This is a genomic window from Phreatobacter sp. (assembly GCF_051860605.1).
Taxonomy (GTDB): Bacteria; Pseudomonadota; Alphaproteobacteria; order Rhizobiales; family Phreatobacteraceae; genus Phreatobacter.
This window is the reverse complement of record NZ_JBHYDR010000013.1, coordinates 53907-109960: the sequence shown is the minus strand read 5'-3', so window position 1 is coordinate 109960 and position 56054 is coordinate 53907. Positions and strand designations below refer to the sequence as shown.

The following is a 56054-nucleotide window of genomic DNA, read 5'->3' as shown; positions in this document are numbered from 1 at the left end:
ACGCCGAACACGCCATCGAACTTGCCCTCGCCGCGCATCTCGGCCTGCTGGGCGCCCCAGACGGCGGTTGCAGCGAGGTCCTCGTTGAGCCCTGAGGTGAACACGACGTCCGAGGCGAGAAGGTTGCGCTGGGCCTTGAAGAAGGCCTGGTCGAGCCCGCCGAGCGGCGAGCCGCGATAGCCCGACACGAAGCCGGCCGTGTTGAGCCCTGCGCGCCGGTCGCGCTCCTTCTGCATCAGGGTGAGGCGAACCAGCGCCTGAACGCCGGTGACGAAGATCCGCGTCTTGTTCAGGTCGAACTTGTCGTCGAGCGACACATCGTCAAAGCGGATCGCATTGGCGCGGTCGGACGATACGGGGGTGACCTCGGTCATCGCGCCCTCCTGGGTTGCGGTGGCGCCGGCGAGAGCCCCGCGCGAGCCGGACGGGCTTGGCCGGCGCGACCGCTCGGGATCCGGTCGTTAGGACAAAAAGGCTGTCACGTTAGAATGGTTCTGTCGATTGCGTTCTCGTCGCGGCGGGCGCAACGAGATTGCGTAACAGACTGAGAAAACTTGTCTTCTTGCTGCAATGCACAATGGATTCTCGCGCCTGCAAAACGGGCAGGCGGTCAATCGCGCCAGGCAAACAGGTCCTCGTGCCCGACCTCGCAGGACGAACCGGAAAGCCTGACCTTGAGCCACTCCTCGACGGCGGAATCCGGGACCTGCCCGGTCTCCCTCACCGCCCCGGCGAAACCCGTGGCAAGTTCGGCCATGAGCTTCGCATCCGCAGCACCCAGCCGCCAGGGGCTCGGCGCGCGCAGGACCCGGTATCCGGCACGGCCGAAGCTCTCGGCAAGCACCCGCGATGCCGCAGGGCCGGCCGCGCGGCCGAATCCCTTGTCGGTCTTCTGGTGCGCGTGGAAGGCGGCCAGCATGGCCGCATCGGCCGGGTGAGGCGGCTCCCACCGCTCGGCGCCGTCATAGGTCAGCACCGTGTAGAGCGGCAGCCTGCGGACCGCGAGTTCGTCGACGAAGGCATCGATGAACGGAGCGGAGGCGAGGTCGAACAGCGCCGCCGCCGTGACCAGTTCCGCTCCCGGATTGAGCAACCGGTCGAGATCGCGGGTGAGATCACCGCCGACGAAGGATACTTTCAACTGCTTCCGCCCCTTGAGCAGTACGAGGGCGTTGTCCTCCTCCCCCGCCTCATCCGCCCAGGTGGCGAGCCGGGTGCGCGCAGCAGCCAGCAGGGACTGGTCGAGATCGACCAGATGCCAGCGCTGGCGGTCCGGCAGGTGCGGCGCCAGCGCCCGCAGGTTGGAGCCCGTTCCGCAGCCGAGATCGACCACGTTGAGCGAGGAGCGGCCGGCGAAATGACCGGCGACCCGGTTCAGCAGGACGGCCGAGCGGGCGGCATGGTCGGCGGGCTCGCGCAGGGCGAGCCAGTCGGGCGAGAAGCTCATCGGCCTGTTCCTCCGGCGACGCCGCAGATGACGTCGGCAATGATGCGGGCAGTGTCGTCCCATCGCGGCAGCCGGCTCCCCGCAACCCAGGCGGCATCGGACAGCGATTGCCGGAGTGCCCTGTCGCCAATCAGCCGGGCGATCGCCTGCTTCAGTTCGGCCGCATCGCCGGGCGGCACCTTGAGCGCCGCGCCCTCCGGCACCGTCTCGGCCGCCGCCCCGCCAGTGGTGGTGACCATCGGCAACCCGCGCGCCATGGCCTCGGCGAGCACCATGCCATAGCCCTCGTACAGCGATGGCATGACGAAAATGTCGGCGAGGCCATAGAGGCGGTCGAGAGCCGCGTCGGAAAGCGGCCCGGCGAAGGTGACGCGGCTGCCGAGCGAGTTGCTGCCGACCGCCCGGCGCAGATGCGCGAAGGCAGCAGGGTCGCGGTCGGTCGCCCCGGCAATGACCAGGGTCCAGTCGAGGCCCCTGAGCGGACCGAGGGCATCCATCAGCACCGCATAGCCCTTGCGTGCGGAGACGGCCCCGACCGCCAGCAGGGTCGGTGCGTCATTGCCGGAACCGGTTGCGCGCGGCGCCGGATCGGTGCCCGGCTCGGCCACCGTGATGCGTTCGGCCGGAACGCCGTAGTCGGCGGCCAGCGTGCGGGCGGTCACCGCACTGGTGGCCACCACCGCCGCGGCCCGGGCGAGCGCCTGCCGCTCGCTGTCGGCGAGCTTTGCAGCGACCTCGGCGGCAAGGCCGCTTTCCAGCGCCAGCGGATGATGGACCAGCGCCACGACGGGCGTCCTGATCGCGTCGAGGACGGCCGCCGGCAAGGCGCCGAAGGCGAGGCCGTCGGCCAGCAGCACGGTGTCGGCGGGAATGGCGGCAAGCTGTGTGGCGGTCGCCGCGAGGTCGCCCTCGGCCGGAAACGGAAAGGACGCGGGCAACGCGACGTGCCGCAGGTCGATGCCGTACCGCCCGGCTCGCCCCAGCACCTCGCGGTCGTAGCGATAGCCGCCGGTCGGGGTGTCGATCTCCCCGGGGATGGCGAAGGCGGCTTTGACCGGTTGCGTCACGGGCGGCTCACGGCAGGGGCGCCTCATAGGTGGCGCGCGCCAGGTCGTGCTCGTGCAGCGTGACGCGGATCCTGGCAAGGCCGGCGCCATCCGCTCCCAGCGCCCCGGACTGTGCCGCCTCGACCATGCGGTCGAACACATGGCGGCACAGGAACTCGGTGGTGGTCAGGATGCCGGCAAATTCCGGCAGTGTGTCGAGGTCCTGGTAGGCGAGGCGCTTCAGCACCTTGCCCAGCACCTCCAGCGCGGCGCCGATATCCACCACGACATTCTGCGCTGTCAGGGTTTCGCGGAAGAAGGCGACGTCGACCACGAAGCTTGCCCCGTGCTTGCCCTGCGCCGGCCCGAAGAACGGGTCGGGCAGCGAATGGGCGATCATGATGCGATCGCGGACCTCGACGGAATACATGGCCTTGCTCCTTGTCAGTAGCGCACGGCGGTCATCAGGCCCGGCGCGCCGGGTTCCAGCAGGCGGGGCAATTCCGCCGGCAGGTCGGCAAAGGCAACCTCGCCGGTGATGAGTTGGTCGAGGCGGTCGTCCGCCAGCATGGCGATCGCCTTTTCCAGCCTGCGCCGATACGTCCAGCGCGCACGCCTGGATGCCGCAACCATCGAGACCTGCGAGGAAATGAGCTTCAGCCGGCGCGAGTGGAAGCCGGCGCCCAGCGGAACCGCCGGGTCATGGTCGCCGAACCAGGAGAGTTCCACGACAGAACCTTCATCGCCGCAGCAGGCCAGCGCACAGGCAAGCCCGCCGGAGGTTGCCGAGGCATGGAACGCGACGTCGCAGTCGCCGGGCGAATCGAGAGGTTTGGAAAAGCGCACGCCGAACAGATCGGCGAAGGAGCGCCGCGACGGCTCGATATCGACCAGCGTCACCTCGGCGCCGGGGATCTGCGACACGATGAAGGTGACGAGCAGCCCGACCACCCCGCCGCCGACCACCACGATCCGGTCGCCGGGACCGGCGCCCGAATCCCAAACCGCGTTCAGCGCCGTCTCCATGTTGGCGGCCAGGATGGCGCGGCGCGCCGGCACGCCCTCGGGCAGCGGCACCACCGAGACCCGGTCGGTGGGCGCGATGAACCGGTCCTGATGCGGCCCCAGCGTGAACACGGTCCGGCCGGCCAGCGCCTCCGGCCCGGCCTCGACCGTGCCGACCGTGCAATAGCCGTATTTCACCGGGAACGGCAGCTGGCCCTCCTGCAGCGGGCAGCGCATGCGCTCGCGTTCCGGGGCCGCGACCAGTCCGTTGAATACCAGTCTTTCCGTTCCCCGGCTGACACCGCTATAGAGCGTGCGGATCCTGGCATCGGCCGGCCCGCGTTCATCCAGCGTTCCATCGCGCAGGTCTACCTGTCTGCGCGACACGTACCAGAGTGCGCGGGTGGCTTCGGCCATCTGACTGTTCTCCCATTCGCCGCCGTCCGGCGACGGAGCCTGCCGATGAACGATCTCTCGCCCTTTCCGCAGGACCGCCAGGCCGTCCTGACGCTCGACGGCTCTACGACGCCGGCGGGTATCCAGTCCACGTCAGAATTGCGCAGGCGCCGCTGGATCGTGGTCGCGCTCAATGTCGTCACCTGGTGGCTGCTCAACTCGGCGGCCTGGACGATCCTCGGCTCCGGAGGCTGGACGCCGGTCGATATGGTCCTTGCCCTGTGCTTCGCCATTGCCACGCCCTGGACCGTCCTCGGCTTCTGGAACGCGCTGATCGGCCTCTGGTTGCTTCATCGCGGCGGCGACGCCATGGCAGAGGTCGCACCCTTCGCCGAGGCCGGCGGCCGCGACACCCCGCTGACCATCCGCACAGCCGTGTTCATGACCCTGCGAAACGAGGACCCCGAGCGCGCCATCGCCCGGCTCAGGATCGTCCGCGACAGCATCGACGCGACCGGCGAAGGCGGCCAGTTCGACTATTTCATCCTCTCCGACACCAACCAGCCGGAGATCGCCGGGCGCGAGGAGGCGGCAGCCGCCGCCTTCGCCGCCGAGGCCGGGCTCGACCGCGTGGTCTATCGCCGCCGCGCCGACAATGCCGGCTTCAAGGCCGGCAATGTCCGTGACTTCCTCGACCGCTGGGGCGACCGCTACGAACTGATGCTGCCCCTCGACGCCGACAGCCTGATGTCGGGCGAGACCATCGTCCGCCATGTGCGCATGATGCAGGCCTACCCCAAGCTCGGCATCCTGCAGAGCCTGGTCGTCGGCATGCCGTCCTCCTCGGCCTTCGCCCGCATCTTCCAGTTCGGCATGCGCCAGGGCATGCGCTCCTACACGATGGGCCAGGCGTGGTGGGTGGGCGAATGCGGGCCGTTCTGGGGGCACAATGCGCTCGTCCGCATCCGGCCGTTCATGGCCCATTGCGTCCTGCCGGTCCTGCCCGGTAACCCGCCGCTCGGCGGCCATGTGCTCTCGCACGACCAGGTGGAGGCGACCTTCATGCGCCGCGCCGGCTACGAGGTGCGCGTCATTCCGGTTGAGGAAGGCTCCTGGGAGGAGAACCCGCCGACAATTCTCGAATTCTCGCGCCGCGACGTCCGCTGGTGCCAGGGCAACATGCAGTATCTCGGCCTGGTGGATCAGCCGAACCTGAAGCCGGTCAGCCGCTTCCAGCTGGTCTGGGCCATCCTGATGTTCGTCGGCGTGCCGGCCTGGACGCTGATGATCGCGCTCTCGCCGTTCCTTGCCTGGCATGGCCCGAGCTACGAGGCCTTTCCCGTCGGCTTCGCGATCGCGACCTATCTGGCCTTCCTCCTGATGTATCTGATGCCGAAGATCGCCGGGTTCATCGACATCCTGATCAGCGACGACGGCACCGAACGCTATGGTGGCCGCCTGCGCTTCATCGGTGCGGCGGCCATCGAACTCGTCTTCTCGTTCCTGCTGGGGGCGCTCACCTCGTTCCGCATCACCGCATTCATGATCGGCCTTGCGCTCGGCCGTTCGGTCGTCTGGGGCGGCCAGCAGCGCGACGCCATGGCGCTGTCCTGGCGCGAGGCCTGGGACGCCTTCTGGCCGCAGATGGCCTTCGGCTGGGTCGTGTTCGGCCTCCTCTGGCTCGCCTCGCCCGCGGCGGCGCTCTGGTCGCTGCCACTCACCGCCGGGTTCCTGATCGCCGTGCCCTTCGCGGTGCTGACGGCCTCCCCCGCGCTCGGACGCTTTTTCGTGCGCCACCGCCTGTGCGGCATTCCCGAGGAGTTCGACATGCCGGCCGAGATCGCCGCCGCGAGGCGGATGTGACCGCGCTCGACCGGCGCATCGCCGAACTGGTCGCGGTCGCGCGGTCGGTGGTCACCTATCATGGCGATAGGACGAAGGCCGCTGCCATGGACGCGCTCTACGCGCGCTTCCTGAAGCCGGGCGACCTCGCCTTCGACATCGGCTCCCATGTCGGCGACCGGGTTGCCAGCTTTCGCAGGCTCGGCGCCCGCGTGGTCGCGCTGGAGCCGCAGCCCGGCCCGGCCGGCGTCATCGCCTCCCTGTTCGAGGGCGACATCTCCGTCCTGCTGCTGCAGGCGGCCTGCGGCGTGACGGAAGGCGAGCTGACCTTGCGCGTGAACTCGGCCAACCCGACCGTCTCGACCGCATCCGCGGCCTTCGTGGCCTCGGCCGACGGGGCGGAGGGCTGGCAGGGCCAGGTCTGGGACCGCGAGATCACCGTGCCTTGCCTCACCCTCGACCGGCTGATCGCCGACCACGGCGTGCCGGCCTTCGCCAAGATCGACGTGGAGGGTTTCGAGGCCGATGTGCTGGCCGGCCTGTCGCAGCCGCTCCCCGCGCTCTCCTTCGAGTTCACCACCATCCAGAAGGAGGTCGCCTTCGCCTGCCTCGACCGGCTCGCCGCGCTCGGACCCTATCGCTTCGACGTGGCGATTGGCGAAAGCCAGCAGATGAGCTTCGGCCGGCTTGTCAGCCGGGACGACATGGCGACGCACCTCGCCGGCCTTCCCCACGCGGCCAATTCCGGCGATGTCTATGCGGTACTCGTGAAGGACTGACCGATGCGTCTTGCAGCTTTCCTCGCCGTGCTGGTGCTCGGGGCGAGTGCCCACGCCGCCTCCCTCGACGGGCTGCCGGTGGAGATCACCAACGCATCCGAGCCGGTGCTCTGCGCCGAGAAGGACAATGTCACGCTGAACCTGACCAACCCGCAGGTTCGCGCCTTCCGCATCGAGGCGGCCCATCCCGCCTATATCGGCGGCCTGCAGGTCGACCGCTTCGCGCCCGACTGGACCGCCTGCCCGATGAAGGAGGAGGCCCTCGCCCAGCCGATGCCGCAGCGGATCACGCTCTACGAGACCATCGAGTGGCAGGTCATCGGCTATCGCGAGCAGCGCTTCTGGCGGACCTCCGACACGACGGTGACGGTCGGCGACCGGACCGAGAGCAACATTCACCTCATCCAGCTCTGGTACCGCTTCCAGGACCGCGCCGAGGAGGTGCTGGTCCTCTATCCGACCGATGGCTACTGGCGCGCACGGCCCCTGCCCCCCTCCAACCTCAGGTGGACCGCCTATGGCTCGTCCTTCCTGGTCGGCCCGGTGGTGGTCGAGGGCCGCCCCCTCGTGAAGATCAGCCGGGTGGCCTTCGATCCGGCGACGAAGACCTTCACGCTGACCTATCCGGACGGCAACAGCGCAACCGTGCGCCTGTCGACGCTGAACCAGGAACTGATCGGCCTCGACGTTGTGTTCGCAAGGCCGGTCGCCGGCACCCCGTTCGCGGCACTCCGGTCCATGTATGTCACCGAGTTCAACGCCGACGCCGCGCGGATCGCTGTGCGCGAGAAGGATGCCCCCGGCTGGCGCGAGGAGGCGATCATGCCGTTCCGCCGGGCCAATGCCACGGATCTGTGGGCCGGTCGCCTCGTCCCCTCGCGCCACAACACCTCGGCCCCGGACATGGTGTTCAATGCCTTCCGCGCCGAACCGCCCGCGGCCACCGCGCCGGCAATCCAGAAATGACCGGGCGCCCGCCGGAGCCGGGAGCCCTGGCCGAAATCCTCAAGCGCATCGCCGTGATGACCGTCATCGTCGGCGGCCTGGGGCTGGCGCTTCATGCGGGGGCGGAGATCGCCGCCGGATCGCCGCATGCCCCCTTCATCATCGCCATCGTGCTGGCAGCGCCGCTCGGTGGCCTCTGCGCCTATCAGGTCATCGACGGCTGGCGTACGGGCGCCATTGCCGTCTGGCGCGAAGCCGTCACGCGCGCCGACAATCCCGGCTCCTACTGGTTCAACATGGGCTGGTATGGGGCCTGCGCCCTGGGGCTTGGCGCGCTCTGCCTGTGGAGCGCCCTGCAACTGGCCGGCCCGGCGGGTGCTGCCTGACCGGAACCTTGCCACTCACCCGGCGTTCAGCTTTTCTGGTCTATGGGCTTGGTCCCGCCCGCCATCCTCCCCGAGGTTTCCTTCATGGTTCGTCCTATCCGCAAGGCCGTGTTTCCCGTTGCCGGGCTCGGCACGCGCTTCCTCCCCGCGACCAAGGCTATTCCGAAGGAGATGCTGACCGTCGTCGACCGGCCGGTGATCCAGCATGTTGTCGACGAGGCGCGCGAGGCCGGCATCGAGCATTTCGTCTTCGTCACCGGGCGCAACAAGCAGGTGATCGAGGACCATTTCGACAAGGCCTTCGAGCTGGACACGACGCTCGCTGCCCGCAACAAGACCCCGCAGCTGGAGGAGCTCAAGCGCGACCTGCCGGCGGCGGGCGCCACCTCGTTCACCCGCCAGCAGGAACCGCTCGGCCTCGGCCACGCCGTCTGGTGCGCCCGCGACATCATCGGTGACGAGCCCTTCGCGCTGCTGCTGCCCGACATGCTTCATCTGGCCCGGCCGGGATCGAAGGGCTGCATCGCGGCGATGATCGAGGCCTACAACGCCACCGGCGGCAACTATATCGCCGGCTACGAGGTGCCCGACGACGAGACCCACCAGTACGGGATCATCGGCAAGGGCAAGCCGGCGGCTGGCGGCGGCTACGAGATCGGCGAGATGGTCGAGAAGCCGCCGAAGGGCACGGCGCCGTCGAACGTCGCCATTTCCGGCCGCTACATTCTCCAGCCGGAGATCTTCCGCATCCTGGAAACGCAGGAACGCGGAGCCGGCGGCGAGATCCAGCTGACCGACGGCATGCTGAAACTGAAGGATCGCCAGTCCTTCTACGGCTTCACCTTCGCCGGCGAAATCCACGACACCGGCACGAAGCTCGGCTTCCTCACCGCCAATCTCGCCTATGCCATGCGCCGCGACGATCTTGCCGGCCCGCTGAAATCGGCGATGGCCCGCCTGGCGGGGTGACACGACGAAGGGGGTCCGGATGTTCCACGACCCGAACCCCCTTCGAGCAACCGGGCCGGGGGACGGGCACCGGTCGCGATCGGTCTGTCAGTGGACCAGCACCGCGCCGTCGCAGCGCAGGCCGAGGCCCCAGACATCCGCCTCGCCGAGGCCGATCCCCAGCGTCGACAGGATGCTGGACAGCAGCTTGTCGATCGACGGCGTGGCAGTCGAGATGATGCCCGTCACCGTGGCCTTGACCGGGCCTGGCAGTCCGAGGCCGAGGCCGAGCAGGTCCACGTCGAGGTCGAGGTCATCCACCAGCCGCGTGAGCAGCGAGCGGGTGAAATCGTAGGTGCCGACCGTCTTCTTCGTCTGCCGCTCGACGTCGCTCAAGGAGAAGGCGACGGACCGCGGAGCCATGTTGGTGACGGTCGCATGCGCGCGCCCGAGCACGCGCAGGAGCGGGGTGTCCACGAGCCGTGCCTTTGCCGCCTGCGGCGGCGTCGAGAAATTGACCATCTGGGCGCTGGTCACGGTGCCGATCCAGGCGTCCACCACGGCCGGGGTGACCGCCAGGCTCATCGACGACCAGCGCGTGTCCGGAAAGGTGCAGGTCAGGGACGACAGCCGCGCGGTCGCCGAGGCCAGTTCCACATAGATCGGCAGATTGACGGCGGCGATCGCTCCGGCCCCGAGCAGCCGGATGCGGACCAGCAGCCGCGTCTGCGCCGTGTGGACGCTCGCCCCTTCCCTGCCGATCGTGATCCAGCTGGTGCCAACCGGCCGTTCGCCGATGGTCAGCGCGACGCTCGCGCCGGCAATCCCGGGCAGGTTCACCCCGAGGTCCGCCTCCACCTGCCGCGCGCCTCCCGCGATCTGCGCGGCTGCCGTCACGAGGTCGAGCGCGGAGGCCGAGACACCGGCCGTCGGCACGGTACCGACCGGCATCGCCCCGTAGGGACCGACCGACATCAGCGACGACAGCGGAAGAATCTGGTGCGATCCGCCGAGGGACTGAAGGACCTGGCTGAGGGCCCGGCTGGCAGCGGTCGAGCCCCCTTCCGGTGTCAGCGCGGCCGTTGCCATCGCCCCGACCACGTCCACCAGCCGGACATTGGCGACCAGCAGCTGGTCGTAGCTGGCAGCCGAGATGTTCGCCCTGTCGGCCAGGAGCGGAAGAAACCGGAACAGGTCGATGCGGGCATCGACGAGCGCCTGATAGTCCATCACCGTCAGGTTGACCGTCGTGCCGAGGAGGCCGCCGAGCAATCCGTTGATCAGACCGTTGTCGAGGGCGAGCAGGCGCGAGCCGATGGCGAAGGAGGCAAAGGCCGACGTTGCCGCCGTCGCGGTGGTGCGGATCAGCATGTCCTTCTGCCCGGAAATGGCTCTCGCGAAATAGAGGTCGCTGCGCGTCTGCAACGTCACGCGAACCGCATTGGCCCCCGACTGCAGGCCGGCGACGAAGCGCTGCTCGACCTGCCGGCTTCCGTCGGGGACATAGCGACCGACCTCCACCCGCAGCGGGCCGTCCAGCATCAGGCCGTTGCGCTCGACCGTGGCCAGGGCGGCGGGGCCGGCCCGCGCAAGGTCGGCGGCGGCAGAGAGCGCCGCCAGGTCGGCCACGCTCTGGGCGCGCCGCCGGTCGACCGTCAGCTTGCCGTAGTCGACGCCAAGCGCCGCAAAGCCCAGCACCGCGATCATGGCGCCCGCCGCCAGGACCGCGACGGCGCCCCTCTGGTCAGACCGGAACCTGGACAGATGTGTGCGCATCGCCATGCCCCTCAGAAGCCGCCACGCTGGACCGCGGCCGAGCGGATGACCTGCCGGCTCGGCATGGGAACCATCGTGGGCAGCTGGAACAGGAACAGGTCGTCGGCGTCGTAGCGCAGCCGCACCCTGAACGTGCCAGTCGAAGGGTCTGTGCCCGCATGTTCGATGAACAGCCGCTGTGGATTGATCAGCGGATAGGAGCCCGCCTGATTGTGGATGTTGCGCCGCGCGAGGTCGGCGCGCTCCACATCGGTCAATCCGGCAATGGCTGACCGGGCCGTCTCCGCCGCGAGTTGCTGAACACCGTGGACGATGGTCAGATACGCACCGAATGTCACGATACCGAACACCAGCATCGCAAACACTGGAAAGACAAGAGCGAACTCGACTGCTGACGAGCCGCTCTTGTGCTTGGAAAATCCGGGTTTTGAATTGCGAACATTGATCATGACTCGATGGTCGGATCGAGAAATGAATGATATCTGAATCGGATACGTACGCTATCGTATCTACAGTTTATACAATCAAACAAATACTGGTTACCTTGAGACATGAGCCAATTAATCATCATTATGAGGAAAATTTTTATTTGATATACATACGTTCGATAGCGTTCTTATGACGGAATACTTAAGAACATTGCGTATCAAGAGATAGTTTTTCGAGTTGTCTCATTAAACTGCAATCGAATGCAGTCTGGATCCAGGATCGCAATGCATCCATCCTCGATGCGTCGGCGTGGCCGATCTTCGCAGCCCGAACGCTGCAATTCATGCGCGTCGAAGCTTGTGGAATACACGCCATATGCGCATGTCTGCGACATTCTGCCACAGCTGCGCCATGGTCGGCCGGCAGCCGGGGACGTTAGCGCTGCAGGCGCAGGCCCATCAGCACGATGTTGGTGGTGTAGCTCTGTCCCACAGCGCTCGACATCAGGGCTTCCCGCCGCAGCTCGCCGCGGATCTGCAGATTGCGCGAGGCGCGGTAGACGAGGCCGACCGAGGCGATCATGCGCTGGTCGGTGCGGGTCGTTCCGGCATAGCGGTCCTGGCCATAGGCAAGGCGTGCCGTGCCGGTCAGCCAGCGGCGGAAGGCATGTTCCAGTTCCACCGCCAGATCGTGCCGCTGGATGCCGGAGGCGCCCGTCGTGAAGCTCTCGTCGACCGTGGACCGCGCGGTCAGCCGCAGCGTCGTCAGCGGTGTCACCGTCCAGATCAGCGAGGCGTCGAGGACCGGCACGCGAATATCGGTGAAAGTCGGCTCGGCGCTGCGGCGCAGCAGATACCCGGCAGCGATCTCGCCGGTCAGCAGGCGCGTCAGTTCGAAGGTCGAGCCGATCCGCGCGGTAAAGGCGTTCGAGCCCTGCTGCAGCCCGCCGGACGTCACCGGCTGGTCGAAGCTGCGGCGCTCGATGGCCGCTTCCACGAAAGGCCTGACGCCCGGCGTGAGTTCATAGGAGGCGCGCAGCCGGCCGCCCAGGGCGACATAATTGCGCTCGCCCTGCGGGATCAGCGTCCCGGCATTGGTCACCGCATCGTCATGGGTGACGCGATCGACCGTGCCGCGCAGCGACAGTTGCAGCCGCCCGATGTCCTGAACGACGCCGGCGGTGGCGCCGTACTGGCGGATCAGCGGCAGGTTGCGCAGGCCGTCGGGGGCGGACGGCAGGTTCGACGAACCCGGCGCATTGGCGATCAGATTGTAGCGGGCCTCGGTCTCGATGCGCGTGTCGCGGGCGACATCGATCCGACCGGTCGCCACGGCGGCGACTTCGGGGCGGTTCACGCCGGGATCGGAGAAATAGGCCGAATAGGTGCCCCGCAGCCGCGCGGTCACCTCGTGGCGCGACCAGTCGGACCGGGCCTGCACCTCGCCATAGGACTGGGTGAACAGCGAGCCCGGGCTGCCCGCGCTCACCCGGCGCGGATTGCTGTCATAGCCGAGCGTCAGGTCGGCCTGCGGTGTGACGATGAAGCTGCCGACGCGCAGCCCCGTGGCCGCGAAGGGATCGACCTCCGGCTGCACGCGCCGGTCGAACGAGACGACCTCGCCGGTGCGCGGATCGATGCGCACGTTGCGGCCGAGCGGATTGGCATTGGGCAGCACGCGGCCTGATGGCTGCTGGATGCGCTCCGCGACGATCGGCACATCCACGGGACGGCGGGGCTGGGGCGGCGGGGCGATGCCGCGTGTGCCGCGTTCGAGGGCACGCGCATCCTCGCGGCCTGGCGAGAGCGTCGTGCGCGGCGATCCCCCTGCCTGCGGAAAGGTCCTCGGGCCGGCAAGACGCCCGGCCGGCGTCACCGAGGGATCGGCCGCGCGCCGCGGCAGGCGCCCGGTCCGCGGATTGGCAACCGCGGCCGGACCGGAGGTGATCCGGCGGGCGGCCGGTGGCGGCGGGCTGATCCCCGGCACCGGCGCGAGGCCGGGAGGTTGGGGCGAGCCGGCAAGCCAGGGGGCGCGGCGGGCGGTCGCCCGCTGCCGGTCGCGCTCGGAGGCCGCAGACCCAAAGGCGCCGGGCAGACGCTGGCCGGTCCTGAGACCTGCCGCTTCCGCCTCCGAGGGCTGCCGGGCCTCGCGCGGTGCGCCCGTCTCGGGCTCGACCGGGGCAAGGCCCTGCCAGCCGCCGCCCTCTGCCGTTCCGGGCGCAGGAGTGCCCGCCAACTGGGCGCAGGCCGACGGGCCCGTCGCCCAAAGGGCGAGCGCCACCAGTCCGGTTCCCAGGAGCAGGCGGGCAGTGCAACCCAACTCGCGGCCCTTTCCCGCGCGATCAACGTCAACGATGGGTAAACAGACACGGTTTACGGACGGTTAACCGTCGGGCAGCGGTGTCGGCCGCCCCGGCGGGTTCCGCCTGTCCGGCCGGCGTGCTAGAGGCTGGCGCCTGACCGGCCGAACGAGCGCATGACCTCCAGAACCTCCGAAACAGACGCGGCGACGCCGTCGCGTGCCCTCCAGTCCGCCCAGCGCACGCTGTCCTTCGAGGCGGCGGGATTGGCGGCCTTGCAGGTGGCGCTCGACAACGGGCTCGGCGCACCGTTCGCCGCGGCGGTCGCCTTGCTGAAATCGGCCCGCGGCCGGGTGATCGTCACCGGCATGGGCAAGTCCGGCCATGTCGGCCGCAAGATCGCGGCGACGCTGGCCTCCACCGGCACGCCCGCCTTCTTCGTCCATCCGGGCGAGGCCAGCCACGGCGACCTCGGCATGGTGACGGGCGACGACGCGATCCTCGCCTTGTCCTGGTCGGGCGAGACGGTCGAATTGCGCGACCTCGTCGCCTTCTCCCGCCGCTTCGGCGTGGGCCTGGTCGCGATCACCTCCGACCGCGATTCGGCGCTGGCCAAGGCGGCCGACGTCGTGCTCGCCCTGCCCCGCGCCGAGGAGGCCTGCCCGAACGGCCTGGCGCCGACCACCTCCACGCTGATGCAGCTCGCCATCGGCGATGCGCTGGCCATCGCGCTGCTGGAGGAGCGCGGGTTCACCGCCGCCCATTTCCGCGACTTCCATCCCGGCGGCAAGCTGGGCGCGGTGCTGACCCTGGTGCGCGACCTCATGCATGTCGGCGATGCCCTGCCGCTGGTGCCGGCCGGCGCGACCATGTCCGCTGTGGTGCTGGAAATGTCCCGCAAGGGCTTCGGCTGCTGCGGCGTCACCGATGCGGCCGGCAGCCTGATCGGCATCGTGACCGACGGCGACCTGAGGCGCCACATGCGCGCCGACCTTCTGGCCGTGCCGGTCGATCAGGTGATGACGCCCGCCCCGAAGACCGCCCGGCCCGACCAGTTCGCCTCCGAGGTGCTCGACCTCGTCAACCGCACCAAGATCACCGCGCTGTTTGCCGTCGAGGACGGCCGGCCGGTCGGGGTCCTGCATGTGCACGACCTGCTGCGGGCCGGCGTGGCGTGAGCGGCAGGGAGGCCACCGTGCCAAATCTGAGGCTCGGCATGGCGCTGATGACGCTCGCCATGTTCCTGTTCGCCGCCAATGATGCGCTGGTGAAGGCCCATATGGGCGATCTGACGGTGGCGCAGTCGCTGGCCGTGCGCGGCGTCTTCGCGACGCTTGGCGTGACCGCCTGGCTCATGGTCTCCGGCCACCGCATGACCCTGCGGGGCTTCTGGCACCCGCTGGTGGTCGGCCGGTCGCTGGCCGAGGGGCTCGCGGTGTTCTTCCTGTTCCAGGCGCTCTGGCGCATGCCGATCGGCGACGTGACGGCGGTGTCCCAGTCGATGCCGCTGATCCTGCTGCCGCTGGCGGTGCTGTTCCTGGGCGAGAAGGTCTCGCCCGTCCAGTGGGGCCTGGTGCTCACCGGCTTCGTCGGCATCGTGATGATCGCGCGGCCGTTCTCGGCGGGCTTCGACCCGGCCATCGGCCTGGTGCTGGCCACCACGGTCTGCTTCGTGTTCCGCGACATGACGGTGAAGTTCCTGCCGCCCGCCATCTCCTCGTCCACCGTCACCTTCTCGACCGTTGCGGTGGTCATGGCCGCCGCCGGCCTCCTGGCCGCGATCCAGGGGCTGAAGCCGATGACGCTCGGCCAGACCGGCATGATCGGCCTTGCCGGCCTGCTGCTTGCCGGCGGGCAGGCCGCCATCATCCAGGCCTTCCGCATGGCCCCGGTCTCGCAGGTCGGGCCGTTCAACTACACCAAGACGGCCTTTGCGCTGGTCATCGGCATGGTCTTCTTCGCCGAGCGCCCGGACAGCCTGACCTTCGCCGGCATCGGCCTGATCGTCGCGTCGGGCATCGCCATCGCGGCGGGGCTCGGCCGGCCGCGGGCTTGAGCCCTACGCCCCGGCCAGCGCCCGCAGCACCACGACGCTGGCAACCCCCACCCCGATCACGCCGAACAGCGGCAGCCGGGTGGCGGCGAGGATGGTCAGGGCGCCCGCCAGCGTCTCCGGCCAGCCGGTGGCGAGAAGCGTCGGCGCGATGACGGCGGTCAGCACTGCCGGCGGGATCGCGTCCAGCGCGGCCCGCGCCCGGCCGGTCAGCGCCAGGTGCCCGGCCATGACCGGACCTGCAATGCGGCAGGCATAGGTGACGGCGGCCATGCCGAGAATGGCGAGAAGGGTGACGGGATCGAGGCTCATGCCGGCCGCTCCACCGTGCCGGCATCGTCCCGCCAGGCCAGCGCAGCGGCGGCAATGCCGGCGAGCGCACCGGCCAGAACATGCCAGGGCGACCCCAAGGCGAGGAAGGCCGCGGTCGCCGTCGCCGCACTGACCACCACGACGATTCCCGCCGTCCGGCTGGTGACGAAGCCGGACACGAGGCCGATGAAGATGGCGGTGAAGGCGAAATCGGCGCCAAACCGGCGCGGATCGCCGAGCAGCGGCCCGAGCACGGTTCCGGCCCAGGACCAGATCACCCAGTTGATCCAGAACACCGCCCCCATGCCGAAGAAATAGGCCCCGGTGATGCGCCGGCTCGCCGCCCGCCGTTCGGCCAGCGCCCAGTTCTCGTCGGCCAGCACATGCAGGCCGAACAGCCGGCCGGCCAGCGGCAGGTGGGCGATCTTCGGGGCGAGCGATGCGCTCATCAGGATGTAGCGGGCATTGATCAGGAAAGTGGAGAGGATGAGCGCGGCCACCGGCACCGGCTGCGTCCACAATTCGATGGCGGCAAGCTGCGCCCCGCCGGCGAAGATCAGCGCCGATGACAGCGTGGTCTCCAGCGGCGACAGCCCCTTGGACGTGGCGATCGCTCCGTAGAGCAGCGCGATCGGCGCCGCCGCCACCATGGCGGGGGAGAGCTCGATCAGGCCGTCGCGGAACTCGGAAGAGGCGGAAGGGGGCATGGCGGGTCCGGGTCGAATCGGGCCGGGACATTGGCAGGACGGCGTGGCCGGCTCTTGAACGAAATCGGCATGGCCGGGCGGCGAAGGATGGCCGGTGCTCTCTTGGGCGGCTGCATGACGACTGTGCGTCCTTCGAGGCTCGCTATCGCTCGCACCTCAGGATGAGGAAATTTGGACATGGCATCCGGGGCGGCTCAGCGAAGACGGAGAGCCCAAAGTGCCTGATGCAACCCAACAGCCCTCCTCATCCTGAGGTGCGAGACCAAAGGGCGAGCCTCGAAGGACGCACGACCGCCTTGCAGGCCGCCCCTCCACAACAAAGGCGGACCACGACCTGGATCTTAGAATAGGAATTTTCACCTTGACAGCGTGACGATGGTTTGCTAGATTCTCAGTATGTTCGAAAACTGCGCCCGGCGGGGGAGACCCCGGCCGGGCGTCGTCGTTTCCGGCCCCTGTTCACCCCATCGCCGGGAGGCCCGCATGCCCTCAGCCGCCATATCGCGCCATGATGGCCCCACCCGCACCCTCCCCGCTGCGCGGAGAGGGGGACTAAGGCGGGCCGCTTTGTCGCTGCCCTTGTGCCAGGCCCGACCGCTCAGACAGGATCGGGACACGGAAGTCCCCTCTCCGCGCAGCGGGGAGGGTGCGGGTGGGGCCATTGCTCAGCCCGGCCCGACCGCTCAGACAAGATCGGGACACGAAAGTCCACCTCTCCGCGCAGCGGGGAGGGTGCGGGTGGGGCCATTCGACACGGCGGCCCGGCCCCCCTTGACCCGCGCCTTCGCCACACCGACCTAAGGGCGCCATGCCGTTCCTGATCCTCCTGCTTGTCGTCGCGCTGCTGGCCCTGATCTTCGGGCCACAGTACTGGGTGCGCGCCCAGATGCGCCGCCATGGCGCCGACCGTCCGGACTTCCCCGGCACGGGCGGAGAACTCGCCCGCCACCTGCTCGACGAGGCCGGCCTTGAGTCGGTCGGCGTCGAGGCGACCGACCAGGGCGATCACTACGACCCGGTCGACCGGGTGGTGCGGCTCTCGGCCGACAATCACGACGGCCGCTCGATCACGGCGGTGGCGGTCGCGGCCCATGAGGTCGGCCATGCCATCCAGCATCGCGACGGCGACCGGCTCCTGCTCAGCCGGATCCGCATGGCCGAGGGCGCGCGCAAGCTGGAGATCGCCGCAGCGGTGCTGTTCGCCACCGCGCCGCTGGTCTTCATCTTCATCAAGGCGACGCCGCTGATGATCCTGCAGGTGGTGGTGGCGGTGGCGCTGCTCGGCTCGCGGCTGGTCATGCATCTGCTGACGCTTCCGGTGGAGTTCGATGCCAGCTTCGGCAAGGCGCTGCCGACGCTCGACCGGGGCGGCTACCTCAAGCCGCAGGACGTGCCGGCGGCCCGTTCGGTGCTGCGCGCGGCCGCCCTCACCTATGTCGCATCGGCGCTGGTGACGCTGCTCGACCTGACGCGCCTTGCCCGGCTCTGGCGCTGACCGCCGTCTGGCGGCGAAGAGCTTGCAACCGCCGGGCCGGGCAGGCATGAGCCCCGATCAGGAGATGCCGATGACCGATGCGAACGCCTTCCCGTCCATCCTCGACCGCTGGTATGCCGCGATCCGCGCCGGCGATGCCGCGGCCCTGGCAGAGGCCACCACCGACGACGTGACCGTGCGTTGGAACGGCCCGGCAGGCACCATCCCCTGGGCCGGCGTCTGGGAAGGCCGCGCCAAGGTCATCACCTTCTTCAGGAGGGTGGCCGAGCATCTCGACGTCCTGTCCATCGAGACGGTGAGCCGCATCGAGGGCGCGGACGGCGTCGCCATCGTGCTGGAGGGTCACTGGCGGGTGAAGGCGACCGGCGAGGAACTGCGCGTGCGCGCAGCCAACATCTTCCGCTTCGAGGGCGGCCGGGTCGCCGCCTTCGAGGTCTATCCCGACAGCCACGCCTTCGCGAAGGCTCTCGGCTGAAGCCGCAACCGCACGGCTCTCAGAGACTGACCCCGAGCTTGCCGGTCCAGCCGAGCCCGGCATCGGTGTCGCCGCGCGGCCGGTATTCGGCGCCAACCCAGCCGGCATAGCCCCTGGCATCGAGGGCGGCGAAGACGGCGCGGTAGTCGATCTCGCCCTCGTCGGGCTCGGCGCGGCTCGGCACGGCGGCGATCTGGACATGGCCGATCATCGGCCAGAAGGCATCGAGCCTGGTCAGCACGTCGCCCTCCGACACGCCGACATGGAAGACGTCGAACATGATCTTCACGTTGGGCCGGCCGACGCGGACGATCATGTCGGCGGCATCGCGCAGGGTCGAATAGAAATAGCCGGGCGCGGCGCGCGGATTGAGCGGCTCCAGCAGCAGGGTGAGGCCGTGGGCGGCGGCCTTGTCCGCGGCGATGGCGAGATTGTCGCGTAAGGTGGCGGTGGCCTCGACGATCCGTGCGCGCGGCACCATGCCGGCCATGGCGTGGATGGCCGTGCCGCCCGCGGCGACCTGCCAGGCGATGGACTGGTCGATGGCGGCCTGGAACTCCGCCTCGCGGCCTGCCAGCGCGCCAAGCCCGTTCTCGCCCTTCGACACGTCGCCGCGCACCGTGTTGACGCCGAGAAGGGCGAGACCCAGACGCGCGGCCGCGGCTTTCGCCTCGCCCGGATCGGTGTCGTAGGGCCAGTGCATCTCGACCGCGCGGAAACCGGCGCGCGCGGCCGCCTCCATCTGGGCGATGAGCGGAAGGCCGGACCAGAGAAAGCCGAGATTGGCCGAAAAGCGGGGCATTCAGTCATCCTCAGATACGATTTTGGGTCGCCGTGACCATTTTTGTGACTTGTCGCGGACAGCAAAGCATGCAGTGTGCCTTTCGTTCGACAAGCTGCCAACCGGAATGCCGATCCATGACGCGCAAGCTCGCCATGCTGCTTCTCGCCTCGCTCGCCCTCGGCGGCTGCTGGGGCGGCGGCGCCTTCCAGTCCTCGCCCGTACCTTCGCCGGCCGAGTCCTCGCCGGCGCAGTGGCCGCCGGGCAATCGCCCGGTGCCGGGCCTGCCCGACCACGACGGCGACATTACCATGCGCGAGATCGGCTGACGGGCTTCAGCCCTTCAGCCGGAAGGTGGCGTCAAGGTCTGCCACGTCGGCCGCGCCGAGGAGGCGGACCTTCATGCCGCGCGTCAGCATGACGAGGCGCGCCGTCTCCTCCAGTTCCTCCATCGCGAAGACGGCGGCCTCCAGGCTCGTCCCGGCCACCACGGGCCCGTGATTGCCGAGCAGGACGGCCGGATGCGCCGCCGCGCGCTCCCGGATCAGCGGTGCGATGTCGGCCGAGCCCGGCCGGACATAGGGCAGGACCGGCACCTTGCCGACCCGCATCACCACATAGGGCGTGACCGGCGGGATGGCGTCCTCAGGATCGGTGTCGGCAAGGCACGACAACGCGGTAGCATGGGTGGAGTGCAGGTGGACCACCGCCCGCGCCGACGGCCGGGCCTCATAGAAGGCGAAGTGCAGCGGCAGTTCCTTGGTGGGAGCATCGCCTGCCACATGCCGGCCATCGGCATCGAGCCGCGACAGGCGTCCCGCCTCGAGGAAGCCGAGGCAGGAATTGGTCGGCGTGAACAGGAAGCCGTCGGCCAGCCTGACGCTCATATTGCCGGAGGAGCCCGGCGTCAGGCCGCGCTCGAACAGCGAGCGGCCCCAGCGCACGAGGCCCGCACGGGCATCGGCCTCCTCGCTGCTGATGGTCGGGGCCGGCACGGTCATGGCGCGCCCAGCGCGGCGAGCGCCTTGTCGTAGAAGTCGAGGGCGCCGAAATTGCCGCTCTTCAGGGCGAGGCGGACCGGCCGCGGCCCCTCCGCTGCCAGCGCCGGCACGCCCGGGTCGATTTCCGGGCCGATGTGGAAGCGTTCCGCCTCCAGCGCGGTGACCACCGCGCCCGAGGTCTCGCCGCCGCCGACAACCAGACGGGCAACGCCGGCATCGGCGAGCATGACGGCGAGTTCACCGAAGAAACCCTCAATGGCCTCGGCCACCTCCGCCTTGCCATGCCGCTCCTGCGCGGCCTTCACCTCCTCCGGGTCGGCGGAGGAATAGACCATCGGCTGGAGCCCGATGCGCTCCATGACATGCTCGAAGGCCGTCTTCGCCGTCATCGTGCCGGCCACCACCGCATCGGGCGCGACGGCAAGGCCCGGATGGCGGGCAGTATAGGCCTTCACCTGCGCGCGCGACTGGGCCGAGCAGGAGCCGGAGAGGACGGCGGCAGGCCCCGCCGCCGGCGTGAAGGCGGTGCCACGGCCGGACAGGAGGCCCCTGCCGCGGAAGTTTGCCGGCAGGCCGAGGGCGATGCCTGAGCCGCCCGTCACCAGCCTTGCATCGGCCACCGCCGCGCCGATGGCGTGGAGATCCTCGTCGGCCACGGCATCGACGACGGCCAGCCGGCGACCGGCGGCCGCCTCGGCGGCCAGCGCCACGCGGATCGCTTCAGCGCCCTGCCGGACGACCGGAAACGGCACCAGCCCGACCTCGCCGCGCGTCTGGTGGCGAAGCCAGCGGCGGATATCCGGATCGGTCATCGGGGTGAGCGGGTGGTTCTGCATGCCGCTCTCGCTGAGCAGCACGCCGCTCACGAACAGGTGGCCGAGATAGAGCGAGCGCCCGGTTGCGGGAAAAACCGGGCAGACCACCGCGACATCGGCCCCGAGCCGGTCGATCAGGGCCTCGGCCACCGGGCCGATATTGCCTTGCCTGGTGGAGTCGAAGGTCGAGCAATATTTGAACAGGATCTGCGTCGCGCCCTGGGCGAGCAGCCAGTCGCAGGCGGCCAGCGACTGCGCGACCGCTTCCGCCACCGGTACGGTCCGGCTCTTCAGGGCGACCACCCCGGCCTCGCAACTGTCGGACGCGGACCCCTTCGGCACCCCCACGAACTGCGTCGTCGCCATTCCGCCCTTGGCGAGGGTGTTGGCGAGATCGCTTGCCCCGGTGAAATCGTCGGCGATGCAGCCGAGCAGCATGACGGCGGTTCCTTTTCCTGCGCTGGCTGCCGGTCTTAACCGGTTGAAGACAGCCCGGCAAATCTTGCCTGCCTCAACGATCCGCGGCAGCACTTGCCACCCTCCGCGAACCCGCAGGTGGCGCGTTTCTCATTGATAGAAAAGCGTTTTTCGATCCGGCCGCGATGGCCCGGCGCTTGCTGAGCCTTGACCGGACTGGCATTCCGGGAAGGGCATGGCGTGAGCGCAACGGCAGTATCGGGGACCCTATCGACATCTGTTGCTCAGGGTCCGGCGGGAGCATCCGGCCTCGGACAGCGTGGCCAGTACGGCGGCGGCATTGCGCAGTCGTTCACGGAGGCGCTCGACGCGATCGTTCCCGCAAGGGCGCGGCTAGGCCAGCCGAAGCAGCAGGCCGGTGCATCGGCGGAGGTGCCCCCGGAGACCGGTCAGGTCATACAGGCGCCTTTCGGACAGGCCGCACCGGCAGTGCTCGACCCGAACCTTGCGGACACAGCGACCGACGCCCTGCCGGACGACCAGCCCGATCCGCAGGACGCCTCTGCCGAGGCCGATCCGCAAGCGGAAACCGACCAGCCGGACGCCGCACCCGCGCAGCCTTTCATGACGCCCGTTCCAGCGCCGCAGGCAAAGGCCGACACGCCGAGGCCCTTCGGCGGTGCTGTCATCCCGGCCGGCGGGACCGCCGAACCCGCGATCAAGGGGGATGCCGCGCCCAGCCCCGTGTCTGGAGGGGCACCGACGCCGCCACAGGCTCCGACAGGCGATGCAGGACAGACCTTGGCCGGCAATGCGGAGCCGACCGGCCCGGCACCGTTCACCCGGCCATCCGGCGCCGAAACGGGCGCTGCGGCAGACGGGACCCCGTCGACCGGCGCGGCCGCGCGCCAGGCGGCAGGCCCTCAGCCGCTCGGCGATCAGGACGGGTCGGCCGATCCCGCGGAAAGTCCGGGCGCCGCCGCAACCGTCAACGCCGCCGCGACCGTCAACGCCGCCGCCACCGGCCAGCAGGCCGCCGCGATCGGCGATGCCGCCGGTCCGGCAACCGAGGCTGCCAGCGCCGCGCCATCAGCCGGCGCGGGTGCGGGCGCGGGTGCTGCGCCTGCCACATCAGCCCCGGGCACCGCCGGCAGGACGGACGACAGCGAGGCTGCGACGGCCGCGCCAGCCGCCGGAGAGGCCGACGCGCGCCAGACCGCCGAGGGCGTCGACGCGCCCAAGGCGTCACCGGACCGCCAGGATCGTCAGGATCGGCAGGACCGGTCGCAACGCGACGCGACGGAGGGTCGGAGCGAAGGCCGGCAGGCCGCCACCGTGGAGCAGCAATCGGCACGCGCCCAGACTGCACAGGCCGCGCCGGCTGCTGTGCCGCCCCCGGCCGAGGTCACCCCGACAAGCCAGTTCGTTCCTGTTATCGCCGCGCCCGGCCCCCAGATGCTGGCCGCCGAGGTGGCGCAGAAGGTCGCGGCGCAGACCCATGCCCCCGGATCGCAGGTTCCGATCCATGGGCTGGCCATTGCCGTGGCCGCGCGCGCGGCCGCCGGCTCCACCCGTTTCGACATCCGCCTCGACCCACCCGAGCTCGGTCGCATCGAGGTCCAGCTGATCCTCGACCGCGAGGGCAGCATCCGGTCCCGGATGGTGGTGGAGAAGCAGGAGACACTCGACCTGCTGCAGCGCGACCAGCGCAATCTGGAGCGCGCACTGGCGCAGGCAGGCGTGGACGCCAAGGAAGGCTCGATCGAGTTCTCCCTGCGCGACCAGGGCGGCCACGGCCGCGAGCGGCCCCAGCACGAGACGGCACGCCTCTGGCAGGTCCGCGAGACCTCCGGGGACGCGCCGGCTGCTGCTGCGCATGCAGCAGACATTCAATCCCGGCTGGCGGCGCTGCGCGGCGGCATCGACATCCGGATCTAGGGCATGGCCGACGGCCGGTCCCGCCTCCCGCGGGTCCGCCATCCTTCGGCAGGGAAAACAAGGACACCGAGCCATGACCACTGTTGCAGCCGCAACGGCCAACAACACCGCCACCTCGGCAACCGCCACGTCCCAGGCGCGGCTGTCGCAGAACTTCGACACGTTCCTGCAGCTTCTGACGACGCAATTGAGGAACCAGGACCCGACCCAGCCGATGGACGCGAACCAGTTCACCCAGCAGCTGGTGCAATATTCCCAGGTCGAGCAGCAGCTCTCCACCAACTCCAAGCTGGACCAACTGCTGTCGTCGTTCCAGACCAACCAGACCACCACGGCCCTCGGCTATCTGGGCACCACCGTGCGCTATGATTCCAGCGTCGTCGTGCCCGGCTCGACCGGCGCGAGCTGGAACCTGACCGTTCCCGAATCCGGCGCGTATACCGTCCGGATTCGCGATCAGAACGGCAATCTGGTGAAGGAAACCGCGGCCGACTTCACAGCCGGGTCACAGCAGCAGTTCAACTGGGACGGCAAGCGCAGCGACGGCCAGCCTCTGGGCACCGGCGCCTATACGATGGAGCTGTTCCGCAGCAATGGCACCGAGGTCGCGCAGCTCGCTGTGACCAATACCGGTCAGGTCACCTCCGTCGATACGTCCACCGGTTCGCCGAGGGTCACGGTCGGGGGGCAGGTCATCCCCGTCTCACGCATTCTGAGCGTTTCCATCTAGTCCCGGCCCGGCCATGGGACACGACGGAGCCCCACCCTGTTCCTGCCCGGTAAGGCCCGGACAAGCGCCCGGATTCGGCCGATTGGGCGACACTTTGCATTGTCCCGTTCCACTTAGGCCAAATTTAACCCCCCCTGGATACCTTGATGGCGTGACGTGGTCAGTCGCGTGCGTTGTGTGAGAGTATCCATGGCCGAACCCATGCGCCCAAGGGTCAAATACGTGATCGGTCCGGACGGCAGTCCGTTGACCATCGCCGACCTTCCGCCCCCCGACACCCATCGATGGGTCATCCGGCGCAAAGCCGAAGTCGTCGCTGCCGTGCGTGGCGGCCTGCTCAGCCTGGAAGAGGCCTGCAAGCGCTACACGCTCACCGTCGAGGAATTCCTCAACTGGCAGGCGTCGATCGACCGCCACGGGCTCGCCGGCCTGCGCACGACCCGCATCCAGCAATATCGCCAGTAGAACGCTGCGCCCCGCCAGCGCCGGACCCGTCGGGTCCGGCGCTTTGGCGCGTCCGGATAGCGTCAGCGGCGCGCGCGGGCCGGGCGAAGCGTCAGGCTGCTGACGCCGACGGCCAGATTGAGCCCCGTCTGCGCCTGCACCGACAGCGGCTGCAGCGCGACGCTCCGGCGCGAGCCCCCGACCAGCACGTTGGCGCCGAGGCCGACGCCAAGCGTCGCCTGCGCGCCCGCGCCGGCATAGTCGCCGGCAAGCTGCCAGCGCGCGATGCGCGGGGTCGCGGCAAACACGGTCCAGGCCAGCACGCCACGGCCGGTCACGCCCACATCGAGCCCGATGCGGCTGATCCGGCCGGCATAGGCCTCGCGCACGCCGCGGCGGCGCTCGGGACGGAAGACGCAGGCCAGCTCGCGCTGCGAGGCGATGACCAGGCCGACGCCGGGCGCGACCTCGCAGGTGAGCACGCCGGCGCGCACGCGGTTCTGCGCATCTGCGGCGGTGGGAAGGGCGAACAGGCCTCCAAGGAGGGCGGCCCCGGCGAGGGCCAGGGCGGCAGGGCGGGTGGTCGCGGATCGGACGGTCATGGCGGTCTCCGGTTGTGTCTCAGCCTCCTGATCAATGCACAGGCCGCCGAAAGGTTGCCGGAGGGGTCCGGCGGCGGCGATGGACGGCTGGCGATGGACGGCGAGACCGTGATGTTATAACTTCAGGCATCACGGCAGGATTGGACTTGAGATTGCGCGCGCGCGGGCAACAGGACGGGCATCGCCACGCCCCTCACGACAGGCACGACCATGGCCACGCGCATTCTGGCCATGACCACGCGCATGTCCATGACCACGCGCATGTCCATCCCCCCGCCGCTCTGCATCCGCCTGCCTCGATCCCGGCCGCGCGCCCCCCGACGGCCATGGTCTCGGCGCTGCTCATGTCGGCACAGGTCCGGCTGATGGTCGCGGGCAGCCTCGCCGTCGTCCTGTGGCTTCTCGTCCTCTGGGCGATGAACTGAGGTCGCCATGTCCGCCATCCGGCTCAACAACCTGACGCTCGGCTATGACCGGCACCCGGCCGTCCACCATCTGGACGGCACGATCGCCGGCGGCGCCATGCTGGCCGTCGTCGGCCCGAACGGCGCCGGCAAATCGACCCTCCTCAAGGGGCTCGCCGGTCTGCTGCGCCCCCTCGGCGGCACCGTCGATATCCCGCGCGCCGACCGTCATGCCATCGCCTACCTGCCGCAGGCTGCCGAACTCGACCTGACCGTGCCGATCACGGTCACCGAAATCGTCGCCATGGGCCTGTGGAAGCGCACCGGCCTGTTCGGCGGCCTGTCGCGCGCCGACCGTCAGGCGGTGGACCATGCGCTGGCCGCCGTCGGCCTGTCGGATTTCGGGCACCGGCCGATCGGCACGCTGTCGGGCGGGCAGGTTCAGCGCATGCTGTTCGCGCGGCTCTTGGTGCAGGATGCCGGCGTCATCCTGCTGGACGAGCCGTTCACAGCCATCGACGCCCGCACCACGGCCGACCTGCTGGCGCTCGTGCAGCGCTGGAATGTCGAGAAGCGAACCATCGTCGCCGTGCTGCACGACCTCGAGACGGTGCGCCACGCCTTCCCCGAGGCGCTGCTGCTCGCCCGCCGCCCGATCGCCTGGGGCGCCACCGCTGACGTGCTGACGGCGGAGAACCTGCTCGCCGCCCGCCGGATGACCGAAGCCTTCGACGACCACGCCGACATCTGCCACGAGGCGGCCTGATCTGCACCGGCGGCAGCCGCCCCCCTCACGGACACCATGTACGACCTTCTGATCGGCCCCTTCGTCGAGTTCGAGTTCATGCGCCGCGCCCTGGTGGGCACGGTCGCGCTGTCGCTCGGCGGCGCACCGATCGGCGTCTTCCTCATGCTGCGGCGCATGTCGCTGATGGGCGATGCCATGGCGCACGCCATCCTGCCGGGGGCGGCGGTCGGCTATCTGGTGTTCGGGCTGGCGCTCATCCCGATGACGGCGGGCGGCATCGTGGCCGGCTTCGCGGTGGCGCTCGCGGCGGGCCTCGCCGCCCGGTTCACCGCCATGAAGGAGGATGCCTCTCTGGCCGCCTTCTACCTCATCTCGCTGGCGCTCGGCGTGATCATCGTGTCCACGCGCGGCTCGAATGTCGATCTGTTCCGGGTCCTGTTCGGCTCGGTTCTGGCGCTTGATGACCCCACCCTCGTGATGATCGCGGCGATCGCGACCGTCACGCTGCTGGCGCTCGCCCTGCTCTGGCGGCCGCTGATGCTGGACTGCGTGGATCCGGGCTTCCTGCGGTCCGTGTCCGGCTCCGGCACGCCCGTCCATCTCGTCTTTCTCGGCCTCGTGGTGCTCAATCTGGTGGCCGGGTTCCACGCGCTCGGCACCCTCCTGGCCGTCGGCCTGATGATGCTTCCGGCCATTGCCGCCCGCTTCTGGGGGCGCAATGTCACGCAGATCGCGGCGATCGCCATCGGCTTCGGCATCGTCTCGGGCTATACAGGCCTGGTGTTATCTTATAACATGTCTTCACCGTCGGGCCCCTCGATCATCCTCATGGCGGGGGTGATCTATCTCGTGTCGCTGGCTTTCGGTCCCCGGGGCGGCCTCGTGCCGACCTACTGGCCGGCCCGCCACCGCGAGGCCTGACCGGCCAGCCGCGCGCAGCGGCCTGTCATGTCGAGGACCTGCCCATGATCACCCGCCGCTCCCTGCTTGCCACCGCCGCCATCGGCCCGCTCGCCCTCACCCGCCGGGCCGGAGCGAGCGCTCCCCTGCCGGTGGTTGCGTCCTTCTCGATCCTTGCCGACATCGTGCAGCGTGTCGGCGGTGAGCGCGTGGCCGTCACGGCCCTGGTCGGGCCGGATGGCGACGCCCATTCCTTTGCCCCGACGCCGGCCGATGCCGCACGGCTGGCCGCGGCGCGGCTCGTCGTGACCAACGGCCTCGGCTTCGAGGGCTGGATGACCCGGCTGATCCGGTCCTCCGGCACGCGGGCGCCGGTGGTCACCGCGACGCGCGGGATCACCGCGCTGAGGGCCGAGGGCGACCATTCGCACGGACATGGACATTCTCACGGCCACGGCCACGGCGCCCACGATCCCCACACCTGGCAGGACGCCTCGCTGGTCAAAACCTATGCCGCCAACATTGCCGCGGCCCTTGTCGCGGCCGATCCGGAGGGCAAGGCGGGCTTCGAGAGCCGCGCTGCGGCCTATACGGCCGAGCTCGACGCGCTGCATGCCGAGATCCGCGCGGCCATGGCCGCTGTTCCGCGCGAACGCCGGCGCATTCTCACCGCTCACGATGCCTTCCGCTATTTCGCGCGGGCCTATGAGGTCGAGTTCATCGCCGTGCGCGGCGTGTCCAGCGATTCCGAGCCCTCGGCACGCGAGATTGCCGGCATCATCCGGCAGATCCGCCAGCGGCGCATCACCGCCCTGTTCATCGAGAATATCTCCGATCCGCGCGCGATCCAGCGCATCGCCGCGGAAACCGGCGCCCGTGTCGGCGGCAGGCTCTATTCCGATGCCCTCTCGAAGGCCGACGGCCCGGCGGCCACCTATCTCGATCTGATGCGCCATAACAGCCGGCAGATTGCCGGGGCTTTGGCGCAGGCCTGATGAGGGATGATCGGGGCTGGGCGCCGCCTGCCGTTCCCGCCTATACCGCTCGCACCGCGATTGACTATATGAGCCTGACCGCTTCAGGCCGATGGATGATGCCATGACCCAAACAGCCGCGCCCGACACCGCCCCGACGCTTGCCGCCGCCTCCAAGATCCCGGTCACGGTCCTGACCGGCTATCTCGGCGCGGGCAAGACGACGCTGCTGAACCGCATCCTCACCGAGAACCACGGCAAGCGCTTTGCCGTCATCGTCAACGAGTTCGGCGAGATCGGCATCGATAACGACCTCATCGTCGGTGCCGACGAGGAAGTGTTCGAGATGAACAACGGCTGCATCTGCTGCACCGTGCGCGGCGACCTGATCCGCATCATCGAGGGGCTGATGCGGCGCAAGGGCCGCTTCGACGCGATCATCGTCGAGACCACCGGCCTTGCCGATCCCGCCCCCGTCGCCCAGACCTTCTTCGTCGACGAGGAGGTCGGCGCGCGCACGGCCCTCGACGCCGTGGTGACGGTTGCCGATGCCCGCTGGCTGCTCGACCGGCTGAAGGACGCGCCCGAGGCGAAGAACCAGATCGCCTTTGCCGACGTCATCCTGCTTAACAAGACCGATCTCGTGACCCCCGCCCAGCTTCGCGAGGTGGAGGCACGCATCCGCGCCATCAATCCCTATGCGACGCTGCACAGGACGCAGAACTGCGCCGTGCCGCTGGATGCGGTGCTGGGCCGCGGCGCCTTCGACCTCGAGCGCATCCTGGAGATCGAGCCGGCCTTCCTGGCGAAGGACGACGGCCACCATCACCACGGCCACGACCATGATCACGACCACCACCACGGCCACGGGCATGACCACGGCCACCATCACGGCCACGGCCACACGCACGACCACGACCATGCCTGCGGGCCGGAATGCGACCATCCGAGCCATGGCGGGCTGAAGCACTATCACGACGAGCACATGCAGTCGGTCTCGCTGCGGACCGACAAGCCGCTCGATCCCGACACGTTCTTCCCCTGGATCCAGGACCTGACGCAGGTCGAGGGACCGAAGATCCTGCGCTGCAAGGGCATCGTCGCCTTCAGGGACGATCCGGACCGCTTCGTCTTTCAGGGCGTTCACATGATCCTGGACGGCGACCACCAGCGCGCCTGGCGCGAGGACGAGAAGCGCGAGAGCCGGCTGGTCTTCATCGGGCGCGACCTGCCGATCGACAAGATCCGCAAGGGCTTCGAGGCAGTCGCCGCCTGAGCGGCGGGCGCCTATTCGAACAGCGCGGCGTAGGTCACCTCGACGCCGGCCACGGCGCGCAGGATCTCGTTGAGGTGGTGGCTCATCGCCGCCACCGCCCGGTCCGGATCGCCGTCCGCGATGGCATCGAGGATGGCCTGGTGCTGCGCGACCAGCGGCTCCATCGCGCCCGGACCGTGCAGCGTCAGCGCGCAGACCCGGTCCATATGCGCCTTCTGCAGTTCGATCGCCTTCCACGCCTCCGCGCAGCCGGCCCCTTCCGCCAGCGCGATGTGGAACTGGCTGTCGAGATGCTGAAACGCCCGGTGATCCTCGGCGGCCGAGGCATCATGCTGGGCGCCGATCAGCCTCTCCGCCCGGTCGCGCCAATGCGGCGCGAACTGCACGCAGGCGCGCCGGACGATGGCCACCTCGATGGCCTCGCGGATGAAGCGGGCGTCGCGCATCCGCTGAACCGAGAGCTTGACCACCACCGTGCCGCGCTGCGGCTGCACGTCGACCAGCCCCTGCCGCATGAGCGCGATGAAGGCCTCGCGCACCGGCTGGCGCGACACGTTGAATCGCTCGGCGATCTCGGCCTCCGACAGGCGCTCGCCGGGCTTCAGGCTGAGATGGATGATGCCCGCGCGCAGGTCCCGCTCGACCCGCGCCGCCGCGCTCTCCATCGGCCTGACCGGCCCATCTTCTGCCCGCGCGGCAATCAATCGCGCCTCCCCTTGAACTGCCATACCAGTCTAACCTAGTCTCGCCGCCGACTGAAACGCCGCTGCTGCCGCCCCGAGCACGGCCCGGCCCCTCTCCCTGCACCGTCCGGACAGACTGTCCGCAACCCGCCAGATCCCGCCATGACCCTCGCCATCCGGCACGCCACGCACCCCGACGCCGCCCGCCAGTTCGACACCTCTCGGCTGCGTGCGGAATTTCTCGTCGAGCGCCTGTTCGCGCCCGATGCGATCGAACTGACCTACAGCCACGTCGACCGGCTGGTGATCGGCGGCGCGATGCCCGTCGGCGGTCCTCTCGCCCTCGGCACCCACAAGGCCATCGGCCAGGCGACCTTCCTCGCCCGCCGCGAGCTTGGCCTCTGCAATATCGGCGGCCCGGGCCGCGTCACCTGCGACAGCCGCGACGTCGCGCTTGCCCGGCGCGCCATGCTCTATGTCGGCATGGGCACCGCGGAGGTCACCTTCCACTCCGACGACCCGGCCGATCCGGCGAAGTTCTACCTGGTCTCCACCCCCGCCCATGCGCGCCACGAGACCGTGCTGGTGCGCGAGGCGGACGCCAATGTGATCGAGCTGGGCACGCCGGAGCAGGCCAATGTCCGCACCCTGCGCCAGTACATCATCCCCGGCCGGGTCGAGACCTGCCAGCTGGTCATGGGCCTGACCACGCTGAAGCCCGGCAGCGTCTGGAACACCATGCCGGCCCACACCCATGACCGGCGCTGCGAGCGCCTACCTCTATTTCGACCTCGCCGAGGGCGCGCGCGTGTTCCACCTGATGGGCGAGCCGGAGGAGACCCGCCATCTGGTGGTGGCCGGCGAGCAGGCGATCATCTCGCCGCCCTGGTCGATCCATTCCGGCTGCGGCACTTCGGCCTATTCCTTCATCTGGGCCATGGGCGGCGACAACCAGGACTTCACCGACATGGACATGGTCCCCATGGAGGGGCTGCGCTAAGCCCTGCGCCGGGCTGGCGGGCCGTCAGCGGCCCTGTCATGCCACCGGCCCCCTTTCTCAGCCGGGGCGAACGATCCTAGTGTGCCGGCCCGTCCGTTCCTGCCGGAGCCGCCATGCCTCGCCCGCGCCCCTCGACCGCGCTCGACCACATCCGGGTGCTCGACCTGACGCGCGTGCGGGCAGGCCCGACCTGCTGCCGCGTGCTCGCCGATTTCGGTGCCGACGTCATCAAAATCGAGGCGCCGCCCGGGGTCGACCCCAACGAGGGCATGTCCGGCCACCGGCACGGCTTCGACATGCAGAACCTGCACCGCAACAAGCGCTCGCTCACCCTCAACCTGAAAACGGAGGAGGGCCGCGCCGTCTTCCTGAAGCTGGTGGAGACCGCCGACGTGGTGGTCGAAAACTACCGGCCGGACGTCAAGGACCGGATGGGCATCGGCTATGCGGCGCTGAAGGCGGTCAATCCGCGCATCATCCTCGCCTCGGTCTCCGGCTTCGGCCAGACCGGCCCCTACCGCACCCGCGCCGGCTTCGACCAGATCGCCCAAGGGATGGGCGGGCTCATGGCGATCACCGGCCATGCCGGCGAGGGGCCGATGCGGGCGGGCATCGCGGTGGCGGATTCGGCCGCCGGCATTTATGCCGCCACCGGCATCCTGGTGGCGCTCGCCGAGCGCGAGAAATCCGGCGAGGGCCAGTGGGTGCAGACCTCGCTGCTGCAGGCGCAGATCGCCATGTGCGACTTCCAGGCGGCCGTCTATACGGTCGATGGCAAGGTGCCGCCGCAGAACGGCAACGACCATCCGCACTCGACCCCGATGGGCGCGCTACCCACCGCCGACGGCCACATCAATGTCGGTGTCGGCGGCGAGGGCCAGTGGAAGGCGTTCTGCCGCGCCATCGGCCGCGAGGATCTCGCCGCCCATCCCGACTATGTCGATGCCAGACAGCGCTTCCGCAATCGCAAGGCCCTGATGAGCCTGCTCGGCGACCTGTTCCGCACGCAGCCGGCCGACCATTGGCTGGACCTTCTGGAGGCCGAGGGCGTGCCGGCCGGGCCGATCTACACCATGGACCAGGTCTTCGCCGATCCGCAGGTCGTCCATCTCGGCATGGCGACCCCTGTCCAGCATCATGCCCGCGGCGAGGTCAGGCTGATCGCCCAGCCGCTGGTCATGTCCCGCACCCCGCCGGCGGTCGCAACCGCCTTGCCCGAACAGGGCGAACACACCGACGAGGTGCTGGCTGAGGCCGGATTTGCGGCGGACGAGATCGCCCGCCTGCGCCAGAACCGCATCGTCTGAAAGGATAAGATCGTGACAGAGCCCTCCGTCCGCTACGAGGCGGCCCGCGGCATCGCCCGGCTGACCATCGACCAGCCCGCCAAGATGAACGCCATGACCTACGACATGTGGGCGAGCGTGCCGGGCCTCGTCCGTCGCGCCGAGGCGGACCCCGATGTGCGCGCCATCGTGCTGCAAGGCGCCGGCGACAAGGCCTTCTGCGCCGGTGCCGACATCTCCCAGTTCGGCGAGAAGCGCACGGGCGAGGAGGCTGTGAAGGCCTATGACCGCGCCGTCGGCGCCGGCATGGATGCCGTGCTGAACGCGGCCAAGCCGACCATCGCGCTGATCCGCGGCATCTGCTTCGGCGGCGGCTGCGCGCTGGCGCTGACCTGCGACCTGCGGTTTGCGACCGACGACTCGCGCTTCCGCGTGCCGGCCGCCCGACTGGGCCTCGGCTATGGCTTCGACAATATCCGCATGATGATCGGCAAGATCGGCACGGCGGCGGTGGCCGACATCCTCATCTCGGCACGCATCCTGTCGGCGGCGGATGGCGAGCGGTCGGGGGTCATCCACCGTGCCCACCCGCGCGACAGCTTCGATCAGGAGACCGGCGCCTATCTCGACATGGTGGCCGCCAATGCGCCGCTGACGCTCGCTGCCATCAAGGGCGCGCTGGTGCAGCTCGCAAGGCCCGAGGCCGAGCAGGACCGGACGGTCGTGGATGCCCTGGTCGCGAAATGCTTCGATTCCGCTGACTACAAGGAAGGTCAGAAGGCCTTTCTGGAGAAGCGCCTGCCGGCCTTCCGCGGCGTGTGAGGCCGACGCTCAGGGCTTCCAGTTGCGGAGCATCAGCGAATTGGTCACGACCGAGACCGAGGACAGCGCCATGGCCGCGCCCGCCAGCGCGGGCGTCAGGAAGCCCATGGCCGCCAGCGGAATGCCGATGACATTGTAGGCGAAGGCCCAGAACAGGTTCTGGCGGATCTTGGCGATGGTCCGCCGGGCGATCACCAGCGCGCCCGGCACGAGCTTCGGGTCCGAGCGCATCAGCGCCACCTGCGCCGTCTCGATGGCGGCATCCGTGCCCTCGCCCATGGCCATGCCGACGGTGGCGGCGGCCAGCGCCGGTGCATCATTGATGCCGTCCCCGACCATGGCGGGCCGCGCACCGGCCGTCACCAGTTCGCGGATCACCTCCACCTTGCCGGCCGGCCTGACGCCGAAGCGGACATCCGCCATGGCGATGCCGACGGCCGCCGCCACGCGCCGGGCCGGCCCCTCGGCGTCGCCGGTGACCATCATTGCCCGGCGCCCCTGCGCCTTCAGCGCGGCCACCGCGTCCCTGGCATGGGGATGCAGTGCATCCGCCAGTGCCACGAGCCCGACCGCGCGGCCACCAAGCGCAAGGGCCGCCACCGTCGCGCCACCGGCCTCCAGCCGGCGGGCGTCGTCGGCAAGGGCATCGAGATCGACGCCCTGCCCGGTGACCCAGCCGAACCGCCCGGCCAGCGCCACCGCGCCGCCGACCCTGCCCTCGACGCCCTCGCCGATCACGGCCCGGAAGCCCTCCACCGGCGCGGCCTCAAGGCCCTCCACTTGCGCTGCCCGCACCATGGCCTTACCGAGCGGATGTTCGCTCGCGGCCTGCAGTGAGCCGGCCAGTGCCAGCACATCTGCGCGCGCGCGCCCGTCCGCAGGCACGATGGCGGCAACCTCTGGCCGGCCGAGCGTCAGCGTGCCGGTCTTGTCGAGCACCACGGTGTCGACCTCGCCGGCCCGCTCCAGCACCTCGATATCCTTGACGAGGATGCCCGCGCGGGCGGCTGCGCCGGTTCCCGCCACGAGGGCGGCCGGCGTTGCCAGGCCGAGCGCGCAGGGGCAGGCGATCACCAGCACGGAAACGGCGGCGACCAGCGCCCGCTCGCCATCGGCCCCGAGCATCATCCAGACGCCGAAGGTCAGGATCGCCACGACGATGACAACGGGAACGAACACCGCCGAGATGCGGTCCACCAGCCGCTGCACCGGCGCCTTGCCGGTCTGGGCGGCCTCCACCATGCGGGTGATGCGCGCCAGCGTCGTGTCCTCGCCGACCGCGGTGGCCGTCATGACGATCCGCCCGCCGCCGTTGAGCGCGCCCGCGATGATCCGGTCGCCCGGCTCTTTCGCCACCGGCAGGCTCTCGCCGGTGACGAGGCTCTCGTCGGCCTCGGTCCGGCCCTCGGCGACCACGCCGTCGACCGGAAAGCGCTCGCCGGGATGGACGATGATGCGCTCGCCCTCGGTCACCGCGTCGACGCCGGTCTCGACCAACGCCCCGCCCCGCTCCACGCGGGCCGTCTGCGGCCGGAGCGCGACCAGCGCCCTGACCGCCTCGGTCGTGCCGCGCCGGGCGCGCGTTTCCAGCACCTTGCCGAACAGGACGAGCGCGATGATGACCGCCGCGCCCTCGAAATAGAGATGGCCATGAGCATGGTCGCCGTGGCGAAGCACCATCCAGGCCGAGAAGCCGTAGGCAGCCGATGTGCCGAGCGCGACCAGCACGTCCATGGTCGCCGCGCCGGAGCGGATGGCCTTGAACGCACCGCGATAGAAGCGCCAGCCGGCGATGAACTGAACGGGCGTCGCCAGCACGAACTCGGTCCAGGGCGAGGGCTGCCAGGGGAGCCCGAGCGGCCCCAGCAGCATGGGCAGGACCAGGGGCACCGACAGGAGCGCCGCCAGGGCGAACAGGACCAGGGTCTGGCGCTCCTCGGCAAGGCGGGTGGCTTCGCGCTCCTGCGCGGCGAGGCGGCGCTCGCGTGCGGTGCCTTTCCTGAGCGCCGCGCCATAGCCGGCATTCTCGACCGCCGCGACGACCGCGGTCTCGCTGCCGCCTGCGCCGAGCAGAACGTCGGCGCGCTCCAGCGGCAGGTTGACCGAGACGGAGGCGACACCGGGAAGGCGGCCCACCACAGTCTCCACACGGGCGGCACAGGCCGCACAGGTCATGCCGGTGATGTCGAGCGTGACGGCCCGGCCGTCTGGCGGCCCGGCTGGCGGCTTGGCCGCGAAGGGCGCGTTCATGGCGATCTCCTCGATCGGCAGATGCGCCCTGCGGGAAGGTTCCGCAAGGCGCCCGGCCGTGCAGTTGCGCCGGGCCGGATGCTCAGTCCTCGCCGGCCAGCAGCGCGGCACCGACGCTGGTCGCCACGATGACCACCAGATAGCCGGCCGCCTTGGCGAGCGCCGCCCCCGCCGCTGGCGGCCAGACACCGGACCAGCGGGCGATCAGGGCGATGGCGACCGTCGCGATGGTGCCGCCGATGATCACCGCCAGGATGACGCCCATGCCGGCCTGCGGCCGCGCGGCCAGCCGTCCGAGCCCCTCGATCAGCCGCGTCCGCCGGCCGCCAATGGCCGCTGCCGCCGCAATCCCCGCCGCCAGCAGCAGGGCGAGGATGGCCAGTGCCGACAGGGTCGCGATGCCGCGCATCAGCGCGCCGGGCCATTGCGCACCGGGGCGCGGCGCGGTGGCGCTGACGCCGAGATCGAGCAGGCCGACGGCGGCAAGCGCTGCGACCGTCACCACCGCGAGGATGGTGAAGCTCTCGGCCGTCAGCAGCCCCGCCACGCGCAGGTGATGGCGCGCAGAGGCCGCCGGCTCGGTCGCGATCCGGAACGCGGCGACATGGGCACCGAGCAGCACCGCAACATGCAGGCTGGCAAAGGCCACCAGCAGCAGCGGCAGCTTCCAGACGAAACTGGCGCGCAGCAGGATGGCCGCTTCCGTCGCCACCGCCGCCGTGACCGCATAGGGCAGGACATGGAGGGCGACGCGCCAGCCGGCATCGCCCGTCAGCGCGCCGAAGCGCCGGGCAAGGGACGGCCGGGGCGGAGAGGAATCGCTCACGCCGCCAATCATGGCCGAAGGGACGGGCCGAGGCGAGGCGGTCAGATGACGACCTCGATCAGGAACGGCCCCTTGCGGCGGTTGGCGGCGGCAAAGGCGTCGGCAAAGCCCTCGGCATCGTCGACGCGGGTGGCCTCCACGCCCATACCGGCGGCAAGCTTCACCCAGTCGAGGTTCGGATCGCCGAGCGAGAGCATGTCATGCGCCTTCCGGCCGGGATTTTCCGCGCCGACATTGGCCAGTTCGCCCTTCAGGATGGCATAGGAGCGGTTGGCCCAGATGCAGACGGTGACGTCGAGCCGCTCGCGCGCCATGGTCCACAGCGCCTGCAGCGAATACATGCCCGACCCGTCGGCCTGCAGCGCGATGACCTTGCGGTCCGGGCAGGCAACCGCCGCGCCGACCGCGAGCGGCAGGCCCTCGCCGATGGCGCCGCCCGTCAGCGACAGCCAGTCATGCGGCGGGGCACCATGGGTATCCCTGAAGAAATTGCGGCCCGTGGTGACGGATTCGTCGGTGACGATGGCGTTTTCCGGCAGGAGATGGCCGACGACGGCGGCGATCGCCTCGTGGGACAGCGTGCCGCGATGCAGGTCCGGCCGGCGCGGCGCATTGAGCAGCGGCTGTTCCTTCGACGCACCGAGGCGGTCGGCAAGGCGGGCCAGCGCATCCTCGGCATCCTCGCCGGGTTCCGCCAGCGTCACGACCTCGGCCTCGGGCGGATAGAGCAGCGAAGGCTTGCCCGGATAGGCGAAGAAGGCGACCGGCGCCTTGGCACCGACCAGGATCAGATGCGTCGTGCCCTTGGTGGCGGCCAGCGCGGTATCGACCGGATACGGCACCCGCTCGATGGCGACGCGGCCGGCGCCGCGCTCGACGCGGCCGTTCGAACCCTCGGCACGGAACTTCGCGCCGGTCTTCACCGCGATCTTCGAGGCATGTTCCATGGGCTTCGCCCGGATGGCCCAGGTGCCGAGCACGAGCAGCGCGGAGGCGCCGCCGGCCTCGATGGCCCGGGCGGCGGCCTCGACGGCATCCTCCGCGACCTTCGCCGGAGCGGACGGGGCGGCGACCTTCGCCGGGCCTGCGCCCTCGTTCCAGGCCGTATCGGCCGGCAGGATGAGGGTGGCGATCTGCCCCGGCGCCTGCATGGCGACGGAGATGGCCTCGGCGCCGTCGGCGGCGACATCCTTCGCCGCCATCGAGGTCTTCACCCAGTGCGACATGGTGCCGGCAATGCCCTCGATGTCCGAGGTCAGCGGCGCGTCATACTGGCGGTGATAGGTCGCGTGCTCGCCGACGATATTGACCACGCCGGAGCGGGCGCGCTTCAGGTTGTGCAGGTTGGCGAGCGAGTTGCCGAGGCCCGGGCCGAGATGGAGCAGCGTCGAGGCCGGCCTGTTGGTCATCCGCCAGTAGCCGTCGGCGGCCCCGGTGGTCACCGTCTCGTGCAGGCAGAGCACGCAGCGCATGCCGTCGACCCGGTCGAGGGCCGCGACGAAGTGCATCTCCGACGTGCCGGGATTGGTGAAGCTCACCGTCACATCGCCGCCGACAAGGGTTCTCACGAGGCTCTCGGCCCCGTTCATCGCTTTGGTCATGAAAGACGTCACTTCATCGGAGAGAAGGCGGTGGGAACCATGATTCGGTTCTCCATCCGCAGAAGGAAGGGTGTGGCGGCGTCGAGATAGTCGCCCCAGTTCGGGGCCTGGGCGAGCTTCGCGCGGCGCTGCTCGCGATCCGCCATGCTGTCATAGCGCCACAGGTGGACGACCTGGTTGAGCGTGCCGACCTCGGTGACGAAGAAGCCGACGGGATCGCCGAGGATCGGCCACTGGATCGGCTTGGCCAGGCGCTCGTAGACGTCCAGGAAGGCCTTCACCTTGCCGGGATGGCAGGTATAGGTGCGCTCGTCGATGATCATGGGTGAACCTCCGAAGGATGGGCCGGGTCAGGAGCCGCGCAGGCCGATGCGCTGGCCGCCATCGACCGTGATGGTGGTGCCGGTCATGAAGGCGCCGGCATCGGACAGCAGCAGCAGCAGCGCGCCGTCGAGATCCTCCTCGCGGCCGAAGCGGCCAACCGGGATCTCGCGCGTCATCTCCGCGCCCTTGCCGGAGGTGAGGTAGTCGCGGTTGATGTCGGTGACGACATAGCCCGGCGCGATCGCGTTGACGCGGATGCCCTTGAACGCCCATTCGAGGGCGAGAGCCTGGGTCAGCTGGATGACCGCGGCCTTGGACGTCGCATAGGACGCATTGCCCTTGCCGACACCATAGCCGAGGATCGAGGCGATGTTGACGATGGCGCCATGCCGACCGGCCTTCAGCATCCGCTGCGCCGCCTCGCGGTTGGTGAAGAAGACGCCGTCCAGATTGGTCGCCATGGTCCGGCGCCAGTCCTCGTCGGACATCTCGGCCGCCCGGCCGGCCAGCGCGATGCCGGCATTGGCGACCACGGCATCGACCGTTCCGAAGGCCGCCTCGGCCGCATCGAAGGCGGCCGCGATGGACGCGGTATCGGTGACATCGCCGGACACCGCGACTGCGCTGCCGCCGGCCGCGCGGATGGCCTCGGCCACGCCCTCCACCTTGTCGGCCCGGCGCGCGACAGCAACGACCGCCGCCCCGCGTTCGGCCAGCGCCATGCAGAAGCGGGCGCCCAGCCCCGTGCCGGCGCCGGTCACCAGCGCCACGCGGCCGGTCATGTCGAGCAGGTCCCTCGCCGGCATTCCACGTCTCCCCCGTCAGGGCGCGCACACTGGCAAGGCGCGCTGGCGGGGGCAAGGCGGCCATGCGACGGTCTGCGATGCGCGGCGGCGGCCATTCTCCCGTGCGGCCCCGAAATGCGCCGCCGCTTGGCCGCGCACCCCTTGACGCGATGGACCTGAACGCCGCATGTCCCTTTCGCGGCACGTCACCGGTGCCGCATCCGATCCGTGCCGAGGTGTCATGTATCTGCCCTCCCTCGACCGCCGGGGCGCGCTCCGGCTGATCGCCGCCGCGGGCCTTGCCTGGCCGGCCGGCGCCCTTGCCCAGACCCAGCAGAATGGCCAGCAGGGCCAGACCGGAGCCCCGACGGCCCAGCCCCAGGCCCGCTTCGGCTACGAGGACGTAGTGCGCCGCGCCCGCGAGCTTTCCGGCCTGCCCTACGAGGCCCCGCGCGCCGAACTGCCGGCACCGCTGGCCGATATGAACTTCGACCAGTACCGCGAGATGCGGTTCCGGGCGGACCGGTCCCTGCTCCAGCAGGGCGGCGGGCCGTTCCGCATGCAGATGTTCCATCTCGGCTTCATCTACCGCACCCCGGTGGTGGTGAATGTCATCCGCGACGGTATCCCGACCCCGGTGCCCTATGCCGCGGCCATGTTCGACTATGGCCGCAACCGCTTCGAGCGCCCGCTGCCGGTCGATCTTGGCTTTGCCGGCTTCCGCATCCACTACCCGCTGAACGACCCCCGGGTGCAGGACGAGTTGATCTCGTTCCTCGGCGCCAGCTATTTCCGCTTTCTCGGCCGCGGCCAGAAATACGGGCTTTCGGCGCGCGGCATCGCGGTCAACACGGCAGGTCCCGGCCAGGAGGAGTTCCCCGTCCTGCGCGAGTTCTGGGTCGAGACCCCGGCGCAGGACGCCCAGGCCTGCACCATCTTCGCCCTGCTCGACGGCGAGAGCCTGACCGGCGCCTTCCGCTTCAGGGTCTTCCCGGCGCAGGAGACGGTGCTGGATGTCCACTGCACGCTGTTCCCGCGGCGGGCCATTCCCAAGCTCGGCGTCGCCCCCCTCACGTCGATGTTCTTCTACGCGGAGAACGACCGGCGGTCGTTCGACGACTACCGCCCCGAACTGCATGATTCCGATGGCCTGCTGATCCATTCCGGCACGGGCGAATGGCTCTGGCGGCCGCTGCGCAACCCGCGCCAGGTGGAAATCTCGCAGTTCCGCGACCGCGAGGTGCGCGGCTTCGGCCTGATGCAGCGCGACCGCATCTTCGAGCACTACCAGGACCTCGACCTCGCCTACGAGCAGCGCCCGAGCTACTGGGTGGAGCCGCGCGAGGGCTTCGGCGAGGGCCGGGTCGAACTGGTCGAGATCCCGACCGGCGACGAGACCAACGACAATATCGTCGCCTACTGGGTGCCGAACCGGGCCGTGGAGCAGGGCCAGACGCTGACCTATGCCTACCGCGTCGTCTCCACAATGAACGAGGCGCGCCTGCATCCGGGCGGCTATGCGCTCAACACGTTCCGCACCCGGCCCGTCGCGCTGGGATCGGGCGAGCAGCCGCCGCCCAATGCCATCCGCTTCATCATCGATTTCGTCGGCGGCGATCTCGAATATTACCTCTCCCAGCCGGACCTCGTGCAGGTGGTGCCGAGCGCTGCCAATGCGCAGATCACCCGCACCTTCCTCGTCCCCAACCCGCAGGCGCGCGGCTTCCGTGCAGGCATCGACGTGGTGGGCGAAGCCGGCCAGACCGCCAATCTCAGGGCCTTCCTGCGAACCGGCAACCGGGCGCTGACCGAGACCTGGACCTTCCCCTGGAAGGTTGAGTAGCCAACCCGACGCTCACCGGCCCCGCAGCCGGCAGGTCTCGCCCTGCCGGTGCGGATGTGCTGAAATGCCGCAATCCTCCGGCGCGCGCCGGTGCGGCCGGTCTCCCGCCGCAGAAGGGAATGGAGCAAGTGTCATGATCCTCGACCGTCGCCAGTTCGGCATTCTCAGCGGCCTCGTCGCGGCCGGCGTCCTCACGCTGCCGGGCAGCCTCGCCGCGCAGACCAAGCGCTTCTTCCGCATCGGCACCGGCGGCACCGCCGGCACCTATTATCCGGTGGGCGGCCTCATCGCCAACGCCATCTCCTCAGGCACCGTGGACGCCTCCGCGGTCGCCACCAACGGCTCGGTGGCCAATGTCAACGGCATCGTCGGCGGCTCGATGGAATCGGGCTTCAGCCAGTCGGACGTGGCGACCTGGGCCTATACCGGCACCGGCGTCTATCAGGGCCGGCCGAAGGTGGAGGAGCTGCGGGCCATCGCCAACCTCTATCCCGAGACCGTCCATGTGGTGGTCAAAAAGGGCCTCAACCTGCGCTCGATCGCCGATCTCAAGGGCAAGCGAGTCTCCATCGACGAGCCGGGCTCGGGCTCCATCATCAACGCCAAGGCGATCCTCGCCGGCTACGGCGTCCGCGACGGTGACTACCGCGCGGAGAACCTGAAGCCGGGTCCCTCGGCCGAGAAGCTGAAGGATGGCGGCCTCGACGCCTTCTTCATCACCACCGGCTATCCGACCGCGGCCGTCACCGAGCTGGCCGCCACCACCGGCGTCGAGCTCCTGCCGATCGACGGCGAGCCGGCGAAGAAGATCATGGAAGCCTCGCGCTTCTTCTTCGTCGATAACATTCCGGACGGCGCCTACAAGGACGTCAAGGGCGTCGCCTCGCTCGCCGTCGGAGCCCAGTGGGTGACCTCGGCCAAGATCCCGGCCGATCTCGTCTACGAGATCACCAAGGGCCTGTGGAGCGACAAGACCCGCGCCCTGCTCGATGCCGGCCATGCCAAGGGCAAGGCCATCCGCAAGGAGACGGCACTCAGCGGGCTAGGCATCCCGGTCCATGACGGCGCCCAGCGCTTCTATAAGGAAGCCGGGCTGATGGGCTGAGCCATTCCGGGCTCTCTGTGAATCGGGGCCGCGCGCATGCCGCGCGGCCCTTTGCGTGCACGACGACCGGGCCCCCGGCCCGATGACGATGGAACATCCCCGATGAAGGCCGAGGCGGTCGATCCGGACAAGCTGCAGAAGCTGGAGGAGGAGTTCGACCCCGAGGTCCGGTTCCGCCCGCTCCTGCCCTTTGCCGCCTGGCTGGTGGCGGGCCTGCTCTTCGCCCTTTCGGCCTTCCACTACTATACGGCCGGCTTCGGCCTGCTGCGCGAGACGACCCATCGCGGCATCCACATGGCCTTCGTGCTGGGGCTGATCTTCCTGGTCTTTCCCCTGCTGAAGCGCCGCGCCCGCACCGAGCCGCACGCGTCCTGGCTGGCGCCCGCCGGGATCGGCTGGCACGACTGGCTGCTGGCCGCCGGCGCGGTCGTTGCCAGCCTCTACGTGCCGTGGATCTACGACGACCTCGCCTTCCGCGTCGGCAATCCGCTGGTCATTGACGTGGTGATGGCCACCATCGCCATCGTCGTGCTGCTGGAGGCCACGCGCCGCAGCGTCGGCTGGCCGCTGCCGATCATCGCAGTCTGCCTGATGCTTTACGCCATGTATGGCCAGTCGCTGCCCGGCATCCTCGCCCATCCCGGCAATTCCTGGTCGGCGGTCGTCAACCACCTCTACCTGACCAGCAACGGCATCTACGGCGTCGCGCTCGGCGTGGTCGCGACCTACGTTTTCCACTACGTGCTGTTCGGCGTGCTGGCGACGCGCATCGGCCTTGGCCGCCTGTTCATCGACCTCGCCTCCTCCTTCGCCGGGCGCTATGCGGGCGGTCCGGCCAAGGTCGCGATCTTCGGTTCGGCGAGCTTCGGCATGATCTCGGGCTCCTCGATCGCGAACACGGTCACCGTCGGCTCGTTGACCATCCCCGCCATGATGCGCCTCGGCTATCCGCGCCATTTCGCGGCCGCCGTGGAATCGACCGCCTCGACCGGCGGCCAGATCACGCCGCCGATCATGGGGGCGGCCGCCTTCCTGATGGTCGAATTCCTGAACCTGCCCTATCAGTCGATCGTGCTGGCCGCGACCATACCGGCCGCCATGCACTTCTTCGGCGTGTTCTGGCAGGTCCATTTCGAGGCCAAGAAGAACGGCATGAAGGGCATTCCCGTGGCCGAGCTGCCGAAGGCGCGCGAGGTCCTGGCGCGCGACTGGCCGACCGCCATTCCGCTCATCGTCCTGCTGATGGTGCTGTTCTCCGGCTTCACGCCCTATCTCGCCGCCTTCTGGGGCATCACTGCCTGCGCTCTGGTCGGGCTCACCAATCGCAACGCCGTCGTCGCCGTCGGTTTTCTCGCCGTGATGATCGGCGCGACGATGGGCGGGCTGCTCTATACCGGCTGGGCAACCATTGCGATCGTCGCGGGAGCGGCGGCCGTCTCGGCGGTCTTCCTGATGCGCGACGCCGAGGGCAAGCTGCGGCTGGCCGAGATGGTCGATTCCTTCGTGGTCGGCGCCAAATATGCCATCGCGGTCGGCGCGGCGGCGGCAACCGTCGGCATCATCGTCGGCGTGGTGACGCTCACCGGCGTCGGCTTCAAGATCTCCAACATCGTGACCAGCTTCGCCGGCGACCTGGCGGCCATTACCGGCGCGGTGCTGCCGGCCTGGGCCTTTGACCCCAAGGGCCTCACCCTGTTCTTCACGCTGGTGATGACCGCCATCGTCTGCATCCTGCTCGGCTGCGGCGTGCCGACCACGGCCAACTACATCATCATGGTGACGGTGGCCGCCCCGGCCCTCGCCCTGCTCGGGGTCGAGCCCATCGTCGCCCATTTCTTCGTGTTCTATTTCGGCGTGCTCGCCGACATCACGCCGCCGGTGGCCCTGGCCGCCTATGCCGCGGCCAGCATGGCGGGCGCCGATCCGTTCAAGACTGGCAACACGGCCTTCCGCCTCGGTCTCGCCAAGGCCCTGGTGCCCTTCGTGTTCGTCGCCGCGCCGTCCATGCTGCTGGTCACCAAGGGCTTCACCTGGTCGGCCTTCGTCTTCGCCTTCCTTGGCTGCGCGCTCGGCGTGTTCATCCTGGCGTCGGCGTTGTCCGGCTTCGGCCTTGTCAGGATGCCGCGCTGGCAGCGGCTGACGCTCGCCGCCTCGGGCCTGCTGCTGATGGCCCCCTTCCCCTGGCCGACAGCCATCGGCATGGCGCTGGCGGTGCCGGCGGGGCTTGCCCAGCTCGCGGCATGGCGGGCAGAGCGGGCAGCAGGGGCGCAGGCGGCCTGAGACGGGCCGTCAGTCCTTCGCCTCCAGAGCGCGCTTCAACCGCCGCAGTATAACGCGGCGCGCCTTGTCGTCGGCCGCCGATCCCAGTTCGTCATAGAGGGCGAGCAGGAAGGCGGTCGCGTCATTGTTCCAGTCGAGCCCGCCCACCCGGTCGGCCGGCAGCCGGGCAGGACGCGACGGACCGACGATCCGCGCGGTGCCGGGACGCACCTCGACGACATCGTCGAGATGCGGCGCGAGCACCCGATCCGGGGCGACAACGTCCGCCCCGACGGCCGGAACGAAGGCCGTGATCGCCCGCTCCTCGCCATGAACCAGCGCCACAGCGCCGCGCACCGGCCTGCGGGCCTTCAGCCAGTCGATGAGTTCGCCGCGGTCGGCATGGCCGGAATAGGCCTCGATCGACCGGACCCGGGCCTGCACCCGCACGACATCGCCCTGGATGGTCACCGAATGCGCGCCGTCCAGAAGCAGCCGGCCGAGCGTGGCCTCGGCCTGATATCCTACGAACAGCACGGTGGTGGACGGCCGCCACAGGTGGTTTTTCAGGTGGTGGCGGATGCGGCCGGCTTCCGCCATGCCACTGGCAGCGATGATGATGTGGAAGCCGCGCAGGCGCTCGAGCGACCGGCTCTCGGCGGCGCTCTCTGTGAAGCGGACGCTTTGCCCGTCGAGATGGCGCAGCAGTGTCTCGCCCTCTTCCAGGTCGCCGGCATGGCGGCGGAAGATCTCGCTCGCCCGGATCGCCAGCGGGGAATCGAGGAAGACCGGCGCCCTGGGGATCGCGCCCCGGTCCATGGCGATCATCAGGTCGGCGAGAATTTCCTGCGTGCGCTCCACCGCGAAGCAGGGAATGAGCAGCGGCCCGCCACGTTTCGCCGCAGCCTGCACCTCCTCGACCAGCAGCGCCCGGCGTCCCGCCGAGGTGACAGGCGGCCGGTCGCGGTCCCCATAGGTCGCCTCGCAGACGACGAGGTCGAGCCCGGTCGGCCCGTCGGGGTCCGGATGGAACAGCTTGGCATCAGGGCCCAGATCGCCCGACATCAGCACGCGCAGCGGCGGGCCGCCCTCCGCATCCGCCTCGATCTCGATGGAGGCCGAGCCGAGAATATGACCGGCATTCCACCAGCGTGCCCTGAGGCCCGGCCCGACATCGAGCCAGTCGTCGTAGCCGACGGGCGAGAACAGGCTCATGCAGGCGACGGCATCGGCCGCCGTGTAGATCGGCTCGACCGGTTCGTTACCCCGACGCGCCCGCCGCCGGTTGAGCTGCTCGACCTCCATCTCCTGGATATGGCCGCTATCGGGCAGCATGATCGAGCAGAGATCGGCGGTTGCAGCCGTTGCGTGGATGGGTCCCGAAAATCCGGCCCTGAACAGCTTCGGCAGCAGCCCGGCATGGTCGATATGGGCATGGGTCAGCAGCACCGCATCGATGGTCGCCGGGTCGAACGGGAAATCGCGGTAGTTCAGCTCCTTCAGGGTCTTTGAGCCCTGGAACATGCCGCAGTCGACCAGCACTTTCAGCCGGCCGGACTCGATCAGGAAGCAGGAGCCGGTGACCACATGGGCGGCGCCGAGGAAATGGACGCGCATGGCCTCAGCGCTCCATGTCGGACGGGACGGGCGCAATGCCCTCGGCATTGGCGATAAGTTCCCAGATGCGCTCGGGGCTGTCGGCGAAGGCGAACAGGTCGAGGTCGCCCGGCGAGATCATGCCGGCCTCGGCAAAGCCCTCGAAATTGATGAGGTGACGCCAATAGGCCTCGTCGAACAGCACCACGGGAACACGCGGCATCTTGCCGGTCTGGATCAGCGCCAGCACCTCGAACAGTTCGTCCATCGTTCCGAAGCCGCCCGGGAACACCACCAGCGCATTGGCCCGCATGGCCAGATGCATCTTCCGCATCGCGAAATAGTGGAACAGGAACGTCAGTTCCGGCGTCGAATAGGGATTGGGTTCCTGCTCGTGCGGCAGGCGGATGTTGAAGCCGATGGACGGCGCCCCGGCCTCTGCCGCGCCGCGGTTCGCGGCCTCCATGAGGCCCGGCCCCCCGCCGGTGGCAATCACGTTCTCACGCCTGCCGGTCCCGGTGTTCAGCGCACCGCCATGGGTGGAGGCGAGCCAGCCGAAACGGCGCGCCGCCGCATACCAGGCGGCATGGCGGGCATTGCCGGTCTCGTGGACGCGCGCGCTGCCGAACACCACGATGGTGGAATGCACACCCCAACGCTGCAGGACCTGCTCGGCCTTCTCGTATTCGAGCATGAACCGGATGCCACGCTGCTCCTCGGACAGCAGGAAATCCTGGTCGAGCGCCGGCAGCCGGTAGGAGGCCGAGGCCAGATGCGCGGCATTGGGGACGACAGGGGGCGGGTTGGGCGAGATCATGGGCATCCGGTCCTGGCTGGCCGACGGATTCGATGGCTGAGCTTAGGGGCGGGCGGGTTCGCGGTCGACACCTGCCCGCGCTTGATCCAGCGCAGCGACCTCGTGTCCCGCATCGGTCCATGAAGGCGGCAGCGCACCCTTCAGCAGGCCGGCACGATGCACAGCACCCCGATCAGGACCCTGTCCGCCAACGTCCCCGCAACGGCCTCCCCTCCCCTCGATGCCGGAGCGGACGACGACGCCATGACGGAGCCGTTCGCCATGGAACCGGTGATGATCGACCCCTTCAGCGAACCGGCCCGCTTCGCCCATGTCGCGGCGGCGGCCACACGCGCGGCCACCCGCGAGCTTGGCGACTTCGCGGCCGAGCGTCTCAACGCCCAGGCGGATCGCATCCGGGCCTGGTCGACGGTCCGCACGCCGGCCGGCTGGCTTCTGGCCGAGCTCTCCTTCGCCGCACAGGCCCTGACCGCCTATGGCCATGAACTGGTCCACCTCCAGCACGTCATGCTGGAGGCGGCCGAGGCGGCGGCGCGAGACGGGGGCTGACAGCGAGGGAGCCGCAGCGCGCTGACCGGCCAGCCGCGCCGCCTGTGCATGGCGCCTCCATGGCGCTGCACTGGCCTTGGTCCTCCGCCTGTGGTTCTGTGCCGGCCCGCAGCCGGCCCCGCGCCGGCCGAGGCGCATCAGCCGGAGGAGGCAAGCCCATGACCCAGGTGTTCCGCAACTTCATTGCCGGCGACTTCGTTACGCCCGCCAAGGCCGCGCCGAACCTCAACCCGTCCAACACCGGCGAGGTGGTGGGTGAATATGCGCAAGGGTCGGCAGACGACCTGAAGGCGGCGGTGGCCGCCGCGAAGGAGGCCTTCCCGGCCTGGAGCCGCTCCAATCCGCAGCTGCGCTACGACGTGCTGATGAAGGCCTCCAACGAGGTGATGGCGCGCAAGGAAGAGCTCGGCGCGCTGCTCTCCCGCGAAGAAGGCAAGACCCTGCCCGAGGGCATCGGCGAGGTCGCCCGCGCCGGCCAGATCCTGTCGTTCTTCGCCGCCGAGGTGCTGCGCCTGAACGGCGAACTGGTCACGTCGGTGCGTCCCGGCGTCGGCATCGAGATCACCCGCGAGGCGGTCGGCGTGGTCGGGATCATCACGCCCTGGAACTTCCCCATCGCCATTCCGGCATGGAAGATCGCCCCGGCGCTGGCCTACGGCAACACCGTGGTCATCAAGCCGGCCGACCTCGTGCCGGGCTCGGCCTGGGCGCTGGTCGACATCCTCAACCGCGCCGGCCTGCCCAGGGGCGTGCTCAACATCGTCATGGGTCGCGGCTCGGTGGTCGGCCAGGCCATGCTGGAGCATCCGGACGTGGCCGCCATCTCCTTCACCGGCTCGGTCTCGACCGGCCGGCGCGTGGCCAGCGCCTGCGTCGCCTCCACGCCGATGAAGAAGGTGCAGCTCGAAATGGGCGGCAAGAACCCGCTCGTGGTGCTGGACGATGCCGATCTGACGACCGCGGTCGAGTGTGCCGCCAATGGCGCCTTCTTCTCCACCGGCCAGCGCTGCACGGCCTCCTCGCGCCTCATCGTCACGGAGGGCATCCACGACCGTTTCGTCGATGCGCTGACCGAGCGGATGAAGGGGCTCGTGGTGGACGACGCCATGAAGGCCGGCACCCATATCGGCCCGGTGGTCGACGAGAGCCAGCTGGGACAGGACGAGAAATACATCGCCATCGGCCGCGAGGAGGGCGCCAAGCTGCACTGGGGCGGCGAGCGCCTGAACCGCGACAATCCCGGCTTCTACCTGCAGCCAGCGCTGTTCACTGAAGTGAAGAACTCCATGCGCATCGCGCAGGAGGAAATCTTCGGCCCCGTGGCCGCCGTGGTGCGCGCCAAGAACTATGACGAGGCGCTGGCGATCGCCAACGATACCGAGTTCGGCCTGTCGTCGGGCATCTGCACGACCTCGCTGAAATATGCCTCGCACTTCAAGCGCAATGCCGAGGCCGGCATGGTCATGGTCAATCTGCCGACCGCCGGCGTCGACTATCACGTGCCGTTCGGCGGCCGGAAGGGGTCGAGCTACGGCCCGCGCGAGCAGGGCGCCTATGCCCGCGAGTTCTACACCACGGTGAAGACCGCCTACACGCTGGCGTAAAGCCCGGGACGCCATCGGCGGCCAAACGCGACGGGACTGGCCCGGCCACACCCTCTCCGCACAGCGCGGGGAGGGTGATCTGCGGTCGCGGGCTGGCTCGCGCAACTGTCCCATGCCAAAGACAGGCCCACCCCAGAACCGCCGGATCCTGCCCACAAGGACGGAATTGCCATGACCGACTTCCTGCCCTCGCCCGTCGCAGCCGGCTGGGAGCGCATCGCACCCGACGCAGCCGGCTTCGATGCCGCGCGCCTCGCCGAGGCCACCGCCTTTGCGGAAGGCGCCGAAAGCCCCTGGCCGATGAGCCTCTACTACCCGGACGGCCGCTATGTCGGCATCGTCGAGTGGAACGAGAAGGGTCCGTGGAGCGACATCGTCGGCCCGGTCATGCCGCGCGGCAAGCCGGCGGGTGTCATCGTGCGCGGAGGCAGGATCGTGGCCGGATGGGGTGAGACAGAGCGGGTCGACATGACCTTCTCGGTCGCCAAGAGCTATCTGGCCGTGCTGGCCGGCCTTGCCTTCGACGACGGGCTGATCGCGCTCGACGATCCGGTCGGCCGCACGGTCGATGACCCGCATTTCTCCGGCCCCCGCAACGGCCGGATCACCTGGCGCCATCTCCTCACCCAGGCGAGCGAGTGGCAGGGCGAGCTGTTCGGCAAGTCAGACCAGGTCGATCACAACCGCCAGATCGGCCCCGGCGCGGACAACAGCCGCAAGGGCGATGCGCGCGACCTGAAGGAGCCCGGCACCTTCTACGAATACAACGATGTGCGCGTGAACGTGCTTTCCTATGCGCTGCTGCGCCGCTTCGGACGCGCCCTGCCGGAGGTGCTGAAGGAGCGGATCATGGATCCGATCGGCGCCTCCGACACCTGGCGCTGGAACGGCTATTCCACCTCCTGGGTGGACGTGGACGGCAGGCGCATCCAGTCCGTGCCCGGCGGCGCGCACTGGGGCGGCGGCATCGTCATTTCCGCGCTCGACCACGCAAGGCTCGGCCTGCTGATCCAGCGCGGCGGACGCTGGGGCGACCGGCAATTGCTGTCCCGGACCTATCTCGACGCCATGCTGGCGCCTTCCGCCACCAATCCCGACTACGGCTTCCTGTGGTGGCTGAATCGCGGGCAGAAGCGCTTTCCCCATGCCACCGGCGAGAGCGTCTTTGCGCTCGGCGCCGGCTCGAACCTCATCTGGATCGCCCCCGAGCTCGATCTGGTCGCTGTCACCCGCTGGATGGACCAGACGAAGTTTGACGCCTTCTTCCAGAAGGTCACGGCCGCGCTGGCATAGCGGCGCCAGCCGAACTCTCCATCGGGCGCGGCCAGAGCAGCCGGGCCGCTGCGACATGGGCAGCGGCTTGCGTCGCGACGGCTGTTCATCGAGAAATCGGGGCGTTTTCAGAATAGTATTTTGAAATATACCTGCGCAGCGCTTGATTTTCAGAAAATCCTCGTAAGGCCAGAAGACATCGAGATCCCTAAGGTATCTTTCGGTCAATAAAATATTTCGCAGGATATTACGATTTCACATGATAGGGTCATCGCCATTCGAGGCCGATTTTGACCACGATGATTAAGGATTTTTTTGATGACGAGACCTGATTGGTTGAAGCCTGCACTTTACGGCGCTGCGGGAGGCGCTGCCGCACTGGCGATCATCGGCTTCACCTGGGGCGGCTGGGTGACGCAGTCCAACGCCGGCAGGATTGCGGCCCAGCAGTCACAGACCGACATGGTCGCCGTCCTTGCCGCGATCTGCGCTGATCAGGCCAGGCGCGATCCGCAGAACGCCGACCGCGTAACCGCCCTCAAGGCGGCCTCGTCATGGAACCGGGGCGATCTGGTGATCCAGAACGGCTGGGCGACCATGCCCGGCCAGAGCACCAGCGACCGTCAGGTCGCCAATGCCTGCGCCGTGATCATCACGTCCTGACCAGACGGGCCCGGTCGCGCCTCCATGCCGTCGAGGCGCGCCCGGAGCCCCGTTCGTCAGGACGGGGTGGCATCATCCATTCCGGTGACGTCATAGGCCCACACCCGGAACGACTTCAGCACATGCGGGCCGAATGAGTTGATCAATGGCACGTCGGCGGCGTCCCGCCCGCGCGCCACCACGATGCGACCGATGCGCGGCTTGTTGTTGCGCGGGTCGAATGTCAGCCAGCCATCCGACAGATAGACCTCGATCCAGGCGCTGAAGTCCATTGGATCTGCGATGGGCACGCCGATGTCGCCCAGATAGCCGTTCACGTAGCGGGCCGGAATGTTCATGCAGCGGCAGAAGGCCGTGGCCAGATGCGCATAGTCGCGGCAGACCCCGATGCGCTCCTCGTAGGCCTCCGCGGCGGTGCGGGTCGAGCGGGCATCGAGATAGCCGAACCGGATATGGCCGTGGACGAAATCGCAGATGGCCTGCACGCGAGGCCAGCCGGGCTGCGTGGTCCCGAACAGGTCCCAGGCGATCTGGCTCAGCTTGTCGGTCTCGCAATAGCGGCTGCCCATCAGATAGAGGAGGCAGTCGTCGGGCAACGCGGCGATCGGCACCTCCGCGGCGTTGGCAAGCACCGGATCCGTCAGGCCGCTATCCTCGATGGTCCCGTCGGCCCACATGGCGAGGTCGCCTGCAGGCGCCACGAAGCGGCGGCAGATGTTCCCGAACAGGTCGATATAGGTCGTGCTGGCGACCGCCGGATTGGTCACCAGCACCTCTGCCCTGCGAATATCCGCGAGGCGATCCCGGTGTGCAGTCAGAAGATTGACCATGGGCGTTGGCTGGGGGCAGGTGACCGTGATGTCGTAGCCATAGCGGATGAGCATGTCGGGGGATCTGGCCTCTCGTCAGCGGATGCGGGGAACCGGGCCTGCGCCTTCACGGCTGGAAGACGGCCGGCTTGAGCAACGGAGTTCACGCGGCGGTGCCACGGCATGGCCGGCAGGCACCGTCGGGCAGGCCTCGGTCGTCAACGCATGGGTTGGGGAAGTGACCGGTCCATTCGGCCCGGATGTTCAGCAAGCCTCGGCCCTTTCGAGCGCGATTGCAAGCAAGGACAACCGGCGGGCCTTCAGGCCGTCCCGGCGCTCATTGATCTTGATCCCGCCGCCATTTGCCGCCATGACAGCGCCACGACGCGCGATCGAAGGGCAGGCCATGGCCACCAGAGAAACCAACTGGACCAATGTGGTGAATGTCATCGGCGCCACCGTGCTGGTGGGCTGCGAGGCTATCGGCGCAGGCGCCGCGACCGGCTGGGCCTTTTCCAGCCTGCTCGGCCTCGGCGAGCGCTTCGTCATGGGCTCGACGGCGGTCGGCATCGGCATCGGCCTGCTCGGCACCTTCGCCTTCTTCCGCTCGGCCCGGCGGGTGGAGCCGTTCAACGCCCGATAGGGATCGTCAGAGCGCCTTCTCCATGTGCTGGACGCGCCGGTCGGCCATCTCCTCGACATGGGTGCGGAGAAAGCCGCGCCGGGCATACCAGGCAATGCGCTGCTCGAGCGCTGCATGGGTGTACAGCGTCACGCGGTCGGCCCCCAGTTCGGCCAGCCGCCTCTCCGAGAAGGCCAGGATGGCATCGCCCAGCCGCCGGCCCTGCCCGTCCGGATGCACCGCCAGCGAATAGATCACCGCCTCGGGCGCGACCTGCAGCACCGCGCAGGCGGCAAGATGCCCTTCCCCGTCCGCCACCCAGATCTCGTGGTCGGCCATCATGGCCGCGTAATCGGCCTTGCGCGGCAGCGACAGGACGCCGGTGATCGTCTCGTTGGCCGCATAGGCGATGTCCTTCAGCGCGCGGATGGCCGGCACGTCGGCCAGCGTCGCGCGCCGCAGCACCAGTTCGCCCTGATGGGCCAGGAGACGGTTGAACACGGCGAGGCTGACCTTCTGCCGGCCCTCCGGATCGAAATTGTCCGGGCGAAGCCAAAGCTCGAAGGCAAGCTTCCGCTGCGGCCACTCGATGTCGATCATGGAGAACCAGGCCGTGTCGCGGTTGCGGCCCTTGGCGATCATGTGCTGGCGGAACAGGCCCTCATAGGTGAAACCGAAACGCACGGCCGCCCGCTTCGAGGGCTCGTTGAGATTGTGGCACTTCCACTCGTAGCGCCGGTAGCCAAGCGTCTCGAAGACGTAGCGCGCCAAAAGATACTCCGCCTCCGTCGCCGCGGGGGTGCGCTGCAGCGCCGGCGTGTAGAGGATCGAGCCGACCTCGATGACGCGGTGCGTGGTGTCGATGCGCATCAGCGACAGCCACCCGATGGCCCGGTCGTCGGGCGTGCAGATCGCCCAGTAGACGGGATCGGTAGTGCCCGCCGCGATGGTGCGCACATGGGCGTCGAAATCGGCCTTGTCGGCATAGGGCCCGGTGAACAGATAGGCCCATTGCTGCGGCGCCTCGGGTCCATGCGACAGCGCATAAAGGCCATCGGTATCGCGGGCCGGGTCCAGCGGCCGAAGGCGGCAGAACCGGCCTTCCAGCGTGACATGGGTCGGACGCGGGGCCGGTGTTGCGTCCACGGCATGGTCGAAGGCGGGCTCGGTCACGGGAGGCTCCAGAAGCGAGGACGGCATCGGGCGGGCATGCGCCCGGTCAGGCTTTCGGCCGCTGGGCCTTGAAGAAGTCGTTCAGCGCGCCGAACGGTTCGGCCCCCGCCATGGCATTGAAGGAGCCCTGCCCGGCAAGCTCGCGGGCGGCCTTGAGGAACCCGCCCCAGGCGGCGCGGGCGAGCGCCGAGCCCACCGAGACGCGCCGGACGCCGAGCGCCGCGGCATCGGCCACCGAAATGCCGATCGGAGCGGAGACGAGCAGGTTCACCGGCTTCGGCGCCACGGCCTCGACCACCTCGCGGATCTGCTCCGGCGTGCGCAGGCCGGGCGCATAGAGCACGTCCGCGCCTGCCTCGGCAAAGGCGACGAGCCGCTTCACGGCCTCCTTCTGCGGTTCCGGCACGCCGAGCAGATGTGCCTCCGCCCGAGCCGTGAGCAGGACGCCGGTTCCTCTCAGCGCCGACACTGCCGCGCGGATGCGTTCCACCGCCAGATCGAACGGGTAGAGGGGAGCGGACGGATCGCCCGAATTGTCCTCGATCGACAGGCCCGCAACGCCCGTGGCCGCACACAGGCGGCAGTTCTCCGCTACACCGTCGGGATCATGGGCATAGCCCGATTCAAAATCGGCGTTCACCGGCAGGTCGGTTGCCGCGACCATCTCGGCGACGTGGTCGAGAACCATGTCGCGCGGCACCGCCCAGTCGGCATCCGGCAGCCCCTTCGAGAAGGAAAAGCCCGACGAGGTCGTGGCCAGTGCCTTGAAGCCGAGATGCTTCAGCATCATGGCCGAGCCGGTATCCCAGGGATTGGGGATCACGAAGCAGCCGGCCTGGTGCAGCCCGGCAAACCGCGATCGGGCCGCGGCGATCCGTTCGGCATCCGGCCTGGTCATGGCGCTCCCCCCTGTTCCGTCGGGCCGAGAGTGTCGCGCCTCGGCTGGCATCCGCCAAGCCAAAGCTGGTGATGGCCGGCATCGACGCGATGAATGGCGCTATCCGCCCGAAGGCCCGGCGGCGGCGAAGATGGCGGTGATGTCGGCCGGTCCAAGCAGGCGATACTGACCCGGCTCCAGATCGGCCGGCAGGTCCAGCCCGCCGATCCGGTCGCGGTGCAGCGCCACGACATGGTTGCCGGTGGCCGCGAACATGCGGCGGACCTGATGGTAGCGGCCCTCGTGGATCGTGAGGCGCGCGACCTGCGGCTCCAGCACCTCGAGTTCCGCCGGCAGGAGCGGCTTCTCGTCCTCCTCCAGCATCATCGTGCCCGAGGCGAAGCGGGCCGCCTCGTCGCCCTTCAGCGGGCGGTCGAGGGTCGCGACATAGCGCTTGGGGACATGGCTCCTGGGAGAAATGATGCGGTGGAGCAAGGCTCCGTCATCGGTCAGCAGCAGAAGGCCCGAGGTCTCCTTGTCGAGCCGACCAACCGTCGAGATGGCCGGCTCCCGGCGCCGCCAGCGATCGGGCAGGAGCGAATAGACCAGCGGCCCCGCCTCCTTGTGCGAGCAGGTCACGCCCAGCGGCTTGTTGAGCATGAGGATCAGGCCCGGCGGCGGGTCGAGCGGCCGCCCGCGCACGGTCATGCGCTCGGACAGGTCGGGGGCCAGGGCAATGCGCCCGTCGGCATCGCGGACCGGATCGCCATCCAGCCGCACCTGTCCGGCCGCCACCAGGGCCTGCACCTCGCGGCGCGAGCCATAGCCGAGATTGGCCAGCAGACGGTCGATGCGCAGGGCGGCGGGAGGCTTGCTCATGGTCGGCTCACCTGGCTGCCTCATAGACCTTGTAGCCGCCCTGTTCGGCCTTCGCCGTCACGGTGCGGAACGCCGCATCGAGCACCGCCTCGTAGGGCAGATGGCGGTTGGCGACCAGGAACAGCCGCCCGCCGCGCCGAAGCATGGACGCCGCCTGGCGGACGAACACCTGGCCAAGCGCCCGGTCCTCGGCTCCGCCATCATGGAACGGCGGATTGGAGACCACGAAGTCCACTCCCGACAGACCCGGAACCGGCTGGCGGAGGTCCGTCCATAGAAAGGACGCTCGCGAGTCCTGGATGTTGCGGCGGGCAGCGGACAGCGCCCGCCGGTCCAGATCGACAAGCGTCAGGCCGCTGACCTCCGACGAGGCGAGCACGGCCCGCGCCAGCACGCCGAAGCCTGCGCCAAGGTCGGCACCGCGCCCGGCAAGCGGTGGCAGATGCGCCATCAGCAGCGCGCTGCCCGGATCGATCCTGTCCCAGGCGAAGATGCCGGGCTGCGACCAGAGGCCGATCGGCTCGACGACGCGCGGCGCTCCGGCGGCAATCGCCTCGTCGAGGCCCGTCGGCACGGCGGGCCGCAGGAGGGAGCAGATGCGGTGATGGCGGCGCGCGTCCTCGCCGACGGTGCAGCCAAACGCCTCGAGGTCCTTGCACAGCCGCGCCCCGCCCTTGTCCTTCGGGGCGAGCACCGTAACGGGAGCGTCCGGCACCAGGGCCCTCAGTGCCAGCGCCAGCGCATGGCGGCGCTCGATCGTGCCGGGCGGCGCCAGCATGACCATCCCGGCGAGCGATGCGTCCGGCTGGTCCTCCAGCGCGGCCGAACCGGGGACGAGCGGCGAGAACTGCACGGCCTCGTCCGGCCATGCGGCAAGGCCCGCCGGCGGCGCGCCATAGAGGCCGAAGAGAGGTGTCGCAGGCACGGTCATGCCCGCCGTCTTAAGGCCGCCGCAGGCGCCCGTCACCCCTTGCTGTGGGGAATGGCACGCCGCGCTGCGGCCTGGTGATTGACGCGCCGCACGCCGCGCTGCGGCCTA

At 69.3% G+C, this 56054-nt stretch carries 55 protein-coding genes and 1 pseudogene (2 of these 56 cut by a window edge); 28 read left to right on the top strand and 28 right to left on the bottom strand.

The genetic code is table 11. The features are described from left to right. The 5 genes from ACTIFS_RS19810 to ACTIFS_RS19790 form a co-directional block, all read right to left on the bottom strand. Positions 1-374 carry the 5' end (the start) of an indolepyruvate ferredoxin oxidoreductase family protein gene (locus tag ACTIFS_RS19810; RefSeq protein ID WP_439575846.1) on the bottom strand. The gene continues 3157 nt to the left of window position 1, outside the view, so the window shows 374 of its 3531 coding nt (coding positions 1-374); its start codon is at positions 372-374; its stop codon lies beyond the left edge, outside the window. A 236-nt stretch (positions 375-610) separates the two neighbouring features. Continuing rightward, positions 611-1447 carry a class I SAM-dependent methyltransferase gene (locus tag ACTIFS_RS19805; RefSeq protein ID WP_439575845.1) on the bottom strand — a complete coding sequence of 279 codons (837 nt, stop codon included), beginning with the start codon at positions 1445-1447 and terminating at the stop codon, positions 611-613. Then, entirely contained in the window at positions 1444-2514 is a 1071-nt protein-coding gene (locus ACTIFS_RS19800) for a glycosyltransferase family 4 protein (RefSeq protein WP_439575844.1), read from the bottom strand. Before ACTIFS_RS19800 ends, ACTIFS_RS19805 begins: the two co-directional genes overlap by 4 nt. 7 nt (positions 2515-2521) lie before the next feature. After that, complete coding sequence (locus ACTIFS_RS19795; RefSeq protein ID WP_439575843.1) at positions 2522-2923, bottom strand: 6-pyruvoyl trahydropterin synthase family protein; 402 nt, start codon at positions 2921-2923, stop codon at positions 2522-2524. A gap of 14 nt (positions 2924-2937) precedes the next feature. Beyond that, positions 2938-3915 (bottom strand): zinc-dependent alcohol dehydrogenase, encoded by a 978-nt coding sequence (locus tag ACTIFS_RS19790; protein ID WP_439575842.1) that lies wholly within the window; start codon positions 3913-3915, stop codon positions 2938-2940. A 45-nt stretch (positions 3916-3960) separates the two neighbouring features. Here ACTIFS_RS19790 and mdoH point away from each other — a divergent pair, with 45 nt between their 5' ends. The 5 genes from mdoH (at position 3961) to ACTIFS_RS19765 (ending at position 8815) form a co-directional block, all read left to right on the top strand. Continuing rightward, positions 3961-5757 (top strand): glucans biosynthesis glucosyltransferase MdoH, encoded by a 1797-nt coding sequence (gene mdoH, locus ACTIFS_RS19785; protein ID WP_439575841.1) that lies wholly within the window; start codon positions 3961-3963, stop codon positions 5755-5757. Further along, positions 5754-6515, top strand: coding sequence for an FkbM family methyltransferase (locus tag ACTIFS_RS19780; RefSeq protein WP_439575840.1), 762 nt, complete (start codon positions 5754-5756; stop codon positions 6513-6515). The genes mdoH and ACTIFS_RS19780 overlap by 4 nt, the downstream gene beginning before the upstream one ends. A 3-nt stretch (positions 6516-6518) precedes the next feature. Continuing rightward, positions 6519-7481: a hypothetical protein gene (locus ACTIFS_RS19775; RefSeq protein WP_439575839.1), complete on the top strand. Its 963-nt coding sequence runs from the start codon at positions 6519-6521 to the stop codon at positions 7479-7481. Beyond that, complete coding sequence (locus tag ACTIFS_RS19770; RefSeq protein WP_439575838.1) at positions 7478-7846, top strand: hypothetical protein; 369 nt, start codon at positions 7478-7480, stop codon at positions 7844-7846. The genes ACTIFS_RS19775 and ACTIFS_RS19770 overlap by 4 nt, the downstream gene beginning before the upstream one ends. Before the next feature lie 84 nt (positions 7847-7930). Further along, complete coding sequence (locus ACTIFS_RS19765) at positions 7931-8815, top strand: UTP--glucose-1-phosphate uridylyltransferase (RefSeq protein ID WP_439575837.1); 885 nt, start codon at positions 7931-7933, stop codon at positions 8813-8815. Positions 8816-8902: 87 nt separating this feature from the next. Here ACTIFS_RS19765 and ACTIFS_RS19760 read toward each other — a convergent pair whose 3' ends face one another. The 3 genes from ACTIFS_RS19760 to ACTIFS_RS19750 form a co-directional block, all read right to left on the bottom strand. Further along, the gene (locus tag ACTIFS_RS19760) at positions 8903-10576 is read right to left on the bottom strand and encodes a pilus assembly protein TadG-related protein (RefSeq protein ID WP_439575836.1); all 1674 of its coding nucleotides are present in this window, start codon (positions 10574-10576) and stop codon (positions 8903-8905) included. A gap of 5 nt (positions 10577-10581) precedes the next feature. Next, positions 10582-11019 carry a TadE/TadG family type IV pilus assembly protein gene (locus ACTIFS_RS19755; RefSeq protein WP_439575835.1) on the bottom strand — a complete coding sequence of 146 codons (438 nt, stop codon included), beginning with the start codon at positions 11017-11019 and terminating at the stop codon, positions 10582-10584. Positions 11020-11434: 415 nt separating this feature from the next. After that, the gene (locus tag ACTIFS_RS19750; protein ID WP_439575834.1) at positions 11435-13279 is read right to left on the bottom strand and encodes an outer membrane beta-barrel protein; all 1845 of its coding nucleotides are present in this window, start codon (positions 13277-13279) and stop codon (positions 11435-11437) included. Between the two features lie 195 nt (positions 13280-13474). On the opposite strand from ACTIFS_RS19750, the gene ACTIFS_RS19745 reads away from it, so the two are divergent. Both ACTIFS_RS19745 and ACTIFS_RS19740 read left to right on the top strand, forming a co-directional pair. Further along, the gene (locus tag ACTIFS_RS19745; RefSeq protein WP_439575833.1) at positions 13475-14476 is read left to right on the top strand and encodes a KpsF/GutQ family sugar-phosphate isomerase; all 1002 of its coding nucleotides are present in this window, start codon (positions 13475-13477) and stop codon (positions 14474-14476) included. A gap of 17 nt (positions 14477-14493) precedes the next feature. Then, entirely contained in the window at positions 14494-15354 is an 861-nt protein-coding gene (locus ACTIFS_RS19740) for a DMT family transporter (RefSeq protein WP_439575832.1), read from the top strand. 3 nt (positions 15355-15357) lie between these two features. Here the strand turns inward: ACTIFS_RS19740 and ACTIFS_RS19735 are convergent, their stop codons facing one another. Beyond that, positions 15358-15663: an AzlD family protein gene (locus ACTIFS_RS19735; RefSeq protein ID WP_439575831.1), complete on the bottom strand. Its 306-nt coding sequence runs from the start codon at positions 15661-15663 to the stop codon at positions 15358-15360. Further along, positions 15660-16370: an AzlC family ABC transporter permease gene (locus ACTIFS_RS19730; RefSeq protein ID WP_439575830.1), complete on the bottom strand. Its 711-nt coding sequence runs from the start codon at positions 16368-16370 to the stop codon at positions 15660-15662. The genes ACTIFS_RS19735 and ACTIFS_RS19730 overlap by 4 nt, the downstream gene beginning before the upstream one ends. A gap of 808 nt (positions 16371-17178) precedes the next feature. Here ACTIFS_RS19730 and ACTIFS_RS19725 point away from each other — a divergent pair. Then, complete coding sequence (locus tag ACTIFS_RS19725; protein WP_439575829.1) at positions 17179-17865, top strand: zinc metallopeptidase; 687 nt, start codon at positions 17179-17181, stop codon at positions 17863-17865. Between the two features lie 70 nt (positions 17866-17935). Next, entirely contained in the window at positions 17936-18340 is a 405-nt protein-coding gene (locus tag ACTIFS_RS19720) for a nuclear transport factor 2 family protein (RefSeq protein ID WP_439575828.1), read from the top strand. A gap of 19 nt (positions 18341-18359) precedes the next feature. On the opposite strand, the gene ACTIFS_RS19715 is transcribed toward ACTIFS_RS19720, so the two are convergent. Beyond that, a complete protein-coding gene (locus ACTIFS_RS19715; RefSeq protein ID WP_439575827.1) occupies positions 18360-19142 on the bottom strand; it encodes a hydroxypyruvate isomerase family protein in 783 nt (260 codons plus the stop codon). 116 nt (positions 19143-19258) lie between these two features. Here ACTIFS_RS19715 and ACTIFS_RS19710 point away from each other — a divergent pair, with 116 nt between their 5' ends. Beyond that, a complete protein-coding gene (locus tag ACTIFS_RS19710) occupies positions 19259-19450 on the top strand; it encodes a hypothetical protein (protein ID WP_439575826.1) in 192 nt (63 codons plus the stop codon). Between the two features lie 6 nt (positions 19451-19456). Here ACTIFS_RS19710 and otnC read toward each other — a convergent pair whose 3' ends face one another. After that, positions 19457-20122, bottom strand: coding sequence for a 3-oxo-tetronate 4-phosphate decarboxylase (gene otnC, locus ACTIFS_RS19705; protein ID WP_439575825.1), 666 nt, complete (start codon positions 20120-20122; stop codon positions 19457-19459). After that, on the bottom strand, positions 20119-21375 hold the full coding sequence (gene otnK / locus ACTIFS_RS19700) for a 3-oxo-tetronate kinase (protein WP_439575824.1): 1257 nt from the start codon (positions 21373-21375) through the stop codon (positions 20119-20121). Before otnK ends, otnC begins: the two co-directional genes overlap by 4 nt. 219 nt (positions 21376-21594) lie before the next feature. Here otnK and ACTIFS_RS19695 point away from each other — a divergent pair, with 219 nt between their 5' ends. From ACTIFS_RS19695 to sciP, 3 genes are all read left to right on the top strand, one after another. Further along, entirely contained in the window at positions 21595-23292 is a 1698-nt protein-coding gene (locus ACTIFS_RS19695; protein WP_439575823.1) for a flagellar hook-length control protein FliK, read from the top strand. 73 nt (positions 23293-23365) lie between these two features. Further along, on the top strand, positions 23366-24022 hold the full coding sequence (locus tag ACTIFS_RS19690; RefSeq protein WP_439575822.1) for a flagellar hook assembly protein FlgD: 657 nt from the start codon (positions 23366-23368) through the stop codon (positions 24020-24022). 189 nt (positions 24023-24211) lie between these two features. Then, on the top strand, positions 24212-24487 hold the full coding sequence (sciP, locus tag ACTIFS_RS19685; protein WP_439575821.1) for a CtrA inhibitor SciP: 276 nt from the start codon (positions 24212-24214) through the stop codon (positions 24485-24487). Between the two features lie 62 nt (positions 24488-24549). Here sciP and ACTIFS_RS19680 read toward each other — a convergent pair whose 3' ends face one another. Beyond that, positions 24550-25068, bottom strand: a complete 519-nt coding sequence (locus ACTIFS_RS19680) for a DUF992 domain-containing protein (protein ID WP_439575820.1) — start codon at positions 25066-25068, stop codon at positions 24550-24552. 432 nt (positions 25069-25500) lie between these two features. Here ACTIFS_RS19680 and aztA point away from each other — a divergent pair, with 432 nt between their 5' ends. From aztA to ACTIFS_RS19660, 4 genes are all read left to right on the top strand, one after another. Next, positions 25501-26238 carry a zinc ABC transporter ATP-binding protein AztA gene (gene aztA, locus ACTIFS_RS19675; RefSeq protein ID WP_439575819.1) on the top strand — a complete coding sequence of 246 codons (738 nt, stop codon included), beginning with the start codon at positions 25501-25503 and terminating at the stop codon, positions 26236-26238. Positions 26239-26274: 36 nt separating this feature from the next. After that, a complete protein-coding gene (locus ACTIFS_RS19670) occupies positions 26275-27141 on the top strand; it encodes a metal ABC transporter permease (protein ID WP_439575818.1) in 867 nt (288 codons plus the stop codon). 44 nt (positions 27142-27185) lie between these two features. Further along, positions 27186-28115 carry a metal ABC transporter solute-binding protein, Zn/Mn family gene (locus tag ACTIFS_RS19665; protein WP_439575817.1) on the top strand — a complete coding sequence of 310 codons (930 nt, stop codon included), beginning with the start codon at positions 27186-27188 and terminating at the stop codon, positions 28113-28115. 103 nt (positions 28116-28218) lie between these two features. Continuing rightward, a complete protein-coding gene (locus ACTIFS_RS19660; RefSeq protein ID WP_439575816.1) occupies positions 28219-29370 on the top strand; it encodes a CobW family GTP-binding protein in 1152 nt (383 codons plus the stop codon). An 11-nt stretch (positions 29371-29381) separates the two neighbouring features. Here ACTIFS_RS19660 and ACTIFS_RS19655 read toward each other — a convergent pair whose 3' ends face one another. Continuing rightward, the gene (locus ACTIFS_RS19655; RefSeq protein ID WP_439575815.1) at positions 29382-30035 is read right to left on the bottom strand and encodes a GntR family transcriptional regulator; all 654 of its coding nucleotides are present in this window, start codon (positions 30033-30035) and stop codon (positions 29382-29384) included. Between the two features lie 180 nt (positions 30036-30215). Here ACTIFS_RS19655 and kduI point away from each other — a divergent pair. The 3 genes and pseudogenes from kduI (at position 30216) to ACTIFS_RS19640 (ending at position 33161) form a co-directional block, all read left to right on the top strand. After that, positions 30216-31053 (top strand): annotated as a pseudogene (gene kduI, locus ACTIFS_RS19650) (5-dehydro-4-deoxy-D-glucuronate isomerase). Between the two features lie 113 nt (positions 31054-31166). Continuing rightward, entirely contained in the window at positions 31167-32360 is a 1194-nt protein-coding gene (locus ACTIFS_RS19645; protein WP_439575814.1) for a CaiB/BaiF CoA transferase family protein, read from the top strand. Between the two features lie 12 nt (positions 32361-32372). Continuing rightward, positions 32373-33161 (top strand): enoyl-CoA hydratase, encoded by a 789-nt coding sequence (locus tag ACTIFS_RS19640; protein ID WP_439575813.1) that lies wholly within the window; start codon positions 32373-32375, stop codon positions 33159-33161. A 9-nt stretch (positions 33162-33170) separates the two neighbouring features. Here the strand turns inward: ACTIFS_RS19640 and ACTIFS_RS19635 are convergent, their stop codons facing one another. From ACTIFS_RS19635 to ACTIFS_RS19615, 5 genes are all read right to left on the bottom strand, one after another. Beyond that, on the bottom strand, positions 33171-35411 hold the full coding sequence (locus tag ACTIFS_RS19635) for a heavy metal translocating P-type ATPase (protein ID WP_439575812.1): 2241 nt from the start codon (positions 35409-35411) through the stop codon (positions 33171-33173). An 82-nt stretch (positions 35412-35493) separates the two neighbouring features. Next, on the bottom strand, positions 35494-36237 hold the full coding sequence (locus ACTIFS_RS19630; RefSeq protein ID WP_439575811.1) for a hypothetical protein: 744 nt from the start codon (positions 36235-36237) through the stop codon (positions 35494-35496). A gap of 41 nt (positions 36238-36278) precedes the next feature. Next, positions 36279-37838, bottom strand: coding sequence for an acetolactate synthase large subunit (locus tag ACTIFS_RS19625; RefSeq protein ID WP_439575810.1), 1560 nt, complete (start codon positions 37836-37838; stop codon positions 36279-36281). 8 nt (positions 37839-37846) lie between these two features. Then, positions 37847-38161 (bottom strand): NIPSNAP family protein, encoded by a 315-nt coding sequence (locus ACTIFS_RS19620; RefSeq protein WP_439575809.1) that lies wholly within the window; start codon positions 38159-38161, stop codon positions 37847-37849. A gap of 27 nt (positions 38162-38188) precedes the next feature. Beyond that, complete coding sequence (locus tag ACTIFS_RS19615) at positions 38189-38968, bottom strand: SDR family NAD(P)-dependent oxidoreductase (protein WP_439575808.1); 780 nt, start codon at positions 38966-38968, stop codon at positions 38189-38191. Between the two features lie 220 nt (positions 38969-39188). On the opposite strand from ACTIFS_RS19615, the gene ACTIFS_RS19610 reads away from it, so the two are divergent. From ACTIFS_RS19610 to ACTIFS_RS19600, 3 genes are all read left to right on the top strand, one after another. Then, the gene (locus ACTIFS_RS19610; protein WP_439575807.1) at positions 39189-40790 is read left to right on the top strand and encodes a glucan biosynthesis protein; all 1602 of its coding nucleotides are present in this window, start codon (positions 39189-39191) and stop codon (positions 40788-40790) included. Between the two features lie 133 nt (positions 40791-40923). Beyond that, on the top strand, positions 40924-41895 hold the full coding sequence (locus ACTIFS_RS19605) for a TAXI family TRAP transporter solute-binding subunit (RefSeq protein WP_439575806.1): 972 nt from the start codon (positions 40924-40926) through the stop codon (positions 41893-41895). Between the two features lie 102 nt (positions 41896-41997). Further along, positions 41998-44175, top strand: a complete 2178-nt coding sequence (locus ACTIFS_RS19600; protein ID WP_439575805.1) for a TRAP transporter permease — start codon at positions 41998-42000, stop codon at positions 44173-44175. 9 nt (positions 44176-44184) lie between these two features. Here the strand turns inward: ACTIFS_RS19600 and ACTIFS_RS19595 are convergent, their stop codons facing one another. Then, on the bottom strand, positions 44185-45771 hold the full coding sequence (locus tag ACTIFS_RS19595; RefSeq protein ID WP_439575804.1) for an MBL fold metallo-hydrolase: 1587 nt from the start codon (positions 45769-45771) through the stop codon (positions 44185-44187). Positions 45772-45775: 4 nt separating this feature from the next. Beyond that, on the bottom strand, positions 45776-46567 hold the full coding sequence (locus tag ACTIFS_RS19590) for a TIGR00730 family Rossman fold protein (RefSeq protein WP_439575803.1): 792 nt from the start codon (positions 46565-46567) through the stop codon (positions 45776-45778). A 243-nt stretch (positions 46568-46810) separates the two neighbouring features. Here ACTIFS_RS19590 and ACTIFS_RS19585 point away from each other — a divergent pair, with 243 nt between their 5' ends. The 4 genes from ACTIFS_RS19585 (at position 46811) to ACTIFS_RS19570 (ending at position 50655) form a co-directional block, all read left to right on the top strand. Further along, a complete protein-coding gene (locus ACTIFS_RS19585; protein ID WP_439575802.1) occupies positions 46811-47116 on the top strand; it encodes a hypothetical protein in 306 nt (101 codons plus the stop codon). A gap of 158 nt (positions 47117-47274) precedes the next feature. Then, positions 47275-48720, top strand: coding sequence for an aldehyde dehydrogenase family protein (locus ACTIFS_RS19580; protein ID WP_439575801.1), 1446 nt, complete (start codon positions 47275-47277; stop codon positions 48718-48720). A 171-nt stretch (positions 48721-48891) separates the two neighbouring features. Beyond that, entirely contained in the window at positions 48892-50013 is a 1122-nt protein-coding gene (locus ACTIFS_RS19575; RefSeq protein ID WP_439575800.1) for a serine hydrolase domain-containing protein, read from the top strand. A gap of 297 nt (positions 50014-50310) precedes the next feature. Beyond that, complete coding sequence (locus ACTIFS_RS19570) at positions 50311-50655, top strand: hypothetical protein (RefSeq protein ID WP_439575799.1); 345 nt, start codon at positions 50311-50313, stop codon at positions 50653-50655. Positions 50656-50711: 56 nt separating this feature from the next. Here ACTIFS_RS19570 and ACTIFS_RS19565 read toward each other — a convergent pair whose 3' ends face one another. After that, positions 50712-51539 carry a transglutaminase-like domain-containing protein gene (locus ACTIFS_RS19565; protein WP_439575798.1) on the bottom strand — a complete coding sequence of 276 codons (828 nt, stop codon included), beginning with the start codon at positions 51537-51539 and terminating at the stop codon, positions 50712-50714. Between the two features lie 331 nt (positions 51540-51870). Between ACTIFS_RS19565 and ACTIFS_RS19560 the strand changes: the two genes are divergently transcribed. Then, on the top strand, positions 51871-52107 hold the full coding sequence (locus ACTIFS_RS19560; protein ID WP_439575797.1) for a hypothetical protein: 237 nt from the start codon (positions 51871-51873) through the stop codon (positions 52105-52107). A gap of 6 nt (positions 52108-52113) precedes the next feature. Here the strand turns inward: ACTIFS_RS19560 and ACTIFS_RS19555 are convergent, their stop codons facing one another. From ACTIFS_RS19555 to ACTIFS_RS19535, 5 genes are all read right to left on the bottom strand, one after another. Next, a complete protein-coding gene (locus ACTIFS_RS19555) occupies positions 52114-53259 on the bottom strand; it encodes a GNAT family N-acetyltransferase (RefSeq protein ID WP_439575796.1) in 1146 nt (381 codons plus the stop codon). 46 nt (positions 53260-53305) lie between these two features. Next, the gene (locus ACTIFS_RS19550; protein WP_439575795.1) at positions 53306-54157 is read right to left on the bottom strand and encodes an isocitrate lyase/PEP mutase family protein; all 852 of its coding nucleotides are present in this window, start codon (positions 54155-54157) and stop codon (positions 53306-53308) included. A gap of 99 nt (positions 54158-54256) precedes the next feature. Then, positions 54257-55015, bottom strand: coding sequence for a pseudouridine synthase (locus ACTIFS_RS19545; protein ID WP_439575794.1), 759 nt, complete (start codon positions 55013-55015; stop codon positions 54257-54259). A 7-nt stretch (positions 55016-55022) separates the two neighbouring features. Further along, positions 55023-55946 carry a class I SAM-dependent methyltransferase gene (locus ACTIFS_RS19540; RefSeq protein WP_439575793.1) on the bottom strand — a complete coding sequence of 308 codons (924 nt, stop codon included), beginning with the start codon at positions 55944-55946 and terminating at the stop codon, positions 55023-55025. Between the two features lie 105 nt (positions 55947-56051). After that, positions 56052-56054: the 3' end of an IlvD/Edd family dehydratase gene (locus ACTIFS_RS19535; protein ID WP_439575792.1), read on the bottom strand. Its footprint extends 1803 nt past the window's final position; the window shows 3 of its 1806 coding nt (coding positions 1804-1806); its start codon lies beyond the right edge, outside the window; the stop codon is at positions 56052-56054.

Coding starts and splice junctions, on each gene's coding strand:
- ACTIFS_RS19805 (WP_439575845.1), bottom strand. CDS start 1,447: ATGAGCTTCTCGCCCGACTGGCTCGCCCTGCGCGAGCCCGCCGACCAT.
- ACTIFS_RS19795 (WP_439575843.1), bottom strand. CDS start 2,923: ATGTATTCCGTCGAGGTCCGCGATCGCATCATGATCGCCCATTCGCTG.
- ACTIFS_RS19790 (WP_439575842.1), bottom strand. CDS start 3,915: ATGGCCGAAGCCACCCGCGCACTCTGGTACGTGTCGCGCAGACAGGTA.
- mdoH (WP_439575841.1), top strand. CDS start 3,961: ATGAACGATCTCTCGCCCTTTCCGCAGGACCGCCAGGCCGTCCTGACG.
- ACTIFS_RS19775 (WP_439575839.1), top strand. CDS start 6,519: ATGCGTCTTGCAGCTTTCCTCGCCGTGCTGGTGCTCGGGGCGAGTGCC.
- ACTIFS_RS19770 (WP_439575838.1), top strand. CDS start 7,478: ATGACCGGGCGCCCGCCGGAGCCGGGAGCCCTGGCCGAAATCCTCAAG.
- ACTIFS_RS19765 (WP_439575837.1), top strand. CDS start 7,931: ATGGTTCGTCCTATCCGCAAGGCCGTGTTTCCCGTTGCCGGGCTCGGC.
- ACTIFS_RS19760 (WP_439575836.1), bottom strand. CDS start 10,576: ATGGCGATGCGCACACATCTGTCCAGGTTCCGGTCTGACCAGAGGGGC.
- ACTIFS_RS19755 (WP_439575835.1), bottom strand. CDS start 11,019: ATGATCAATGTTCGCAATTCAAAACCCGGATTTTCCAAGCACAAGAGC.
- ACTIFS_RS19745 (WP_439575833.1), top strand. CDS start 13,475: ATGACCTCCAGAACCTCCGAAACAGACGCGGCGACGCCGTCGCGTGCC.
- ACTIFS_RS19735 (WP_439575831.1), bottom strand. CDS start 15,663: ATGAGCCTCGATCCCGTCACCCTTCTCGCCATTCTCGGCATGGCCGCC.
- ACTIFS_RS19730 (WP_439575830.1), bottom strand. CDS start 16,370: ATGCCCCCTTCCGCCTCTTCCGAGTTCCGCGACGGCCTGATCGAGCTC.
- ACTIFS_RS19725 (WP_439575829.1), top strand. CDS start 17,179: ATGCCGTTCCTGATCCTCCTGCTTGTCGTCGCGCTGCTGGCCCTGATC.
- ACTIFS_RS19720 (WP_439575828.1), top strand. CDS start 17,936: ATGACCGATGCGAACGCCTTCCCGTCCATCCTCGACCGCTGGTATGCC.
- ACTIFS_RS19715 (WP_439575827.1), bottom strand. CDS start 19,142: ATGCCCCGCTTTTCGGCCAATCTCGGCTTTCTCTGGTCCGGCCTTCCG.
- ACTIFS_RS19710 (WP_439575826.1), top strand. CDS start 19,259: ATGACGCGCAAGCTCGCCATGCTGCTTCTCGCCTCGCTCGCCCTCGGC.
- otnC (WP_439575825.1), bottom strand. CDS start 20,122: ATGACCGTGCCGGCCCCGACCATCAGCAGCGAGGAGGCCGATGCCCGT.
- otnK (WP_439575824.1), bottom strand. CDS start 21,375: ATGCTGCTCGGCTGCATCGCCGACGATTTCACCGGGGCAAGCGATCTC.
- ACTIFS_RS19690 (WP_439575822.1), top strand. CDS start 23,366: ATGACCACTGTTGCAGCCGCAACGGCCAACAACACCGCCACCTCGGCA.
- sciP (WP_439575821.1), top strand. CDS start 24,212: ATGGCCGAACCCATGCGCCCAAGGGTCAAATACGTGATCGGTCCGGAC.
- ACTIFS_RS19680 (WP_439575820.1), bottom strand. CDS start 25,068: ATGACCGTCCGATCCGCGACCACCCGCCCTGCCGCCCTGGCCCTCGCC.
- aztA (WP_439575819.1), top strand. CDS start 25,501: ATGTCCGCCATCCGGCTCAACAACCTGACGCTCGGCTATGACCGGCAC.
- ACTIFS_RS19670 (WP_439575818.1), top strand. CDS start 26,275: ATGTACGACCTTCTGATCGGCCCCTTCGTCGAGTTCGAGTTCATGCGC.
- ACTIFS_RS19665 (WP_439575817.1), top strand. CDS start 27,186: ATGATCACCCGCCGCTCCCTGCTTGCCACCGCCGCCATCGGCCCGCTC.
- ACTIFS_RS19660 (WP_439575816.1), top strand. CDS start 28,219: ATGACCCAAACAGCCGCGCCCGACACCGCCCCGACGCTTGCCGCCGCC.
- ACTIFS_RS19655 (WP_439575815.1), bottom strand. CDS start 30,035: ATGGAGAGCGCGGCGGCGCGGGTCGAGCGGGACCTGCGCGCGGGCATC.
- ACTIFS_RS19645 (WP_439575814.1), top strand. CDS start 31,167: ATGCCTCGCCCGCGCCCCTCGACCGCGCTCGACCACATCCGGGTGCTC.
- ACTIFS_RS19635 (WP_439575812.1), bottom strand. CDS start 35,411: ATGAACGCGCCCTTCGCGGCCAAGCCGCCAGCCGGGCCGCCAGACGGC.
- ACTIFS_RS19625 (WP_439575810.1), bottom strand. CDS start 37,838: ATGACCAAAGCGATGAACGGGGCCGAGAGCCTCGTGAGAACCCTTGTC.
- ACTIFS_RS19620 (WP_439575809.1), bottom strand. CDS start 38,161: ATGATCATCGACGAGCGCACCTATACCTGCCATCCCGGCAAGGTGAAG.
- ACTIFS_RS19615 (WP_439575808.1), bottom strand. CDS start 38,968: ATGCCGGCGAGGGACCTGCTCGACATGACCGGCCGCGTGGCGCTGGTG.
- ACTIFS_RS19610 (WP_439575807.1), top strand. CDS start 39,189: ATGTATCTGCCCTCCCTCGACCGCCGGGGCGCGCTCCGGCTGATCGCC.
- ACTIFS_RS19605 (WP_439575806.1), top strand. CDS start 40,924: ATGATCCTCGACCGTCGCCAGTTCGGCATTCTCAGCGGCCTCGTCGCG.
- ACTIFS_RS19600 (WP_439575805.1), top strand. CDS start 41,998: ATGAAGGCCGAGGCGGTCGATCCGGACAAGCTGCAGAAGCTGGAGGAG.
- ACTIFS_RS19595 (WP_439575804.1), bottom strand. CDS start 45,771: ATGCGCGTCCATTTCCTCGGCGCCGCCCATGTGGTCACCGGCTCCTGC.
- ACTIFS_RS19590 (WP_439575803.1), bottom strand. CDS start 46,567: ATGATCTCGCCCAACCCGCCCCCTGTCGTCCCCAATGCCGCGCATCTG.
- ACTIFS_RS19585 (WP_439575802.1), top strand. CDS start 46,811: ATGACGGAGCCGTTCGCCATGGAACCGGTGATGATCGACCCCTTCAGC.
- ACTIFS_RS19580 (WP_439575801.1), top strand. CDS start 47,275: ATGACCCAGGTGTTCCGCAACTTCATTGCCGGCGACTTCGTTACGCCC.
- ACTIFS_RS19575 (WP_439575800.1), top strand. CDS start 48,892: ATGACCGACTTCCTGCCCTCGCCCGTCGCAGCCGGCTGGGAGCGCATC.
- ACTIFS_RS19570 (WP_439575799.1), top strand. CDS start 50,311: ATGACGAGACCTGATTGGTTGAAGCCTGCACTTTACGGCGCTGCGGGA.
- ACTIFS_RS19565 (WP_439575798.1), bottom strand. CDS start 51,539: ATGCTCATCCGCTATGGCTACGACATCACGGTCACCTGCCCCCAGCCA.
- ACTIFS_RS19560 (WP_439575797.1), top strand. CDS start 51,871: ATGGCCACCAGAGAAACCAACTGGACCAATGTGGTGAATGTCATCGGC.
- ACTIFS_RS19550 (WP_439575795.1), bottom strand. CDS start 54,157: ATGACCAGGCCGGATGCCGAACGGATCGCCGCGGCCCGATCGCGGTTT.
- ACTIFS_RS19545 (WP_439575794.1), bottom strand. CDS start 55,015: ATGAGCAAGCCTCCCGCCGCCCTGCGCATCGACCGTCTGCTGGCCAAT.
- ACTIFS_RS19540 (WP_439575793.1), bottom strand. CDS start 55,946: ATGACCGTGCCTGCGACACCTCTCTTCGGCCTCTATGGCGCGCCGCCG.